This is a genomic window from Williamsia sp., assembly GCF_036566845.1.
Taxonomy (GTDB): domain Bacteria; phylum Actinomycetota; class Actinomycetes; order Mycobacteriales; family Mycobacteriaceae; genus Williamsia.
The window spans coordinates 1-47,725 of sequence record NZ_DATCVM010000243.1 but is presented as its reverse complement, the minus strand read 5'-3'; the positions used below and the strand labels follow the sequence as shown (position 1 = coordinate 47,725).

General features: G+C 66.0%; 46 protein-coding genes. 31 read left to right on the top strand and 15 right to left on the bottom strand.

All coding sequences use genetic code 11. The annotated features are described in order from the left end of the window. Positions 1 to 1,010: 3-phosphoshikimate 1-carboxyvinyltransferase (gene aroA, locus VIQ49_RS23725; protein WP_331889041.1), on the bottom strand; the 1,010-nt coding region annotated here is incomplete at its 3' end. Positions 1,011 to 1,145: 135 nt separating this feature from the next. Here aroA and VIQ49_RS23720 point away from each other — a divergent pair. The 5 genes from VIQ49_RS23720 (at position 1,146) to VIQ49_RS23700 (ending at position 5,120) form a co-directional block, all read left to right on the top strand. Beyond that, the gene (locus tag VIQ49_RS23720; RefSeq protein WP_331889040.1) at positions 1,146 to 1,895 is read left to right on the top strand and encodes a hypothetical protein; all 750 of its coding nucleotides are present in this window, start codon (positions 1,146 to 1,148) and stop codon (positions 1,893 to 1,895) included. Between the two features lie 106 nt (positions 1,896 to 2,001). Further along, entirely contained in the window at positions 2,002 to 2,742 is a 741-nt protein-coding gene (locus tag VIQ49_RS23715; protein ID WP_331889049.1) for an SOS response-associated peptidase, read from the top strand. Then, complete coding sequence (locus VIQ49_RS23710) at positions 2,739 to 3,134, top strand: DUF5313 family protein (protein ID WP_331889039.1); 396 nt, start codon at positions 2,739 to 2,741, stop codon at positions 3,132 to 3,134. The genes VIQ49_RS23715 and VIQ49_RS23710 overlap by 4 nt, the downstream gene beginning before the upstream one ends. Before the next feature lie 10 nt (positions 3,135 to 3,144). Beyond that, positions 3,145 to 4,470, top strand: a complete 1,326-nt coding sequence (locus VIQ49_RS23705) for a diacylglycerol/lipid kinase family protein (RefSeq protein ID WP_331889038.1) — start codon at positions 3,145 to 3,147, stop codon at positions 4,468 to 4,470. A gap of 251 nt (positions 4,471 to 4,721) precedes the next feature. Further along, positions 4,722 to 5,120 carry a helix-turn-helix domain-containing protein gene (locus VIQ49_RS23700; RefSeq protein ID WP_331889048.1) on the top strand — a complete coding sequence of 133 codons (399 nt, stop codon included), beginning with the start codon at positions 4,722 to 4,724 and terminating at the stop codon, positions 5,118 to 5,120. 12 nt (positions 5,121 to 5,132) lie between these two features. Here VIQ49_RS23700 and VIQ49_RS23695 read toward each other — a convergent pair whose 3' ends face one another. Further along, on the bottom strand, positions 5,133 to 5,615 hold the full coding sequence (locus VIQ49_RS23695; RefSeq protein WP_331889037.1) for an aminoacyl-tRNA deacylase: 483 nt from the start codon (positions 5,613 to 5,615) through the stop codon (positions 5,133 to 5,135). Positions 5,616 to 5,762: 147 nt separating this feature from the next. Here VIQ49_RS23695 and VIQ49_RS23690 point away from each other — a divergent pair, with 147 nt between their 5' ends. Beyond that, the gene (locus tag VIQ49_RS23690; protein WP_414731701.1) at positions 5,763 to 6,497 is read left to right on the top strand and encodes a sigma-70 family RNA polymerase sigma factor; all 735 of its coding nucleotides are present in this window, start codon (positions 5,763 to 5,765) and stop codon (positions 6,495 to 6,497) included. Then, on the top strand, positions 6,494 to 6,805 hold the full coding sequence (rsrA, locus tag VIQ49_RS23685; protein WP_331889035.1) for a mycothiol system anti-sigma-R factor: 312 nt from the start codon (positions 6,494 to 6,496) through the stop codon (positions 6,803 to 6,805). The genes VIQ49_RS23690 and rsrA overlap by 4 nt, the downstream gene beginning before the upstream one ends. Positions 6,806 to 6,856: 51 nt before the next feature. On the opposite strand, the gene VIQ49_RS29035 is transcribed toward rsrA, so the two are convergent. After that, positions 6,857 to 6,931, bottom strand: a complete 75-nt coding sequence (locus VIQ49_RS29035) for a 50S ribosomal protein bL37 (RefSeq protein ID WP_369758845.1) — start codon at positions 6,929 to 6,931, stop codon at positions 6,857 to 6,859. Between the two features lie 122 nt (positions 6,932 to 7,053). Here VIQ49_RS29035 and VIQ49_RS23680 point away from each other — a divergent pair, with 122 nt between their 5' ends. Both VIQ49_RS23680 and VIQ49_RS23675 read left to right on the top strand, forming a co-directional pair. After that, positions 7,054 to 7,272, top strand: coding sequence for a biotin/lipoyl-binding carrier protein (locus VIQ49_RS23680; protein ID WP_028463612.1), 219 nt, complete (start codon positions 7,054 to 7,056; stop codon positions 7,270 to 7,272). A gap of 37 nt (positions 7,273 to 7,309) precedes the next feature. Further along, positions 7,310 to 8,809 carry a sensor histidine kinase gene (locus VIQ49_RS23675; protein ID WP_331889034.1) on the top strand — a complete coding sequence of 500 codons (1,500 nt, stop codon included), beginning with the start codon at positions 7,310 to 7,312 and terminating at the stop codon, positions 8,807 to 8,809. Positions 8,810 to 8,938: 129 nt separating this feature from the next. Here VIQ49_RS23675 and VIQ49_RS23670 read toward each other — a convergent pair whose 3' ends face one another. Then, the gene (locus VIQ49_RS23670; protein WP_023955875.1) at positions 8,939 to 9,193 is read right to left on the bottom strand and encodes a WhiB family transcriptional regulator; all 255 of its coding nucleotides are present in this window, start codon (positions 9,191 to 9,193) and stop codon (positions 8,939 to 8,941) included. 270 nt (positions 9,194 to 9,463) lie between these two features. Continuing rightward, a complete protein-coding gene (locus tag VIQ49_RS23665) occupies positions 9,464 to 10,432 on the bottom strand; it encodes a diacylglycerol/lipid kinase family protein (protein ID WP_331889033.1) in 969 nt (322 codons plus the stop codon). 116 nt (positions 10,433 to 10,548) lie between these two features. Between VIQ49_RS23665 and VIQ49_RS23660 the strand changes: the two genes are divergently transcribed. Beyond that, on the top strand, positions 10,549 to 11,028 hold the full coding sequence (locus VIQ49_RS23660) for a hypothetical protein (RefSeq protein WP_331889032.1): 480 nt from the start codon (positions 10,549 to 10,551) through the stop codon (positions 11,026 to 11,028). A gap of 16 nt (positions 11,029 to 11,044) precedes the next feature. Here the strand turns inward: VIQ49_RS23660 and VIQ49_RS23655 are convergent, their stop codons facing one another. Next, positions 11,045 to 11,377: a helix-turn-helix domain-containing protein gene (locus VIQ49_RS23655; RefSeq protein WP_331889031.1), complete on the bottom strand. Its 333-nt coding sequence runs from the start codon at positions 11,375 to 11,377 to the stop codon at positions 11,045 to 11,047. A 59-nt stretch (positions 11,378 to 11,436) separates the two neighbouring features. Here VIQ49_RS23655 and VIQ49_RS23650 point away from each other — a divergent pair, with 59 nt between their 5' ends. Continuing rightward, a complete protein-coding gene (locus VIQ49_RS23650; RefSeq protein ID WP_331889030.1) occupies positions 11,437 to 12,360 on the top strand; it encodes an NAD(P)-binding domain-containing protein in 924 nt (307 codons plus the stop codon). A 150-nt stretch (positions 12,361 to 12,510) separates the two neighbouring features. On the opposite strand, the gene VIQ49_RS29030 is transcribed toward VIQ49_RS23650, so the two are convergent. Next, positions 12,511 to 12,759 carry an alpha/beta hydrolase gene (locus tag VIQ49_RS29030; RefSeq protein ID WP_414731702.1) on the bottom strand — a complete coding sequence of 83 codons (249 nt, stop codon included), beginning with the start codon at positions 12,757 to 12,759 and terminating at the stop codon, positions 12,511 to 12,513. Positions 12,760 to 12,819: 60 nt separating this feature from the next. Between VIQ49_RS29030 and VIQ49_RS23645 the strand changes: the two genes are divergently transcribed. Next, positions 12,820 to 13,473 (top strand): hypothetical protein, encoded by a 654-nt coding sequence (locus VIQ49_RS23645; protein WP_331889029.1) that lies wholly within the window; start codon positions 12,820 to 12,822, stop codon positions 13,471 to 13,473. A 143-nt stretch (positions 13,474 to 13,616) separates the two neighbouring features. Here the strand turns inward: VIQ49_RS23645 and VIQ49_RS23640 are convergent, their stop codons facing one another. Next, positions 13,617 to 14,267, bottom strand: coding sequence for an acid phosphatase (locus VIQ49_RS23640; RefSeq protein ID WP_331889028.1), 651 nt, complete (start codon positions 14,265 to 14,267; stop codon positions 13,617 to 13,619). An 88-nt stretch (positions 14,268 to 14,355) separates the two neighbouring features. Between VIQ49_RS23640 and VIQ49_RS23635 the strand changes: the two genes are divergently transcribed. Further along, positions 14,356 to 15,147: an AAA family ATPase gene (locus VIQ49_RS23635; protein WP_331889027.1), complete on the top strand. Its 792-nt coding sequence runs from the start codon at positions 14,356 to 14,358 to the stop codon at positions 15,145 to 15,147. A gap of 80 nt (positions 15,148 to 15,227) precedes the next feature. On the opposite strand, the gene VIQ49_RS23630 is transcribed toward VIQ49_RS23635, so the two are convergent. Both VIQ49_RS23630 and VIQ49_RS23625 read right to left on the bottom strand, forming a co-directional pair. Then, the gene (locus VIQ49_RS23630) at positions 15,228 to 16,457 is read right to left on the bottom strand and encodes a hypothetical protein (RefSeq protein ID WP_331889026.1); all 1,230 of its coding nucleotides are present in this window, start codon (positions 16,455 to 16,457) and stop codon (positions 15,228 to 15,230) included. A 6-nt stretch (positions 16,458 to 16,463) separates the two neighbouring features. Then, a complete protein-coding gene (locus VIQ49_RS23625; RefSeq protein WP_331889047.1) occupies positions 16,464 to 18,191 on the bottom strand; it encodes a DEAD/DEAH box helicase in 1,728 nt (575 codons plus the stop codon). A 223-nt stretch (positions 18,192 to 18,414) separates the two neighbouring features. Between VIQ49_RS23625 and VIQ49_RS23620 the strand changes: the two genes are divergently transcribed. Both VIQ49_RS23620 and VIQ49_RS23615 read left to right on the top strand, forming a co-directional pair. After that, a complete protein-coding gene (locus VIQ49_RS23620) occupies positions 18,415 to 19,110 on the top strand; it encodes a ferritin-like fold-containing protein (protein WP_331889025.1) in 696 nt (231 codons plus the stop codon). Between the two features lie 106 nt (positions 19,111 to 19,216). Beyond that, positions 19,217 to 19,450: a DUF3107 domain-containing protein gene (locus VIQ49_RS23615; RefSeq protein ID WP_331889024.1), complete on the top strand. Its 234-nt coding sequence runs from the start codon at positions 19,217 to 19,219 to the stop codon at positions 19,448 to 19,450. 21 nt (positions 19,451 to 19,471) lie between these two features. Here VIQ49_RS23615 and VIQ49_RS23610 read toward each other — a convergent pair whose 3' ends face one another. Beyond that, positions 19,472 to 20,146, bottom strand: coding sequence for a TetR/AcrR family transcriptional regulator (locus VIQ49_RS23610; protein WP_331889023.1), 675 nt, complete (start codon positions 20,144 to 20,146; stop codon positions 19,472 to 19,474). A gap of 435 nt (positions 20,147 to 20,581) precedes the next feature. Between VIQ49_RS23610 and VIQ49_RS23605 the strand changes: the two genes are divergently transcribed. From VIQ49_RS23605 to VIQ49_RS23560, 10 genes are all read left to right on the top strand, one after another. Further along, the gene (locus VIQ49_RS23605) at positions 20,582 to 21,562 is read left to right on the top strand and encodes a DUF3152 domain-containing protein (protein ID WP_331889046.1); all 981 of its coding nucleotides are present in this window, start codon (positions 20,582 to 20,584) and stop codon (positions 21,560 to 21,562) included. A 127-nt stretch (positions 21,563 to 21,689) separates the two neighbouring features. Continuing rightward, positions 21,690 to 22,856, top strand: coding sequence for an adenylyltransferase/sulfurtransferase MoeZ (gene moeZ / locus VIQ49_RS23600; RefSeq protein WP_331889045.1), 1,167 nt, complete (start codon positions 21,690 to 21,692; stop codon positions 22,854 to 22,856). Positions 22,857 to 22,953: 97 nt separating this feature from the next. Continuing rightward, entirely contained in the window at positions 22,954 to 23,808 is an 855-nt protein-coding gene (locus VIQ49_RS23595) for a TIGR02569 family protein (RefSeq protein WP_331889044.1), read from the top strand. Between the two features lie 199 nt (positions 23,809 to 24,007). Continuing rightward, complete coding sequence (locus VIQ49_RS23590; protein ID WP_331889022.1) at positions 24,008 to 25,426, top strand: nitrate/nitrite transporter; 1,419 nt, start codon at positions 24,008 to 24,010, stop codon at positions 25,424 to 25,426. After that, on the top strand, positions 25,423 to 27,573 hold the full coding sequence (locus VIQ49_RS23585) for a molybdopterin oxidoreductase family protein (protein WP_331889021.1): 2,151 nt from the start codon (positions 25,423 to 25,425) through the stop codon (positions 27,571 to 27,573). The genes VIQ49_RS23590 and VIQ49_RS23585 overlap by 4 nt, the downstream gene beginning before the upstream one ends. A 2-nt stretch (positions 27,574 to 27,575) precedes the next feature. Then, positions 27,576 to 29,027, top strand: coding sequence for an FAD-dependent oxidoreductase (locus VIQ49_RS23580; protein ID WP_331889020.1), 1,452 nt, complete (start codon positions 27,576 to 27,578; stop codon positions 29,025 to 29,027). 32 nt (positions 29,028 to 29,059) lie between these two features. Next, positions 29,060 to 31,588 carry a nitrite reductase large subunit NirB gene (nirB, locus tag VIQ49_RS23575; RefSeq protein WP_414731700.1) on the top strand — a complete coding sequence of 843 codons (2,529 nt, stop codon included), beginning with the start codon at positions 29,060 to 29,062 and terminating at the stop codon, positions 31,586 to 31,588. A 3-nt stretch (positions 31,589 to 31,591) separates the two neighbouring features. After that, the gene (nirD, locus tag VIQ49_RS23570; protein WP_331889018.1) at positions 31,592 to 31,957 is read left to right on the top strand and encodes a nitrite reductase small subunit NirD; all 366 of its coding nucleotides are present in this window, start codon (positions 31,592 to 31,594) and stop codon (positions 31,955 to 31,957) included. Between the two features lie 19 nt (positions 31,958 to 31,976). Next, positions 31,977 to 33,146, top strand: a complete 1,170-nt coding sequence (locus VIQ49_RS23565; protein WP_331889017.1) for a uroporphyrinogen-III synthase — start codon at positions 31,977 to 31,979, stop codon at positions 33,144 to 33,146. Then, positions 33,143 to 33,841: a sirohydrochlorin chelatase gene (locus VIQ49_RS23560; protein ID WP_331889016.1), complete on the top strand. Its 699-nt coding sequence runs from the start codon at positions 33,143 to 33,145 to the stop codon at positions 33,839 to 33,841. The genes VIQ49_RS23565 and VIQ49_RS23560 overlap by 4 nt, the downstream gene beginning before the upstream one ends. Positions 33,842 to 33,907: 66 nt before the next feature. Here the strand turns inward: VIQ49_RS23560 and VIQ49_RS23555 are convergent, their stop codons facing one another. Together VIQ49_RS23555 and VIQ49_RS23550 are read right to left on the bottom strand one after the other, a co-directional pair. Next, positions 33,908 to 34,198, bottom strand: coding sequence for an MGMT family protein (locus VIQ49_RS23555; RefSeq protein ID WP_331889015.1), 291 nt, complete (start codon positions 34,196 to 34,198; stop codon positions 33,908 to 33,910). A gap of 1 nt (position 34,199) precedes the next feature. Then, positions 34,200 to 34,979: an alpha/beta hydrolase gene (locus VIQ49_RS23550; RefSeq protein WP_331889043.1), complete on the bottom strand. Its 780-nt coding sequence runs from the start codon at positions 34,977 to 34,979 to the stop codon at positions 34,200 to 34,202. Positions 34,980 to 35,068: 89 nt separating this feature from the next. Between VIQ49_RS23550 and VIQ49_RS23545 the strand changes: the two genes are divergently transcribed. Both VIQ49_RS23545 and VIQ49_RS23540 read left to right on the top strand, forming a co-directional pair. Then, positions 35,069 to 38,434, top strand: a complete 3,366-nt coding sequence (locus VIQ49_RS23545; RefSeq protein WP_331889014.1) for an ATP-dependent DNA helicase — start codon at positions 35,069 to 35,071, stop codon at positions 38,432 to 38,434. Beyond that, positions 38,427 to 41,810, top strand: a complete 3,384-nt coding sequence (locus tag VIQ49_RS23540) for an ATP-dependent DNA helicase (RefSeq protein ID WP_331889013.1) — start codon at positions 38,427 to 38,429, stop codon at positions 41,808 to 41,810. Before VIQ49_RS23545 ends, VIQ49_RS23540 begins: the two co-directional genes overlap by 8 nt. An 11-nt stretch (positions 41,811 to 41,821) precedes the next feature. Here the strand turns inward: VIQ49_RS23540 and VIQ49_RS23535 are convergent, their stop codons facing one another. Then, complete coding sequence (locus tag VIQ49_RS23535) at positions 41,822 to 42,229, bottom strand: hypothetical protein (protein WP_331889012.1); 408 nt, start codon at positions 42,227 to 42,229, stop codon at positions 41,822 to 41,824. 134 nt (positions 42,230 to 42,363) lie between these two features. Here VIQ49_RS23535 and VIQ49_RS23530 point away from each other — a divergent pair, with 134 nt between their 5' ends. Together VIQ49_RS23530 and nudC are read left to right on the top strand one after the other, a co-directional pair. Continuing rightward, on the top strand, positions 42,364 to 43,434 hold the full coding sequence (locus VIQ49_RS23530; RefSeq protein ID WP_331889011.1) for a potassium channel family protein: 1,071 nt from the start codon (positions 42,364 to 42,366) through the stop codon (positions 43,432 to 43,434). A 56-nt stretch (positions 43,435 to 43,490) separates the two neighbouring features. Continuing rightward, positions 43,491 to 44,435: an NAD(+) diphosphatase gene (gene nudC, locus VIQ49_RS23525; protein ID WP_331889010.1), complete on the top strand. Its 945-nt coding sequence runs from the start codon at positions 43,491 to 43,493 to the stop codon at positions 44,433 to 44,435. A gap of 23 nt (positions 44,436 to 44,458) precedes the next feature. On the opposite strand, the gene VIQ49_RS23520 is transcribed toward nudC, so the two are convergent. Beyond that, positions 44,459 to 44,683 carry a mycoredoxin gene (locus VIQ49_RS23520; protein WP_331889042.1) on the bottom strand — a complete coding sequence of 75 codons (225 nt, stop codon included), beginning with the start codon at positions 44,681 to 44,683 and terminating at the stop codon, positions 44,459 to 44,461. Between the two features lie 106 nt (positions 44,684 to 44,789). On the opposite strand from VIQ49_RS23520, the gene VIQ49_RS23515 reads away from it, so the two are divergent. Continuing rightward, complete coding sequence (locus VIQ49_RS23515) at positions 44,790 to 46,874, top strand: ATP-dependent DNA helicase UvrD2 (protein ID WP_331889009.1); 2,085 nt, start codon at positions 44,790 to 44,792, stop codon at positions 46,872 to 46,874. Between the two features lie 486 nt (positions 46,875 to 47,360). Next, positions 47,361 to 47,669 carry a WhiB family transcriptional regulator gene (locus VIQ49_RS23510; protein WP_331889008.1) on the top strand — a complete coding sequence of 103 codons (309 nt, stop codon included), beginning with the start codon at positions 47,361 to 47,363 and terminating at the stop codon, positions 47,667 to 47,669. The last annotated feature ends 56 nt before the right edge of the window (positions 47,670 to 47,725 follow it).

Here is a 47,725-nt window from a genome sequence, read left to right as displayed (position 1 = left end):
GTTTCGTGGCCGCGCAGATGGGCCACACCGGAGAGTGTGGAGGTTCCCTCGGCTAGTGCACACAGAGCGGCGACCGTCGGCGTCAGTTCGCCGATGGCGCCCATGTCCCACGTGATGCCTTGCAGCACTGCGGGTCCGGTGACGGTCAGCAGTCCGTCGGTGAGATCGGTGTGGCATCCCATGGCCTCGAGGATGTCGACGATCGCCGCTCCGGGCTGAGTGGTGGTGGCCGGCCAGCGGGGCACGATGATGCTGCCACCGGTCACCGCGGCCGCGGCCAGGAATGCCGCCGCGTTGGACAGATCCGGCTCGATCTGCCAGTCCACCGCGCGGATCGGTCCGGGCGCGATGTGCCAGCGGTCGGGCACCGAGGTGTCCACGGCGACGCCGGCTTCTGCGAGCATGTCGATGGTCATCTCGATGTGGGGCATGGACGGCACCGGCCTACCCGAATGGGTGATGGTGACGCCCTCGGTGAATCCGGCGCCGGCCAGGAGCAGTCCGGAGACGAATTGCGACGATGCCGAAGCATCGATGGTGACGGCCCCGCCACGCACGGATCCGGCGCCTTCGACGGTGAACGGCAGCCCGTCGCCGTCGATCTTCACACCGAGGTCGCGCAGCGCGTCGAGAATGGTGTTCAGCGGCCGGGCCCGGGCCTGCTCGTCGCCATCGAAATGCACTGGGCCGTGGGCCGATGCGGCAATCGCCGGAACAAAACGCATGACGGTTCCGGCCAGTCCGCAGTCGATGGTGGCGCCGTGCAGCCGCGCCGGGGTGACCGTCACCGCGGTCGGGTCGCCGGGATCGGTGTGGATCGAGACCCCGAGGGCGGCGAGCGCGTCGAGCATGAGGTCGGTGTCGCGGCTGCGGAGGGTTCCGGACACGGTCGAGCGGCCGTCGGCCTGGGCCGCGAGGACCAGGGCACGGTTGGTGATCGACTTGCTCCCGGGCAGCGTCACAGTCGCGTGCAACGGGGCCGGTGCGAACGGTGCGTTCCATGCAGTCACCCGGACAGTCTTTCATGCTGAGGGTGACACCTGGTTTTCCCTGCTGAGACGGCGCGGGGTCCGCCACGCCCGGCGCGGTCGATCAATCGGGTGACATCAGCTGTATGTGGCCGATTCGGCCGCTATGTTCGATCCATGAACCTGAGACTTTCTCGCAGCGGAGCAGCAGTCGCACTCTGCGCGGCAGCACTTCTGACACTGTCGGCATGTTCGGATGACTCGGGCGACAGCGCCGATTCGACCACCAGCGCAGCGGAGTCGTCCTCTGCGGAAGCCACGGCGGCGGAGCTCGACGTCCGCGTCGAGGACCTCATGCTGCCGGAGTCGGACTTCCCGGGCACCGGTACCTACGTCGTCAAGGACAAGGCCGCGATCGACGCCGACCAGTCGAGCGACCCCGAGGTGACTCCCGCTAACTGTGCGGCGATTGCCAACCAGGAGGACGGTACCGACGCGTTCGACCGGGCCCAGGTCGAATACGAGATGGAGGACGGCTCCACCATCGAGACAGAAGTGGTCCTCGGTCAGGCCGAAGACTTCGACACCGTGGTTACTCAGGTCGAGTCCTGCCCGGCGATGACGATGCGGTCGACACTTGACGACGGAACACCGCTGGTCGCGGAGTTGGAGAACTCGATAGAAGACGTGGAGGGCTCGACGGTTCCGGCCAAGACCATCATCAGTACGGGCACAGCGACGGCGGGCGAGCAAACCATCCCGATCACGATCCGGTCCACCGGTGCTTTTGTCGAGGGCACGACTGTGAGCGTTCAGATCACCCTCGTCGGTGACAATGCCGCCAGCTGGAACAACTCTGACGAGGCGTTCCTGGTCGAACTGCTCAACAAGCAGATCGCGGTTGTGCAGGACGCCGCGGCTGCATAGCGACTCGCCCAGAACCGGTCACACACGACTTCGGCACACCCCCGGAAACGCCCGGGGGTGTGTTTGTTCGGTGTGGTGCCGCTCTGGTGGGTGGATAATGACCGCCATGTGCGGTCGATACGCCACCACGGCGAGTACCTCGGATCTGGTTGCGGCTTTTGATGCGGCGCTCGCGGAGGATGACGCGAGCAAGATCGCCAATCCGTCCTACAACGTTGCGCCCACCACCACGGTGCCGGTGATCCTGGAACGTGCATCCCGCACCGACCCCGACAGCCACGAGGACTCGGAGCCCGAGGTGGTTCGGCAGCTGCGGGCCCTGAGGTGGGGTCTGGTCCCTAGCTGGGCGAAAGATCCGGGCATCGGCAGCCGGATGATCAACGCCCGTTCGGAGACGCTCACCGAGAAGCCTTCATTCAAGGCCGCCGCCGCCCGCCGCCGGTGCATACTTCCCGCGGCCGGGTTCTTCGAATGGACGAAGGATCCCGACGGTGAGAAGCTGCCGTATTTCATGCACGATCCGGATTCGGCGATACTCGGTTTCGCCGGCCTCTACGAGCTGTGGCCCGATCCGGGTAAGGCGAAGGATGACCCTGATCGCTGGCTGTGGACCACGACGGTGATCACCCGTCCGGCCACCGATGCATTGGGCCACATCCATGACCGCACCCCGGTGATCGTCACGCCGGACCTGCGCGACGACTGGCTCGACTGCACCAGCGGAAAGCCCTCGGTGGCACGGGATCTACTCGATTCGCTGCCTGAGCCGCATCTGGTGCCGTATCGCGTGTCGACCGATGTCAACAGTGTCCGCAACAACCGCTCCGACCTCATCGAGCCGTTGTGACCGGCGATTCGGTCAAGACCCGGCCGAATCCCTGCCAGAGAGTCAAGTACCTCCTCGGCCGCCCATTGCCGGGATCGATGCGGGACTGGGTGATCCGCGATGTGACCGGACCCGGTTGCATGCGCCGCTACCTCATTCGCGGGGTGCTGCCGTTTCTCCCGATCTTCATCGCTTTCTCGTTTGTGCCCGGACCGGTGATCTATCGGCTCGGAATGATTGCCCTACTGCTCATCCCGCTGATCTACTTCGAGATCGCACTGATGAGCGTCTATAGACGCCACCTCTTGACCGCCAACGGTATCGACGGAAACCTCATCGGGGTCAAGCGTCGCGCCCGGCAAGAAGCGACCAAGAGCGACTACGAATCGAAATACCCACGAACACCCAACTGAACGGGGCGCAATGGCACACGAACACGCGAAGCACGAATCGGTGGCCGACACCGACGTTCGCCGCCGGTGGTTGGCGCGCGCCGCCTTCGCAGCGGTGTTCGCCGCAGTGGTCGTCCTGGTGGTGTTCGCCGGTCTGAAGACCTTCATCGTGCTGATCGCCACGGTGGGCGCCCTGGTGATCGGCGTTGCGGCTGCCTTCTGGTTCATCGCTGTCCGCGGGTTGTTCCGGTGGGTCGCCTTGGCCATCCTCGTGGTGGTCCCGATCGCGTTGCTCGTGTTCCTCATCACCGAGAATCTGCTGTGGGTGGTCCTGGTCGTCCTGGCACTCCTGCTGTTGGCCGGGGTCCTCGCGCGGGCCGCACTGGGGCGCGATCGCGCCGACTGGATGATGCCCGAACAAGAGGTCGCACCGCCGAAACGCCCGTTTGTGGTGATGAATCCGCGCTCGGGCGGCGGCAAGGTCGAGAAGTTCCAGCTGCAGAGTCGCGCCGAGGCTTTGGGCGTCGAGGTGGCGCTGCTCGACGGGCCGGGACCGGTGGACGTCGCGGCGCTGACCCGGGCCGCGGTCGAGCGCGGCGCCGACCTGCTCGGGGTCGCCGGCGGCGACGGCACCCAGGCCCTGGTGGCCGGAATCGCAGCAGAGCACGATCTGCCGTTCCTGGTGATCAGTGCCGGAACCCGCAACCATTTCGCACTCGACCTCGGTCTGGACCGCGACGATCCGTCGACCTGTCTCGACGCGCTGACCGACGGGGTGGAGATCAGGGTCGACCTCGGCTCGGTCAACGGCCGCACATTTGTCAACAACGCGTCGTTCGGTGCCTACGCGGAGGTGGTCCAGAGTCCGGCGTACCGCGACGACAAGACCGGCACGATGCTGACCATGCTCCCGGATCTGATCTCAGGCGCCCGTGGACCGCGGTTGCTGGCCCGTGCCGGTGACGTGACCATCGATCAGCCGCAGGCGGTCCTGGTGAGCAACGGTGCCTACGAGATGCACGATTTGGCCGGACTCGGCAGGCGCCCCCGGATCGACACGGGCACGCTCGGCGTCGTGGCGGTTTCCGTGAGCAGCACGCTGCAGGCAGTCGGATTGCTCCGCCGCACGCGCCAACACGGCCTGACACAGCACATCGGCGTCGAGGCGATCGTCGAAGCCGATCAGCCGGAGATCCCGGTGGGCGTGGACGGCGAGGCGCTGGTGCTCGCGACTCCGGTGCGGTGCACGATCACCCCGCAGGCGTTGCGGGTGCGGGTGCCGCGGCATCGCCCCGGCGTCCGGCCGCCCAAGCGTCCGGTGGATTGGGTGCGGTTGCGGCAGTTGGCCTGGCGCTGACGGAACCGGCCGTCGATGGTTGATCAGACACGCAACAGCCACCGGCCGGGGCCGGCCTTGTGCTCGAACGCCCGGTGGGCCTTGGCGGCCTCGTCGAGCGCGAAATCCCCGGCGATCTGCAGGGCAGCCGGCTCGCTGCCACGTCGGACAGCAGTCCGGCGAGTTCGGTGCCGTCGGCGTGTACCTCCACCCAGCCGCTGGTGATCTGCCGGGTCGATGCGGGCCTCCGGAAGGTGAGTCCCGATGCCGACATGACCGCCGCGGCTCGCCGCGGACAGACAGAACGGGAATACGACGCGTACGTCGCGAACTGCCCGAGCCGGATGTTGCTCGACCGAATGAGCGACAAGTGGGTGGCGTCGATCCTGGTGGCGCTCGGAGACACGACCATGCGCTACTCGGAGCTGTCGCGTGCCGTGGCCGGGGTCAGTCAGAAGATGTTGACCCAGACCTTGCGCACCCTGGAGCGCGATGGACTGGTCACGCGCGGGGTGACGGTGAGTGTTCCAGTGCGCGTTGACTATTCACTCACCCCGCTCGGCCTCTCGTTGCGGCAGCTGATGCGCGGGGTGAAGGACTGGGCCGAAACGCACATGGACGAGGTCTTCGAGGCCCGCGACCTCTACGACCACCGCATGGCCGAGCAGTAGCCGGGCGTCCTGTCAGGAGACGATGTCGGCGACCACCGCGCCGGTGACCGAGATGAGGTCGCCCGGGGCGAGTTCGATCTCGAGTCCGCGTTTGCCGCCGCTGCAGAACACCGAATCCCAGAGGTCGACGGTTTCGTCGATCACGGTGGGCAGCGGCTTCTTCTGACCGACGGGCGACACCCCGCCGAGGACGTACCCGGTGACGCGGACCACCGCCGCCGGATCGGCCATGGTGGCTTTCCCACTCAGTCCCAGCGCGCCGGCCGCAGCCTTGGGGGACAGGCGCTGCGGCACCGGGATGACCGCCACGGCCAGGGTGCCGCCGACATCGATCACCAATGTCTTGAAGATCTGTTCGGGTTCGGCTCCGATCGAGGTACGCAGGTGGTCAACGGCTTCCGGACCCCAGTCGCCATCCGAGCGGGTGTCGTACTTGTGTACCTGATGCCGTACCCCGGCACTTTCGAGAACGCTGATCGCGGCGGTCGCTGCCATGGCTGTCGATTCTCTCAGTCGGAGTCGGGATCGCGAACCTTCGCGTGCGCGCTTGGTGGCAAGTATCGGCTCAGCCTGGGCAAAAGTGATTCGGTCCGGAACAAGTCGCGACGGGGCGTTGTTGATTCCGCCTGAAGGAGGTGTGGTGTGTACAGCAACTCACGTGAGCGCGGGTCGGTAGGCTTGCTCGACAGACCTGGTTTTCCCGCAGGTCTCGAAGGGACTGTCGTGACCGAAGCCGAAACACCAGAAGTGAGCCCAGAGACGTCGGAAGAGCGCTTTGCGCGGTTCGAACGTGATGCGTTGCCGTTGCTCGATCAGTTGTACGGTGGCGCGCTGCGGATGACCCGGAACCCCGCCGATGCCGAGGATCTCGTACAGGAAACGTATGTGAAGGCGTTCTCGGCCTTCCACTCGTTCAAGGCGGGAACCAATCTCAAGGCCTGGCTCTACCGGATTCTGACCAACACCTATATCAACGGATACCGGAAGAAGCAGCGTCAGCCGGCCCAGTATCCGACCGATGAGATCACCGACTGGCAGTTGGCCGCCACGGCCGAGCACACGTCGCAGGGGCTGAGGTCTGCCGAGATCGAGGCGCTCGACGCGCTGCCGGACGACGAGATCAAAGCTGCCCTGCAGGCGCTCCCGGAGGACTTCCGGATGGCGGTGTACTACGCCGACGTCGAGGGATTGCCGTACAAGGAAATCGCCGAGATCATGGACACCCCGATCGGGACCGTGATGTCCCGATTGCATCGGGGCCGCAAACAGCTGCGAGAACTGCTCGCCGACGTCGCTCGCGAGCGTGGATTCAACAGAGGAACTTCCGGCCACACGGCCGATGGCCAGTCCGGCCACAAACAGGAGGTTGCCGGATGAGTACCGGAAACGTAGGCGGCGGGTCGAACGCCGAAGAAGAGTTCGACGAGACCCAGCAACTCGATTGCTCGGCTGTGATCGCCGATGTGTGGCTGTTGCTCGACGACGAATGCGATCCGCATGCCCGGGCGCGACTGAAGTCGCATCTGGACGGGTGCACGCCGTGCCTCGAGCACTACGGCATCGAACAGCAGTTGAAGTCTTTGGTGAACCGCAAATGCGGTGGAGATCAGGCGCCCAAGGGATTGCGGGAGCGGTTGACCCTGGAGATTCGGAAGACGGTCATCATCCGCGAGACGCGGGGATAGTCCTCACTCCGAATCCGCCAGGGATCCAAAACCCGGTAAGGGCCTCAACGCTCAGGCGTTGGGGCGCTTGCCGTGGTTGGCCGCATTCTTCTTGCGAGCCCGCTTCTTGCGTCCACGCTTTCCCATGGCAGTCTCCTTTCGACAGCGCTCCATTGTGACACGAAGCGCGCGATTGCCGAGAATCGCCCGGACTCGTGGTGCTGCGCTAGGTTTATACCCGGCGTAACCCGAGCACCTGGAGGATGGCGATGGCAGAAGAAGTCGTAGCGGAAATCGTTGCAAGCGTTCTCGAGGTAGTTGTCAGTGCCGGTCAGACGGTCGAGGTCGGTGACACGCTCGTGTTGCTGGAATCGATGAAGATGGAGATCCCCGTCCTGGCCGAAGAAGCGGGCACGATCACCGAGGTGAAGGTCAACGTCGGGGATGTGATCCAGGCCGGTGACCTCATCGCGGTCATCGACAACTGAGGCACGCGATCATTGACGGACCGACGGGCTCCGGCTGATGTCGACTCTCTCCGAGTTGCTGGCGGAACACACCGAACTGTCCGGGGCCGCAGGTGGCCACCTCCAGCGGGTGGTGGCGGAATGGCAACTGCTCGCCGACCTGTCTTTTGCCGACTTCCAGATGTGGGTGCAGTCGCAACGCGCTGCCGCTGAGCCGTATTCGGCCACCACCGGGCCTCAGATGGTCTGTGTTGCCCAATGCCGGCCGAATACGGCTCCCACGGTCTTTCCCGCCGACGGCGTGGGTACGTCGATCTCAGAGGCTGACAACCCGCAGGTCTTCGGTGCACTGCGGGATGGCCGCATCCTCCGTGAGGAGGATCCGACGTGGGTCGGGTCGGTGGCGATCAGGCGGGAAGCGGTCCCGGTCCGATTCGAGGGTGCCGTGGTCGCGGTTCTCGCGCGCGCGATCAATCTCACCCAGCCGCGGATGCCGTCGCCCCTCGAATTGTCCTATCAGGACTGTGCGTACGACCTGTGCCAGATGGTGGCCGAGGGGACGTTCCCGCAGAACGAGGGCAATCCGCGAGGCCTGTCGACGCCTCGTGCCGGCGACGGCTTCATCCGGGTCGACGAGAGCGGGGTGGTGCAATACGCCAGCCCCAACGCGTTGTCGGCCTACCACCGCATGGGCTGGACATCGGAACTCAGCGGCAACGACCTCGCCGAGGTGACGGTCAGCCTGCTCAGCGACCCGTTCGAATCGGAGGAAGCGGCCACGATGTTGCGGGCGGCGGTCGAGGGCCGGGCGGGAATGCGGATCGAGGCCGACGCCCGCCGGGCGACCGTGCTGATCCGCGCGGTGCCACTGCGGCCCCGGGGTGTTCTCGTCGGAGCGGTGATCCTCGTGCGTGACGTCACGGAGGTGAAACGTCGGGACCGCGCATTGATAAGCAAGGACGCGACGATCCGCGAGATCCATCACCGCGTCAAGAACAACTTGCAGAGTGTGTCGGCCCTGCTGCGGCTGCAGGCGCGGCGCACCACCAACGACGAAGCGCGTCAGGCGCTGGGAGAAGCCGTCCGGAGAGTCGCGGCCATTGCCCTTGTCCACGAACTGCTTTCGGGCAGCGTGGATGAGGAAGTCGATCTGGACGTGGTCATCGATCAGCTCGTGCCCGTCATGGCCGACGTGGCGTCGGGCGGCACCGCGGTCACGGTGCGACGGGTCGGCAAGATCGGTGTGCTGAAGTCCGATCTCGCGATGCCTGTGGTGATGGTGCTCACCGAGCTGATCCAGAATGCGGTCGAACACGGATTCGCGCCGGAACAGACCGGCCGGGTCCTGATCGATACCTCCAGGAGCACAAGGGAACTCGTGATCACCGTCCAGGACGACGGCGTCGGCATCGACCCGGATTTCGATCCGCGTCAATCGGATCGTCTCGGACTGCAGATCGTTCACACCCTGGTGCAGATCGAGCTGTCGGGCGACCTCGAGCTGCGGCCCGGCGCAGCCGGTGGGACCGACGCGATCCTGACCGTCCCCTTGCGCTGACCGGTTGTGCCGCAGCATCTTTGATGCCGCATTGTCCATTGCAGCAAAAAACCCGGTGGCTTGATGCCACCGGGTTGCCTGCCGTCGAGGTGGTCGCTGGGCTGTGACCGCCTCGGGTTCTCTCTGGGTCTATACCGAGCTGCGGGTGCGGCTGCGAGCATTACGCCGCTTGAGTGCGCGTCGCTCGTCTTCGCTCATCCCGCCCCAGACGCCTGCATCCTGGCCCGACTCCAGTGCCCACGTGAGGCAATCAGCTGTAACCGGGCAGCGGTTGCAGACGAGCTTCGCATCAGCAATCTGCGCGATGGCCGGGCCACTGTTTCCCACCGGGAAAAACAGCTCCGGATCCTCGTCGCGACAAATTGCGTTGTGACGCCAGTCCATCCCACTGCTCCTTCAGGCGCTTCCACGCGCCGCTCGTAACCGTCTGTTCATGTGTGCGTATGTTTTGTTTCCGCACTGTTGCTTGTGAATACTTTCACGAATCCAGATGATGTCAATGGTGTTCCCTTAACACGTGGGCAACATCACTGTGCAGGGGGTACCTACATAGGTCCTTACCCCGTTGTACTACCCTGCGGGCCCAGTTGTCTCGAGAATCACACACAGAACTATTTGTGACCTGCATCTCTCCCGGGTCGTAGGGTCACGTTTTCACGACTTGGGAGAAATAACCTCTAGTACAGCGGGACGGCAGCCGAACTCGAGCGCCGTCCGGGTGCCAAGGTATTCGCCATCCATCTGCATGTCGATGGGTTTCGAGCTGTGAATCTCGACATAGGCAACGTCGTCTTCGCGCAAAAGGTGTTTGGCGTGCGGTTTTGCCTTGGACGACAACAGTTGCCGGACCAGTGGCAAATTGCGGATCGGGGCCATCGATGTCGATGCGAAAACTCCGAGGCGGCCATCAAAAGTCGTATCCGGATTGGTTTCGATCGGCCTCGAGCCCAGATACGTCCACGGGCTGGCGTTGGAGACGAACGCAAAATGCGCGCCCTCGAGGGGTTCGCGCCCCGGGACGGTGACGGTCAGCGTGGGCTTGCTGCGGGCCGCGCCCATGAAAGTCCGGATCGCGGTCCACAGATAGCGGGTGGCCGTCGCGCGGTGCCCGGCGGTGCGCTGTTCGTCGATGGACTTGACCACCTGCGCGTCCACGCCGACTCCGGCGTTGAAGAGGAACCACCGATTGTTGGTGTGCCCCAAGCTGACTCGGCGACGTTGACCGGTTGTGAGAAGGTCGACCAGCTGCCCGGTCGCCTTCAGTGGATCCGCATCGATGCCCAGTGCGCGCGCGAACACATTGGCGCTCCCGCCGGGCACCACCGCAAGTGCGGGGGACGGCATGCCGCTCTCCGGCTCGGATGGCGGATCCAGCAGACCGTTGACCACCTCGTTGACACTGCCGTCGCCGCCGTGCACGACCACCACGTCGTAACGCTCCGCGCGGGCCTGGGCGGCGAGCTCTCCGGCATGGCCCCGGTGCGTCGTGTGCTCGACCCTGATGTCGACACGGGCTCCGTTGCCGGCCTCGTCCGGGCGACGGAGCGACGCGGAAAGGGTATGGAGCAGCGCATCCCGGCCGGCCTCGGTTGTCGAGGTGGCAAAGGGATTTACGATCAGCATCGCGCGCACGAGAACCGAGCCTAGCGCCAGCGGGGAGGAATCCGCCCTTCGAGCCGCTCAGAGGCCCGTGACGGACGTCGCACTGGTTCACCGGTCGCGACCATTAGGGTGGTCAGGTGTCTGAATCCACTCCACCGATCAATGTTCGCCGGGCCGGCGCGATAGTCGCACTCGAGGGCGCCCTCGGCGTCGCGGCCGCGATCTACATGGTGATCCGGGAGTTGATGGGTCACGAGGACGGTGCCTTCATCAGCGGCTACGGCACCGCGGCATGGTTTGCCATCCTCGGTGGCGGTGTTCTGGCCGCCGGCATCGCGCTGCTCACCGGACGTCGCTGGGGCCGGGCCATCGCGGTGATGACGCAGATATTGCTGGTTCCGGTGGCGTTTGCCCTGATCACCGACAGCGAGCTCCCGATCATCGGTACGCCGGTACTGGTCGTGCTGGCATTCGCGCTGTACTTCTTGTTCAGCCCGACGTCGATGAAGTGGTTCGCTGCGGCCTACGAGATCAAGCCGGGTGAAGAAGACGAAGCGGACGTCGAGCCCAAACCCGTCGCAAAGACCTTCGAGCGTCGCAAGAAGAAGCGTCGCTGAAGCGCTGTTCGCAGGTCTACTCGGCTCGAGAACCTGCGGCGATGAACCGGTCACCCCACTCCGCGACCGGAGCAAGAAGGTTGTTGAGCTCGTTGCCCCGGTCGCTGAGCGAGTAGTCCACGCGCAGCGGAAATCCCTCTCCGGCTGTTCGGACCAGTAGCCCCGCGCGTTCCAGGTCGCGTAGCTGAGCTGCCAGGACCTTCTCGGATATCCCGCCGATTGCGCGACGTAATTCGGCGAAGCGGCGGTCTCCCTCGCTCAATCGCCACATGATCGTCGGCTTCCACTTCGAACCGATGAGTTCGAAGACGACGTTCACTCCGCACTGCACGTTTGACTGGTCCGCCATGTCCGCTCCTCACCGCCAGGTCCGTACGCACAAAATTGTACGTACTGGACCGCCGTCGCGTGACCGAGCAGTATGGCGACATGAACATAATCAGTTCTCCCACAACGATTTCAGTGCTCGGACTCGGTGCCATGGGCGTGGCTGTCGTGCGCGCCGCGGCGGCGGCCGGTCACGGCGTCAACGCCTGGAACAGGACACCTCGAACGAACGACGATTTCGGTTTACCGGAACATGTCGTGCTTGCCGATTCGCCCGCCGCGGCGATCGCCGCGGCGGACATCGTGGTGATCTGCGTGCGCGATCACCACGCGAGTCGCAGCGTGATCGAGCAGATCGCACCCGAAATCGCCGGTCGTGTGGTGGTCAATCTGTCCACCGGAACCCCGTCGCAGGCCGCTGAATCCGCGGCGAGATCTGCGGGGAGCGGCATCCGATACGTCACCGGAGCGATCATGGTTCCGACTTCGATGGTCGGTGGAGAGCAATCGCTGGTGCTGTACGCCGGAGCCGACGAGGATCTGGCCACCCTCGGGCCCTTGTACAACTCCTTCGGTGGAACCAGCGATGTTGTTGGTGCCGATCACGCTGTCCCGCCGGCATTCGACCTGGCGATGCTCGACATCTATTTCGCGGGCATGTTCGCCCACCTGCATGCCACCGCGCTCGCCGGTGCGTACAACATCGATCCGGGTCGCTTCCTGCCCTACGCGCAGAGCGTCGTCGAAACGCTCGGAGCTTCACTACCCGGCCTTTCGTCGGCGGTGGAGCAACGCACATATGACGGTGGCGAAGCTCGCCTGGACATGTGCCTGGCGTTTCTGGAACACATCGTTGAGTCGAGCCGCGAGGCCGGAATCGACCCGGGCATCAGTGAGTTGGTGCGCGACGCCTCGTCCCGCGCGATGGCGCACCGGGCAGCTGCCACGGACTGGGAGGTCGTCGCCGAGGATTTCCTGGTCACGGCCCGATCTACCGCGCCGTGACCGTTGTCACCACCCTGGGGGTGCTTGTGCCGGAGGTCGATTGGTTTGCTGATCGGTTGCTTCCTCCGTCGCCGAAGTCTGTGTCGTCGCATCCGAGTCGCTGCGCGGGCGTTGTTCGTACCAGCTGATGCGTGGGATCTGTGTGGTGTATCAACACCACCAAGTCCACCGGGCACCGCGATTGTCCGCACGGGACTGATTGACCACGTCGAGGAAATCGGCGAGATCTCCGCGGGCTCGCTTGGCGTCCGTTCCATAGGTCGCCTCGTTGACGGCGGCGGGCGCGTCGTAGCCAATCCACGCGATTGTGGCGGTTGTTTGGTTACCGCGGCCGGCTCCGTAGAGGACTTCACCGGCCGTGGCCTGGAGATTTGTCGCCTGGTCGACGTAGGTCCCCAGATCGTTGTCGCCCTGCTTGTCCTAGGGGACCGCACCAGTACCTGGAACGAAAACACTGACGTGGCCGGCGGTGTCGACGTCGCCGATCGCAACGGCGGCCTTGGGGACATCGCCGGTGAAATCGACAAGAAGGACTCGGAGATCAGGGCGCGCGTGCAGGAAGGCAGTTCGGTAGGCGGCAGTCGACGATGCCGACAGCTGTTCCAGCGTGGCGTCGGTTGGGATGGCAAGTGGGCGGGACCGCGCCGACCTGCGCCGCAGAACCCCGCCGATGCGGAGGTGGCCGCCTCACCCGACCATCCAGTGAGGTCCTTGTCGTTGATGCGACCCAGCTGCTGGTTCACCTCATCCAATGTGAATACCTTCGTGGACAAGACAGTGACGAGCGCATCGAGCTCGGCGCCTGACTTGATTTCCCACAGTTCATACATCCCCGTATTCAGTTCTTCCCATCCATCGCTGCCCGGTGGCAGCGTGGTGTGCGGCGAGAACAGTGGTACCGGTGGGGGGCTACGGATGGGGCACAAAACATGGAAGAACTCAGGGTTGACGTCGACGATCGGCATGATGCCGCAGCAGGCGTCCTGCGATCTGCCCAGAGAGCAGAGGGCGAGTTTCGATCTCAGAATCAAGCAGCGAGTGCCGCCTCGGACGGATGGCCGGGAACGAGTTCGGTTGACGCTGCAGCCCGGAGACGATTTTCGCAGCGGCTGACCGGGGTTCGGTGGAACGAATCACATTGCTGTCGAGCAGCATTGATGCCGCCGCCAACATATTTCATTCAGCCGAGACTGCGGCTGAAGATCGGATCGGCGCCGCCTCGCGCTCGCGACCGGACGATCGCGTATAGCCGCGAGTCAGACGGTGCGGACGTGGGCCGGGCGCCCGGCGTCGACATAATCGGCGCTGCGGTATCCGGTGATGCCCAGCGATTGGATCTGACGGGTCTCACCGTCGAAACCGAGGACCGCCAGAGACGCCGGGAGCATCGCGAAATGCGCACCGAACTCGATGGGTGCACCGATCCAGCGTGCGAGCAGCGACCTGGACAGGTGGCCGTGGCCGATGAGGACCACGGACCTGGTGATCAGATCGTCCAGGAGTCCGTTGATCACGGCGTCCATCCGGTCGCTCATCTGCTGGGGTGATTCACCGCCGGGGCCGCCCCGTGACCACACCGTCCAGTCCGGATCGGTCTCGCGGATCTGCGGGGTGGTGATGCCCTCATAGCTGCCGTAATTCCATTCGGTGAACATCTCGTCGGTGCGGGAAACGCTCAGACCCGCCAGTTCCGCGGTATGGGTGGCGCGCACTCGCGGCGATGAGAGGACCAGGGGATCGGTCAGGAGCAGCTCATCGAGCGGTTCGCGCAGGCCCGCGGCCTGTTCCTCGCCGAGAGGCGTGAGCGGGATGTCGCTCGTCCCGGTGTGCTTGCCCACCTTCGACCACTCTGTTTCGCCGTGCCGGATGAGAATCAGTCGATGAATGGCCGAACTCGGGGTACTCACCCCAGACATTCTGCACTGCCTGCGCATAGGGTCAAGACAAACAACTGCGGCAGAGCGTTCGGAGTGCTCGACTTGGAGGGAGTCAGCAATGAGCAGAGTTCTTGCGGTGGCGAATCAAAAGGGGGGCGTCGCGAAGACCACAACGGTGGTCTCGCTGGGCGCCGCATTGGCCGACAAGGGGTTGTCGGTTCTGGTTGTCGACCTCGATCCGCAAGGGTGCCTTACCTTTTCGTTGGGTCACGACCCCGACAAGCTGACGATCTCAGTTCATGACGTGCTGCTGGGCGAGGGCACGCTGGCCGAGGCCCTCCTCGACACCGACGACAAGGTCACGCTGCTCCCGGCCACGATCGATCTGGCCGGCGCCGAAGCGTTGCTGCTCATGCGCCCGGGACGCGAGTACGCACTCAAGCGGGCCCTGGCGACCGTCGACGAAGACTACGACGTCATCATCATCGACTGCCCGCCCTCACTGGGCGTTCTGACGCTCAACGGACTGACCGCAGCCGACGAGGTGGTGGTGCCTCTGCAGTGCGAGACACTGGCGCATCGGGGTGTGGGCCAGCTGCTGCGAACGGTCACAGAGGTGCAGCAGATCACCAATCCCGATCTGAAGTTGCTCGGAGCGCTGCCCACCCTCTACGACGCCCGCACCACACACAGCCGAGACGTCCTGGCCGACGTCTCCGACCGCTACGACCTGCCGGTGCTGGCGCCGCCGATTCCGCGAACCGTCCGTTTCGCCGAGGCCTCGGCGTCGGGTGCGAGTGTGCTGGTAGGACGAAAGAGCAAGGGCGCCCAGGCATATCGAGATCTGGCGGACAATTTGTGGAATCACTGGAAGGACGATGCGCCGCTGCAGACCCTCGAAGCGGTCTGAGCCTGGACTCGCGCACCCGACCCCGATGATGTGCCGTTCTGGCGAACAAAACCCCAGGTGGGATCCGCCAAAACAGCACATCATCGGGGTTGGGGGGCGAGAACCGCGACCGTGGAGTCCCATCGCTGTACGAGCTGATCGCCGATGTCGGCGAGGGTGATGATTCCGCCGTTGTATCCCTTGCGCTCCACCGGAATCGAACGGATCGGTTGCCCGTTGTCGAGATTGTGCTCGCTGATCCCTGTGGCGCTCGGCAGCAGTAGCGAACCGGCCATGACCACGCCGGGACCCAGCGTCTCGGGTACCTGGAACCGGGCGGCGAGGGTGTCGGGATCGATCACGACGGTGGCCTTGCCGGTCCAGAATGTGATGACGTCGCCGCTGGAGATCGGTTTGCTCTCGATTCCGACCGCGTCGCCCAGAACTGTGGTGCGGTTCTTGATCGTGCCGTCCACCGCATAGGTCTCGAGCATCGGACTCGGTGACGACACGTACACGGTCACACCGGTTTGGTTGACCGCGACCACGCGTGGCGGGGAGCCCAGTTCGCCGGTGATGATGGTCGACCCGAAGTCCTCGAGCTTTTCGTCCTTGTCGAGGGTGGCTCCGAGGATGGTCAGTCGATAGCCGGGTTCGATACCGCAGCGTTCGATGACAGCGATGCGGGAAGAACCGATCCCGCTGGAGACGAACTCGCACCCCGAACGCGGTTGGGTCCCGGGGTTCACCGGTGCGTCGACCCGGCCGTACTCGATGGTGCGGACCAGGTCGGTGCGCCACGTTTCGAGGCGTGTATCTCCCTGTGCCACAACGTAATCGCGGTCGAGGCTGACGTCGAGGTTGTTGTCGGCGTCGCTGCTCCGCGACGATGCGCGCTCACCTGTTGCGGCGTCGAGTGCGGTCACCTCACTGCATCCGCGGGCGTTGCGATAGATAGCGATGGCGTAGTTGCGGCCACCGGCTCCCCATCCGGTGACGGTGCACAACGGGATGTCGCGCGTGTACGACCACAGTGCGGCGCCGGTGGCCGGATCGTGTCCGACCACGGCTCCGTCCTCGCCGGTCACCACCACGCCTCCGATCGCAACCGGTGTCGCGGTGGCCGAGCTGGCTGCTCGCCACGCCTCGGTGAACGAAGGCGGAACCGCGGTGGCTTCCGCGGGCGGGGTCGCAGCCACGACGGCAGGATCCGACTCGGTGTTCTTCACCGAACTGGTCGCCCAGATCGCGACGGCAGACGCCGCGACGATCACAACCAGCACAACAACCACTGCGATGTCGAGCGGTGTCCGCCGCTCCGGCCTGAGCACCGTCAGCTACTCCGAAACGGTACCCACGGTGGTGTCGCCGGCGTCGGTGCCACTACCCGCGCCCGACCGGCGGCGACGCCGACGACGGGGCTGATCGCTGTTCTCGGGACCTTCGCCGGACGCGGCTGCCGGAGCCGCTGACCTGGTCGTGGCGGTTGCTTCGGCCGTGGCAGCCGACGCGTCCGCGGTGGTTGCCACGCCCTCGTCCTGGCCACCGGCGCGTGTGCGACGACGCTGGCGGGACGGGCGCTTGGCGCCCTCTCGTCCACGTCCGGCCACAACACGCTTCTCGTCGCCGGAAGAACGTCCACCCGAACGTGGTTCGCGCTCCTCGCGGGCGGGTTTACCGGACCCGACACGTCCGGTCGCAGACTCGGGGATGCCCAGTTGCTCGCGCAAATGCGGTGAGCTGGAATAGGTTTCGGCGGGATCGTCCATGCCGAGGTCGAGGGCTTTGCTGATCATCTCCCAGCGATGGAGTTCATCCCAGTCGACCAGCGTGATCGCGATACCGGTGCGTCCGGCGCGGCCGGTCCGTCCGATGCGGTGCACGTAAGTCTTCTCGTCGTCGGGGCACTGGTAGTTGATCACGTGCGTGACGTCGTCGATGTCGATACCGCGGGCGGCGACATCGGTGGCGACGAGGACGTTGACGCGTCCCTCACGGAAGGCGGTCAGCGACTTCTCGCGAGCCACCTGCCCGAGGTCGCCGTGGACGGCGCCGACGGCGAATCCGCGCTCGGCGAGATCGTCCGCCACCTTCTGTGCGGTCCGCTTGGTCCGCGTGAAAATCATTGTGGCGCCGCGACCTTCGGCCTGCAGAATGCGAGCGACCAGTTCTGCTTTGTCGAGCGCGTGAGCGCGGTAGACGTGCTGAGTGGTGCGTTCGTGCACAGCGGAGTCGTTGGCATGCTCGGCCCGGATGTGGGTCGGCTTGGTCAGGAACGTGCGCGCCAGCGTGACGATCGGTCCGGGCATGGTCGCCGAGAACAGCATAGTCTGGCGGGCATCGGGAAGCGAACCCATGATGCGTTCGATGTCGGGCAGGAAGCCCAGGTCGAGCATCTCGTCGGCCTCGTCGAGGACCAGCACCTGCACCTTGCCCAGGATCAGATGGCCCTGGCGGGCGAGGTCGAGGAGGCGGCCGGGAGTACCGACGACCACATCGATGCCGATCTTCAGTTCGCTGATCTGGTGTTCGAACGGGCGTCCGCCGAAGATCGACAGGATCCGCAGCGGCCGGTTCTGGCCGTCGGCGGTGTCGACGTGCAGGCCTTTGGCGGCGATCTCGAGGTCGTCGGTGACCTGGATGCACAGCTCGCGGGTGGGGACGATGATCAGCGCGCGGGGGGTGCCGTCGAGCTTGCGGATACCGGGCTCGCCCGGATCGGCGGTCGCCTGGGAGACGCGCTGCAGCAGCGGCACGCCGAAGCCGAGGGTCTTGCCCATGCCGGTTCGGGCCTGGCCGATCAGATCGTCGCCGGCCATCGCCAGCGGCAGGGTCAGTTCTTGGATCGCGAATGTGTTGACTTTTCCGTCGGCCGCAAGGGCGTCGACGATCTCCTTACGAACGCCGAGTTCGGCGAACGTGGGGGAGACGTGGTCTTCGGCAACGATGACTTCTTCGACGACGTCGAGTACCGGGTCCTGGGTTTTGTTTTCGATGTTCAGTTGATTGCCTTTCGCAATGTGCTCCCGCGCGCACTGCAAGGGTTCAACCACACAGGTCAGCATTTCGGCCTCGAGCAACCGAGGACTCTGGCAACCGGTATCTGGCTAAAGCGGACCCGATCGATATCGGGCTGCCGTCGGTGCGCGCACAAATTCGGTGCGAGTCAGCGTCTGGCATGACTCACCCCTGGCAGTGTACGTGTCCTCAGACGGTCTCGAAGAATCGGTGCATTCGCCGAAACGCTCCGGTGCGTCCTCGAAGGGCGTGCGCACTACACTCGAACGCATGTCTTCTGGTTCACAAACCGAGCCGCCGGTGGCCGCGGTCTCGCCCTCGGTTTCGGCCGATCATCCCGGAATCACCGAACTCTTCGGCGTGCTCGCGTGCGGAGAATTGGCAGCGTTCTATCGCCTCACATCCGAGGCGCTGATGGCTCCGGGTATCCGGGGCCGGGTAGCCATGGCGAGCATGGCCGCGGCCGAGATGTCGCACTTCGAGATCCTCCAGGAGGAACTGCAGCGACGGGAGGTCGACGTCTACGGGTTGGTCTCCGCGTACGAGGCCGTGCTCGATCGCTACCACGCCTCCACGGTTCCGAGCACGTGGGAGGAATCGCTGGTCAAGGTGTACGTCGGTGACGGATTGGCGGCGGATTTCTACCTCGAGATGGCAGGCACGCTGCCTGCGGAGGCCGAAGCCGTGGTCCGGGCGGTGATGTCGGAGACCGGTCATTCGGACTTCGCCGTGACAGCGATCCGCGACGCGGTGACCGCCGACCCGAACCTGAAGTCGCCGTTGACGTTGTGGGGACGGCGTCTGCTCGGTGAGGCGATCACCCAGACCCAGTACGTACTCGCCGGCCAGGACGACCTGACGGAGCTGCTCTTCTCGGTGGAGACCGACCTGAACGGAATTGCCGGATTCTTCGATTCGATTCAGGAGCGCCACGGCCGCCGGATGGCGGACATGGGCCTGGCGTAGAAATACCCCCGTTCGGCGCGGGTCGGCCTGACTGATGGCCCGCCCGCCCCTGGGGATAGATTCACACCCGTAGGAAGTACACCGCCGAAGATCTATGGAGGATTCTGTGGCCGTTGATGTGAAGATCGGGATCACCGACAGCGCGCGCGAGCTGGTTGTGCACATCGACCAGGACAGCGACGAGGCTCATGCCGCGGTCGAGGCCGCACTGTCGGGAAGCGATCAGCTCCTGCGTTTGCAGGACGACAAGGGCGCGCGGTATCTGATCCCGGTGACCAAGATCGCCTACGTCGAGGTGGGCACCTCCGAAGCCCGCAAGGTGGGATTCGGCGCAAGCTAGTGCCGCGGGGGCCTGATCCGCTCAGGCCTCGTTGTCGGAGTCGCTCGCGTGCTGCATCGGCACGCGGGCGAGTCCACCCCAGAGCATCGTGACGGTGATGTCGATGGCCTCTTCCTTGGTCATCGGACGCTTGGCGTCGAGCCAGTGGCGGGCGTTGACCTGGCTGAGGCCGACGAGGCCGGCCGCGAGCATCCGGGACCGATTCTGGTCCAGGCCGGAATCGTGCATCACCAGTCCGTATACGGCGTCGACACATGCTTCGGTCGCGCCTTCGACCCGGCGGATCGCCGCCGGATCCAGTGCGTCTGACTGGAAGATCAGTCGATATCCCTGGTTGTCCTCGTCGATGAAATCGAAGAACGCCTCCACTGCGGACCGCACGCGGTGCCGGTTGTCGGTGGATGTCAGCAGCGCCCCGGTGACCCGATTGACCATCGATTCCGCGTGCAGATCGAGTACCGCGAGATAGAGGTCGAGTTTGCTCGGGAAGTGTTGGTAGAGAACAGGTTTGCTGACGCCCGCGTGAACCGCGATCTCGTCCATCCCCGCCGAGTGGTAGCCGCGTTCGACAAAGATCTCACTTGCCGCATCCATCAACTGCAGGCGTCGCGCACTACGTGGCATCCGAACACTGCGGCGTCCAGCATTGGCGGAGTTCGCCTTCACCCCGGTGCCTGCTGCTGCCGTCTCGTCCATGGATCGAGGGTATATCCCGGCACTCGAGTTAGACATGCAGGACCGTGGCGTCTCGTTCATGGATCGAGGGTGTATCGCGGCACTTGAGTTGGGCATGCAGGACCGTGGTGTCTCGTTCGTGGATCGAAGGAACTGTCTCGGCGAGCCGCCACCGGTGGTGGCTTACAGGTGAATCGGCGATGCCTGTGAGAAGGTGAAGCGGTGACTGATGCGGGAGGCTCGGGGAGCAGGGGAACGCGACGTTCGCCCCACGACACCCCGGCCCAATCGAGTCGGGGCGACGAGGGCAGCACACGTCGCTCAACTGGTCGCCGGACCGCGGTTGTCGACGGAAGAGACCACTCCGACCAGGCGCGACGTGCCGCCGAGAGAGCCCGCCGGCTGGCCCGCGCCGAGGCCGAGGCGGATGCCCGGCTAGCCAATCAGCGCACCGACATCCACCCGCCGGTGTCGTCGGGGCGTCCCGCGCCGGATCAGCCCCTGCGGGCCCGGTGGGACCCGACCGGTGATCCCGGGCGGCAACGCGCCGAACGCGACACGGATCGAAAGAAGCAGACTGCGCTCGGGCGATTCGTCGCCACTTATGGCTGGCGCGCATACGCGATTCCGGTCCTGGTGGTGCTCACCATCGTGATGATCGTGCTCACCGTACGGTCGGAGCAGGACAGTCCGCCGGTGGTGGCCGCAGCCGATTCCGATCCGGATGCGGCCCGCAGCACCGACGTCAACAACGCGACCACCGCGATCGGCGCACCGCCTGCCGAGGTCCAGGCCGAACAACTCCCGTCCGGCGCCCTGCCCGCCGGCGGCCCGTTCGCGGAAAGCGGCGACCGTACCTACCGCATCGTCCCCGGCGCGACCCCGCGCATCGGGGCCGGTGGCCAGGAGTTCACGTACACCGTCGAGGTGGAGAGCGGACTGAACTCCGGCGATTACGGCGGTGACCCCACGTACGCCAAACTGGTCGACGCCACGCTCGCGAATCCGAAGAGCTGGATCGGCGACGGGACGTTCAGCTTCCGCCGGATCGACAGCGGCACCCCCGACTTCCGCGTCACCCTCACCTCGCCGGAGACCACGCGGCAACTCTGTGGATACGAGATCAAGCTCGAATCGAGTTGCTACTACCCGCCCGAGGGCCGGGTGACGCTCAACGAGGCCCGCTGGGTCCGCGGTGCCACCTCCTTCGAGGGCGACGACCTCGGCTATCGGCAGTATCTGATCAACCACGAGATCGGCCACGCGATCGGCTTCGTCAACCACGAACCGTGCAAGGTCAACGGAGCCCTCGCGCCGGTGATGATGCAGCAGACGTTCGGTACGGCGAACAGCGAGATCATGGCTCTGGACCCGGACATGAAGGCCGATCGCAGCTACGTCTGCAATCCCAACCCCTGGCCGTTCCCTGAGCGTTGATCTGCGGCCGTCGGACGATTGCACGCAGACGGAATCTTCCGTGTGGTGCATTCGTTGAAAGGAGGGACGGTGCCGCGAGGCCCGGTGCAGGGATGCACGACGATCGTGAGGAGTGCTCGTGTCACAGTTGCCACCGCTGGTTGAGCCCATAGGAGAGCTCACCCGCGAAGAGGTCGCCCGCTACAGCAGGCACCTGATCATCCCCGACATCGGCGTCGACGGGCAGAAACGCCTGAAAAACGCCAAAGTGCTCGTCATCGGTGCCGGCGGGCTCGGCTCTCCGACACTGCTCTACCTGGCTGCCGCCGGTGTGGGCACCATCGGGATCGTCGAATTCGACGAGGTCGATGAGTCCAACCTGCAGCGCCAGGTCATTCACGGGCAGTCCGACGTGGGCCGGCCCAAGGCCGATTCGGCGAAAGACTCGATTCTAGAGATCAATCCCCATATCGAGGTGCACACCCACAAGTTTCGCCTCGACAACAGCAACGCCGTCGAGCTGTTCGGGCGGTACGACCTGATCATGGACGGCACCGACAATTTCGCCACCCGATATCTGGTCAACGACGCCGCCGTGCTCGCGGGTAAGCCGTACGTGTGGGGTTCGATCTACCGGTTCGAGGGCCAGGCCTCGGTGTTCTGGGAGGACGCGCCGGACGGTCTCGGTCTGAACTATCGGGACCTGTATCCGGAGGCCCCACCGCCGGGCATGGTGCCGTCGTGCGCCGAGGGTGGCGTGCTGGGCATCCTGTGCGCTTCGATCGGCTCGATCATGGGCACCGAGGCGATCAAGTTGATCACCGGTATCGGCGAGACGTTGCTGGGTCGGCTGATGGTGTACGACGCCCTCGACATGCGCTACCGGACCATCAATCTGCGTAAAGACCCCGAGGCGCCGAAGATCACCGAACTGATCGACTACGACGCGTTCTGCGGGGTGGTCTCGGACGCGGGTGTGTCGGCCGCTGCCGATTCGACCCTGACCGCAGCGGAACTCAAGCAGCGTCTGGACTCCGGCGAGAAGCTCGCGCTGATCGACGTCCGGGAACCGGTGGAGTGGGAGATCGTCAAGATCGAAGGTGCCACGTTGATTCCGAAGGGCGACATCGAGTCGGGCGAGGGGCTGGCCAAGCTGCCGCAGGACCGTCCCGCGGTGCTGTACTGCAAGACCGGCATCCGGTCGGCAGAGGCGCTCGCTGCCGTCAAGAACGCAGGTTTCGCCGACGCCACCCATCTGCAGGGTGGAATCACGGCCTGGGCCAAGCAGGTGGATACCGAACTGCCCGTCTACTGACCCTGCCGGTCCATCATGAACCTGGTGCGGCGACACCCATCTCGGCTGCGGTGATTCTCTCGGTCACGCCGGTAACGTTGGCGCCGTGACCTCTGACTTGACCTCCGTCGAGCCGCCCGAACATGTCCTGAAGACCTTCGGGTTGGCCGAACAGCCGGTGGTGGCTCTCGGTGACGGCTGGGAAGGCGGATGGCGAATCGGAGAGACGGTTCTCTCACTCGTCCCCGATCACGCACGGGCGGCATGGTCGGCGAAGGTCCGGGAAACGCTGTACGTCGAGGGCGTGCGGGTAGCGCGCCCGGTCCGATCGTCGGACGGACGCTATGTGGTCTCCGGCTGGCGGGCCGACACCTACATCGCCGGTACCCCCGAGCCCCGCTTCGACGAGGTCGTCTCGCTGGCCGACCGGCTTCATGAGGCCACCGCAGAACTCGAGCGCCCGCGCTTTCTGACGCAACCGCCGGCGCCGCCGTTCAGCGACGTCGACGTGTTCACGGCGGCCGATCGCGCTGCCTGGGAAGACGTCCCGATGCGCTCGGCGCGGTCGGCCGGATTGGGCGACCCGACCTCACCGGACGGTGTCACGAGCCTCGAGATGCTGCGGACGCTGTCCACCCTCCGCAAGAACGTGCAGTCGCCGTCGCAACTCGTCCACGGTGACCTGTTCGGCACGGTGCTGTTCGCCGGGGCCGCAGCGCCCGGGATCACCGACATCACCCCGTACTGGCGACCGGCGGCCTGGGCGTCCGCTGTCGTCGTCGTGGATGCCCTGGCGTGGGGTGGGGCCGACGACGGACTCGTCGATCGCTGGGAAGATCTGCCGGAATGGCCGCAGATGATGTTGCGTGCCGTCATGTTCAGGCTGGCTGTTCACGCGTTGCATCCGCGCTCGACGTCCGGTGCGCTCCCGGGGCTGAAACGGGTCGCCGATATGGTCCGTTTCCTCGTTTAGCCCTCCTGAGCTGCAGTTTTTCGCTGTATCGGCTGCCTGACGCGCATTGCTGAACCCACTTCTCACACCCTTTCAGGGTGAGAAGTGAGAACACTGTGACTGTTCGGTCACTGGTTGCAAACCTCCCGCAACACCGGTTTCCTACCGTTCTCCTCAAGTCATCCGGCAACTGACCCGGACATACGAGGAGGGGCACGAAGTGACTGCGAAGGCCATAAACCGAAAGCACTACATCACCGACTGGGATCCTGAAGACGTCGAGGCGTGGGACAACGGCAACGCCGACATCGCCAAGCGGAACCTGATCTGGTCGGTGATCTGTGAGCACGTCGGCTTCTCGATCTGGGCGATGTTCTCGGTTCTCGCGCTGATGATGGGTCCGGAATACGGGATCAGCGCCGATCAGAAGTTCGCGATCGCCGCCGTCGCGACGTTCATCGGTTCCTGCCTGCGGATCCCTTACACCCAGGCCACAGCGAAGTTCGGTGGACGGAACTGGGCGATCTTCTCGGCAGTTGTGCTGTTGATCCCCACCGGCCTGCTCCTGATGCTGATGATGAATCCGGGTGACTTCGGCTTCGGATGGTTCCTGTTCGTGGCCGCGCTGACCGGCTTCGGTGGCGGCAACTTCGCGTCGTCGATGACCAACATCAACGCCTTCTACCCGCAGCGACTGAAGGGCTGGGCGCTGGGACTCAACGCCGGCGGCGGAAACATCGGCGTTCCGGTTGTCCAACTGATGGGTCTGCTGGTGATCTGGCTGTTTGCCGACAACCCCGAGGTCCTGTGTGCCATCTACCTGGTTCTGCTGGCCTTGGCAGGTGCGGGTGCAGCCCTCTACATGGACAACCTCGACCACCAGACCGCCAGCGGCCGCGCGATGGTGGAGGCGCTGAAGTTCCGTGACACCTGGATCATCTCGCTGCTGTACGTCGGAACCTTCGGTTCCTTCATCGGTTTCGGGTTCGCCTTCGGTCAGGTCCTGAACATCAGCTTTGCCTCGTCCGGGAACTCGAACCCGGCTTTGGCTGCGGCACAGATCGTGTGGATCGGGCCGTTGCTGGGATCGCTGAGCCGGCCATACGGCGGAAAGCTCGCCGACCGGATCGGCGGCGGCAAGGTGACCCTGTTCAGCTTCCTCGCGATGATCGCGTCGGCCTCCATCCTGGTGGTGGCGGGTCTGATCTCGGATGCCAATGACAAAGAGATCACCGGTGGCACCCTGACCGCCTTTGTCATCGGCTTCGTGTTGCTGTTCCTCATCTCGGGCATCGCGAACGGCTCGGTGTACAAGATCATCCCGAGCATCTGGGAGCACAAGGCCCAGATCAATCCGGCTCTGAACAGTCTGGGCAAGACCAACTGGTCGCGGTCGATGTCGGGTGCACTGATCGGTATCGCGGGCGCCTTCGGTGGGCTCGGTGGCGTCGGGATCAACCTGGTTCTGCGCGACAGCTACAAGTCGAATCAGTCAGCCACCCAGGCCTTCATCATCTTCCTCGCCTTCTACGTCTTCGCAGCGATCCTGACCTGGTGGTTCTACGTCCGACAGTCCGTGGAGGTCACCGAATCGGCGCCGGCACCGGCCCCGACCACCGCCCCGGCTGTGCAGCCGTGACCACGCAGACGATCCCCCTCGGCCTCACGGCCGAGGGTTCGGTCGGAACCCGGACACATTGCCCCTACTGCGGTTTGCAGTGCGCGATGACCATCACGGGGTCCGGCGCCGGCGATGCCGAGATCGCCCCGCGGCAGTTCCCCACCAACAAGGGTGGGTTGTGCCAAAAGGGCTGGACGGCAGCGGAAGTGCTCCGCAACCCGAATCGGCTCACCGAACCGCTCGTGCGGGTCGACGGAGAGCTGACGCCGACGACGTGGGACAACGCACTGAACATCGTGGCGCAGGGTTTCGCCCGGGCCCGCCGTGAGCACGGCGCCGATGCCGTGGGCATCTTCGGCGGCGGCGGTCTGACCAACGAGAAGGCCTACCAGCTGGGCAAGTTCGCCCGGGTGGCATTGCAGACCTCGAACATCGACTACAACGGCCGGTTCTGCATGAGCTCGGCGGCCGCGGCCGGCATCAAGTCGTTCGGTATCGACCGGGGACTGCCGTTCCCGTTGGCCGACATCGGTTCGGCGGAGTGCATCGTCATGCTCGGCGGCAACGTGGCCGAGACGATGCCGCCGATGGTCAGCCACCTGATGACAGCGGCCCGCGCCGGCGGGCTCGTCGTGGCAGATCCGCGCCGGACGGCAACGGTGGAAAGGGCGGTGGCCGACGGCGGTGTGCACCTGCAGCTCGCGCCCGGCACCGATCTGCCACTGGTCCTCGGCATGGTTCATATCGCGGTGACGGAGGGGTACGCGGATCTCGATTACATCGCCGACCGCACCAGCGGGTTCGACGAGTTCTGGCGGGTCGCCGGGCAGTGGTGGCCGGAACGCGCCGAGCGGGTCAGCGGCGTCCCCGTCAGTGCGATGCGCCGGACGGTGGCGCTGCTGGCTGCGTCCCGTGACCGCGGGACCGGAGCGTATGTGCTCACAGCCCGTGGCGCGGAACAGCATTCGACCGGTACCGACACCGTCAGCGCCGTGATCGGTTTGTCCCTGGTGCTGGGGCTGTGCGGTCAGCGGGGCAGTGGCTACGGCTGTATCACCGGGCAGGGCAACGGTCAGGGTGGGCGCGAGCACGGACAGAAGGCCGACCAGTTGCCGGGCTACCGGAAGATCGCCGACCCGGCGGCCCGCACACACGTTGCCGCGGTGTGGGGGATCGACCCCGCCGATCTCCCGGGTCCCGGCCGCAGCGCCTACGAACTGCTCGATTCCCTGGGACAGCCCGGCGGACCCAAGATGCTGATGGTGCACGGCGCGAACCTGGCTGTGTCGGCGCCGCGCGCCGGCCACGTGGTGGACCGGCTGAAGTCCTTGGACATGCTGGTGGTCAACGACTTCCTGCTGTCGGAGACCGCGGCGATGGCCGATGTGGTCTTGCCGGTGCTGCAGTGGGCAGAGGAAGAAGGGACGATGACGTCCCTCGAAGGCCGGCTGCTGCGACGGCGCCAGGCGGTCCCGGTCCCCGATGGCCCGCGTAGCGAACTGGAAGTGCTGTCGGAGTTGGCCATTCGCCTCGGTCAGCCGGCCGACCGCTTCAAGACCGACCCCCGCGAGGTCTTCGACGAGCTGCGACGCGCGTCTGCCGGTGGTCCGGCGGACTACACGGGCATCACCTACGACCGGCTCGACAACGACGAGGCCATCCACTGGCCCTGTCCCGAGCCCGGTCATCCCGGAACCCCGCGGATGTTCCTGGATCGCTTTGCCACCGAGGACGGCCGGGCCAAGTTCATCGCGGTCGACCACCACGGTCAGACCGAGCCGGTGAGCGCCGACTATCCGCTGGTCTGCACGACCGGACGGGTTCTGACCCACTACCAGTCGGGCGCCCAGACCCGTCACGTGAAGGCGCTGGCCGACGCCGCCGGCCCCATGTACGTGGAGGTCAACAGCGACACGGCGGAGCGACTGGGGATCGCCGACGGCGACCACGTGACGCTGACATCGCGCCGCGGCCGCGTGATCGCCGCGGCCCGGTGCATCGACTCGCTGCGCCCGGACACCGTGTTTCTGCCCTTCCACTACGCCGGTGACGGGCGCGCCAACCTGCTGACCAATCCGGCACTCGATCCGACGAGCCGGATGCCCGAATTCAAGATCTGCGCTGTGCGGATGGAGCCGGCCACACAGACGGGATCGACGGGGTGAACATGACCAAGCGTGTGGTGATCATCGGCAACGGTATGGCCGGTGCCAGGCTGCAGGAAGAACTGCACCGACGCGATCCCGGTGGCGAGCGCGTCACCAGTGTGGTGATCGGTGAGGAGCCGACCGCGGCGTACAACCGGATCCTGATGTCGAATGTGGTGGCCGGCCGGATCAGCCCGGCGGACACCATGATTCGTGCCGAGGGCTGGTACCGCGAACACAACCTGCAGACGCATGTCGGTGTGCGGGTCGAGCGCATCGACCGCGCCGACCAGAGCGTGCACTGCAGCGACGGCACCGTTCACCATTACGACAAGCTCGTGTTCGCCACCGGTAGCAGGGCGTTCGTCCCGCCGATCGCCGGTGCGCTCGACGACGACGGTTTGCCGGTGCCCGGCGTTGTCGCCTTCCGCAACCTCACCGACTGTGAAGCGATCGTCTCGGCCCTGGGGAAGGGTGTTCGGGTTGTTGTCGTCGGTGGTGGTCTGCTCGGACTCGAGGCGGCTCGCGGTGCACTCCTGCAGGGTGCAGCGGTGACGGTGGTCCACCCGCGGTCCCATCCGATGGAGAAGCAGCTCGACAGTGCGGGTGGGGCGGTCCTGACCCGGATCCTGCGTGAGATCGGGATGGACGTGGTGCTCGGCGGCCGGGTGAGCGCGATCCGCGACGATCCGCAGACCGGCCGTGAGGTGGTCCTCACCGACGGCGCGACCCTGGGCGCCGATCTGGTCATCGTGGCCGCCGGGATCGCGCCCAACACCGAGGTCGCCGCGGAGGCCGGACTGGCCGTCGATCATGGCATCGTCGTCGACGACGAACTCCGCACGAGCGACCGGGCCGTGTACGCGATCGGCGAATGCGCCCAGCACCGCGACATCGTCTACGGTCTGGTGCAGCCGGGGTGGGAGATGGCCGAGACGGTGGCCGAGAACCTGATCGGTGACAGCCAGGCCGGATACGAGGGCACACAGCAGATCCTGCGACTCAAGGCCCACGACATCGACCTGGCCTCGATGGGGGAGATCGACACGGACCCGGGCGATCTCGAGGCGGAGGTGTTGACGCTGTCCGATCCCCATCGGGGCCGGTACGCCAAGGTGGTCGTCCGCAAGGACCGGGTGGCCGGGGCGGTGCTCCTCGGCAATCCGGAGGTGGTGGGCACCATCTCACAGTTGTTCGACTCCGGGGCGCCGGTGCCGACCGACCGCATGCGCCTACTGCTCGGGCACCTCACCGGCGGTGCCACCGAATCGGCGAGCCCCGCACAGATGCCCGGCGACGCGATCATCTGCCGGTGCAACACGGTGTCGAAGAAGAACCTGACCGACGCGTGGCGAAAGGGCGCCCGCAGTGCGGGTGCGATGGCCGATGCCACCCGGGCGACAACCGGTTGTGGCAGTTGCCAATCCGTGGTCGACGGATTGTGTGAATGGCTCAAGACGGCCGACGCATGACACAGACGAGAGACTTGAGAAGGAGGGCTGAGATGTCCGTCAAAACCGTTGTGGTGGTTGGTCATGGGATGGTCGGCCATCGTTTTGTGCAGGAACTGCGCCAGCGCGATGTCACCGACCAGTGGCAGGTCGTGGTGGTCTGCGAGGAGCCGACGGCGGCCTACGATCGCGTGGGGTTGTCGTCGTACGTGAACAAGTGGGACCCCGAGGCGTTGGCCCTCGACGGGAACACCTACCCCGGCGACCCGCTGGTGTCCCTGCTCCTGGGCCGCTCGGTGAAGCGGATCAATCGGGTCGCGCGGACCGCGGTCCTCGACGACGACTCCAGCATCGTCTTCGACGCGCTGGTCCTTGCGACGGGTTCGTATCCGTTTGTGCCGCCCGTTCCGGGTAAGGACTCGGACAACTGCTTCGTCTACCGGACGCTGACCGACCTGGATCGGATCCGCGGTGCCGCGGAGGCGGCCCCGGCCGGTGCCACGGCAGTGGTGGTCGGCGGCGGGCTGCTCGGTCTGGAGGCGGCCAACGCCCTCAAACTTCTCGGCCTGAAGCCGCACGTGGTCGAGTTCGCACCTCGCTTGATGCCGTTGCAGGTGGATGCCGGGGGTGGCGCACTGCTCGCCAATCTGGTCGAAGAACTCGGTGTCACCGTGCACACCGGCGTGGGTACCTCGGCCATCGAACAGGTCGAGGACGGTTCCCTGCGCATCACGCTCTCGGATGACAGCACCATCGATGAGGCTGCGCTGCTGGTCTTCTCCGCCGGTGTGCGGCCGCGCGATCAGATCGCCCGAGACGCCGACCTCGCGATCGGTGAGCGCGGCGGTGTACTGGTCGACAATGGTTGCCGCACCGATGATCCGGACATATACGCGATCGGCGAGGTGGCCGCGGTGGACGGCCGTTGCTACGGGCTGGTCGCGCCGGGCTACAGCACCGCGGAGGTCGTGGCCGATCGACTGCTCGGCGGACGCGCGGAGTTCGAGGGCGCCGATATGTCGACCAAGCTCAAATTGCTCGGGGTCGATGTCGCCAGCTTCGGTGATGCGATGGGTGCCACCGAGGGTTGCCTCGAGGTGGTCTTCAACGATCCGGTGGCCGGAACGTACTCGAAAGTTGTTGTGAGCGATGACGCCAAGACGCTGCTCGGCGGTGTGCTCGTCGGCGATGCGAGCCAATACGCCTTGCTCAAGCCGATGGTCGGCGGACCGGTCCCGGGTGATCCGGCGGCACTGATCGCCCCGGCCGCAGGCGAAGGTATCGGTCTGTCGGCGCTGCCGGACAGCGCGGAGATCTGTTCCTGCAACGGCGTCGACAAGGGTTCGATCTGCGGAGCCATCGCCCACGGGGCGCAGGATGTCGAAGCCGTCAAGACCTGCACCAAGGCCGGTACCACATGTGGTGGCTGTATTCCGTCGATCACCCGTCTGCTGGCTGATTCCGGCGTCGCTATCTCGAAGTCGCTGTGTGCGCACTTCACGCACTCCCGTGCCGAACTCTTCGAGATCGTGCGGGCGACCGGGATCCGGACGTTCAGCGAACTCGTCGCCAAGCACGGCCACGGCCTGGGTTGTGAGATCTGCAAGCCCACCGTCGCGTCGATCCTGGCGTCGACTTCAAGTGATCACATCCTCTCGGGTGAGCAAGCGGCACTGCAGGATACGAACGACCGGTTCCTTGCGAACATGCAGAAGAACGGCACCTACTCGGTGGTCCCGCGGATGCCCGGCGGCGAGGTGACACCGGACCAGCTGATCGTGATCGGTCAGGTGGCGAAGGATTTCGACCTGTACACAAAGGTCACCGGCGGCCAGCGGATCGACCTGTTCGGTGCCCGCGTCGAGCAATTGCCGTTGATCTGGCAGCGCCTCGTCGATGCCGGCATGGAATCGGGTCATGCCTACGGGAAGAGCCTGCGCACCGTGAAGAGTTGTGTCGGCACCAGTTGGTGCCGGTATGGCGTCCAGGATTCGGTGGGTATGGCGGTCGACCTCGAGAACCGGTACCGGGGCCTGCGGTCACCGCACAAACTGAAGTTCGGTGTGTCCGGCTGCGCGAGGGAGTGCGCGGAGGCCCGCGGCAAGGATGTCGGCATCATCGCCACCGAGCACGGCTGGAACCTCTATGTCGGCGGCAACGGCGGTCAGAGTCCGGCGCATGCCCAGCTGCTGGCATCGGGCATCGACGACGAGACCTTGATCAAGTACATCGATCGATTCCTGATGTTCTACATCCGGACGGCCGATCGGCTGCAACGCACGGCGCCATGGCTGTCGGCGCTCGAAGGTGGCCTGGAACACCTCAAAGATGTTGTGTGTGAAGACAGTCTCGGCATTGCCGCCGAGCTGGAGGCGGCGATGGAAACGCATGTCGCCGGGTACAAGGACGAGTGGGCGGGTGTGCTCGAGGACGAGGACAAGCTGGCTCGCTTCGTGTCCTTTGTGAATGCTCCCGAACAGCCCGATCCCACCATTGATTTCTCGGAGAGTGGCGGACGTAAGGTGCCGGTACTCTTGGGGATACCGCAGCCCGGCGCAGCCCGCCGGGGAACGGAGGAATAGACGATGAGTCTCGTCGATGACACGCGAGTTGACACGAATGCCACCACCTGGACCGCAGCCTGCGATTTCGACCGGCTCGTGCCGGGTTTGGGAGTTGCGGTCCTGCTGCCCGGGGATGAACAGGTGGCGCTGTTCCGAATGGTCGACGGGGAGATGTACGCCGTGGGCAACATCGACCCGTTCGGCAATGCGGCAGTCATGTCGCGCGGGCTGGTCGGCGACCGCGACGGTGAACCGACCGTCGCCTCGCCCCTCCTCAAGCAGGTGTTCTCGCTGGTCGACGGGCGCTGCCTCAGCGACGAGAATGTATGGTTGCCCGTCTACGAAGTACGGCAACGAGCCGGCCTGGTACAGGTTCGGCCGCGATAGCGTGACAAATGGAGGTCTTGTGAGTTCGGGTGGGCGCAGCACTGAGGGTGAGACAGGACCGCTGACCGGATTCACCATCGGGATCACGGCGGCGCGCCGGGCCGATGAGTTCGCGGCACTGCTGGAGCGTCGCGGGGCGGTGATCGAGCGGGCACCCGCGATCCAGATCATCCCGCTCGCCGATGATGCGGAACTGCGGGCGGCAACCGAGAAGGTGGTTGCCGATCCTCCGGAGATCGTGGTTGCCACAACGGGTATCGGATTCCGCGGCTGGATGGAGGCCGCGGAGGACTGGGGGCTGGCCGAGGCGCTGGTCGACGCGCTGGGGCGGTCGCGGGTACTGGCCCGCGGTCCCAAGGCCAAGGGGGCGATCCGGGCCGGTGGCCTGCGTGAGGAATGGTCGCCACCGAACGAGTCGTCGAGTGAGGTTCTCGAGCACCTCCTGGCCGAAGGGGTCGACGGTGTCCGGGTGGGGGTTCAACTGCACGGCGCGACCACCGAGTGGGAGCCGCTGCCCGACTTCTGTGAGGTGCTTCGGGAAGCGGGAGCCGATGTGCTGCCGATCCCGGTGTACCGGTGGTTGCCACCGAACGACACGACGGAGCTTGACCAGATGATCACTCAGATCGTCAATTTCGACATCGACGCCGTGTCGTTCACCAGTGCACCTGCGGTGGCCTCGATGCTCGGCCGGGCGCAGGACACCGGGCGCCTCGAACCGCTGCTCGAAGCGCTGCGGACCGACGTCGCAGCCATGTGTGTCGGCCCGGTGACCGCGGGACCACTTGTTGCACTGAAGGTTCCGACGTCGCGCCCGGGCCGGTTCCGGCTGGGCGCACTGGCGCGTCACATCGCCGAAGAGATGCCACGCCGGGTCCCGACGATGCGGGTTGCCGGGCACGACATGAGCATTCGCAGTCGCGCGGTGATGGTCGACGGCAAGCTGCGGCCGTTGTCACCCGCCGGGCTGACATTGCTCAAGGCCCTGGCGCAGAGCCCCGGCCGGGTGGTGTCGCGGCAGACGCTGCTGGGCCGGCTGCCCGGCGGGGGTGGGGACACACATGCGGTGGAGACCGCGATGGCCAGGCTGCGTGCCGGGCTGGGGGATTCCCGCATGATCCAGACCGTGGTGAAACGCGGATACCGGCTTTCGATAGATCTCGAATACGAGGAGGGCGAGAACACATGACATTCAATCATCTTGGTGCGCAGCCCATCCTGGTTGCTCATGGGACACGGTCGCAGCACGGCGTGGAGATGATCGCGGAACTGGCCGGCAAGGTGTCGGCGCAGATCGGCCCGACGCGGGTTGCGTTCGTCGATGTCCTCGGGCCGTCGCCGTCCGAGGTCTTGTCCGGCGTCGACGGACCCGCGGTGGTGGTCCCGGCGTTTCTGGCGGAGGGTTATCACGTCCGCCAGGATCTGCCCGAACACATCGTCGCCAGCGGTCATCAGGCGACCTCGGTGTCGCGGGCGCTCGGCCCGGATCCGGAGCTGGCCCGGGTGCTGGCCCAGCGCCTGACCGAATGTGGCTGGAGGCGTGGAGATTCGGTGGTTCTCGCCGCCGCGGGATCGTCGGATTCCTATGCGCTCGGTCAGGTGCGCCGGGAGGCCAACCTGCTCGGCTCGATGCTCGGTGAGCGGGTTCCGGTGGGATATGTCGCCACCGCGCAGCCACGGATCGCCGATGTTGTCGCCGAGACCCGGGCCCGCACCGGACGCCGGGTGTTCGTGGCGTCATACCTGTTGGCGCACGGCCTCTTTCACGACCGACTGTTCGAAGCCGGCGCCGACGGTGTCAGTGCGCCGCTCGGTGCCGACCCCCGCGTCGTCAACCTCGTGGTGCGCCGGATGCGCTCAGTCCGCGTTCCCGCCCTCCGCTAACCAATCTTGGTGGGTTGTGGTGAGCCCGACCTGCGGAAATGCTCACCACAACCCACCAGAATCGAGTCAGAGGCGGGCTGCTTTCATGTCCACCCGGCCATCGAACACCGGCACACCCTCGGCTTGTAGGCGCTCGAGCTGGCTTGTCCGGAGATGGGGCGCCGGCCGTCCGCTGACCGCGATGACGCGATGCCACGGCAGGTCGGCGGAGTCGGTGCGCATGATCCATCCGACGATGCGAGCGCTGGAGAGTCCGGCGGCCGCGGCGACATCGCCGTAGGTGGTGACCTTGCCGGCCGGTACCGCGGCCACGATGTCGCGGACGCGTTCGACCTGTTCCTCCGTCACGGTCGCCATCTCAGTTGCGGGCCAATGCATTCGCCACCAGTTCGGCTGTCAGCTCTGGCCGGGCGAACGGGACCATGTGTCCGCAGTCCTCTTCGATCACCGTCAGCAGGTCGCCCTGTTGTTCGGCGAGGGCGGCCCGGAACTCGGCGGTGAAATACGGGGGTTGCACCCGCATCGCCTGCACCACGTAGACGGGGATGCCATTGGGCGGGAGCGCAAATGGCCGGGCCAATTCACTCCAGGTGGCGACCACCATTCCGGGATGGATGCGCCAGTTCACTCGATCTCCGACGTTGATCAGGTGCTCGGCGATCTCGCGATCGAGAATGCCGGGGTCGAGTTCGGCCCACGATTCACTCAGCTTGCCCCCGCGGGCCGCGGCTTCGTCGGGGTAGTCGTGGTGCGCCATGGTGTCGGTGGCGACGTCCGCCATCATCTGCGGATCGAGGCCGATGGCCGGATCAAGCAACACAAACGACCGGATCCGCTCGCCGATCAGCTTCGACAGGTGCATGGCGAGGGCGCCGCCGTAGGAGTGCGCGACAACCACCATCGGTCCGTCGATGTGTTCGTCCACCACCTCACATAGCGCCAGCACCTGTGCCTCGATCGACCAGGGTGGTGTCCACCGGGAGAATCCGTGTCCGAGCAGGTCGGGCGCCACGATCCGGGCGTTCGGCAGTGCCTCGGCGAGATCGGTCCAGCGCTTGCCGTGCCCGGTCAGGCCGTGGAGGGCCAGGACAGGAGGACCGTCGACGGGGCCGAACAGTTCCACGTTGAGTGCAGACATACCGGTGATCTTGCCCGACGCGCCGCTTTGTCGCCCGCGGTGCAGTGCGGTGGCGGTGGGTGCGCGGGTCCGGGGTCTGTCGGACATACATGACACCATCTGATGCAGCCCGAAGAGAGGATGTGTGCGTGCCCGCTTTGACCACGCGTTTGGTGTCTGCGCCGATCGAAGCAGCGCTGCCACGTACCTGGCCGGCGCACGTACAGGCGCTGATCGACGGTCATCCCGCGCCCGCCGGAGGGTTCCGCCCGTACCGGGTTCACGGCGGTCCGGGAACAGGGAAGACCGCTCTCATCGTCGACATCGCGGTTGCGCGGCTGTCGGACCCCGACACCGATCCCGAATCGATCCTCGTCCTCGCCTCGAGCCGCCGGGCAGCGACCGAACTGCGTGAGCAGATCACCGCCCGCCTGCTGTCGACGGGGGCGGGTCCGGCCCGCACCCCGAAGGCCACCCGCGAGCCGATCGTCCGGACTCTGCACTCCTACGCCTTCGCGGTCCTGCGCCTGCAGGCCGTCGCGCACGACAACCCGCCGCCGCGCCTGATCACCGGCGCCGAACAAGACGCCGTGCTCCGCGAACTCCTCGCCGGCGACATCGAAGACGGCGCCGAGTACTGGCCGGAACGGTTGCGGCCGGCGTTGGGTACCAACGGTTTTGCCCAGGCACTGCGCGACATGATGATGCGAGCCGCAGAACGCGGTGTCGGTCCCGAGGACCTGATCGCGCTCGGTCGCACCCATCGTCGGCCGGAATGGCAGGCGGCCGGCCGGGCGTACCGCCAGTACGAGCAGAGTGGACTCCTGCGTGGCGCGGTCGGGCTGGAGGCGCCGCAGGCCACCGCCCCCGCGGTCGATGCGGCCGAACTCGTCGGGTCCGCACTGACCGCATTCGCCACCGATCCCGAATTGCTGCGCAGCGAGCGCGCCCGGGTGCGCTACCTGCTGGTCGACGACGCCCAGCATCTCGATCCGCAGGCGGCCACACTGATCCGGCTGGTCGGGGCCGGTACCCACCAGGCCGTGGTCGCCGGTGACGGCGACCAGTCGATCTACGGGTTCCGCGGTGCCAGCGCCCGCTTCCTCGACGAGCTCGATGATCCGGCGCGGGACATCCTGCTGGACAACAACTTCCGGTCGACCGCCCCGATCAGTGATCTCGGCGGTTCCATCGCGGCGCGACTGCCCGGACGTCGCCGGCACAGGCTGTCCAAAGAGCTGGAGCGGGCCGATCATCCCGACGCCCCGGCTCCGGTGGTCCGCATCTACGGTTCGGCGGCCAAGGAGGCCACGGCGATCGCCGACATGATGCGTCGCGCCCACCTCTACGACGACGTCCCGTGGTCGCGGATGGCCGTGATCGTCAGGTCGGTTCCCCGGGCGATGGCCCCGCTGCGGCGGGCGTTGCGCTCGGCCGGCGTCCCGGTGATGACCCCGGCCAGTGAGATCCCGCTGGCCCAGGCGCGCTCGGTGTCGGCGATGCTGCTGGCACTGCGTGCGGTGGAGAAACCCCTCGATCCCGAGTCGGCGCTGGAGTTGTTGTCCGGGCCGATCGGCGGTGCTGATCCGGCGGCGTTGCGGCGGTTGCGCCGGGGCGTGCGACGGATCGAGGCCGAGTCGGGCCGCGACCGCGATTCGGCCACCGTGATCGCGGAACTGGTCAGCACCCGCCCGCCCGACATCGGTGAGCCCGAGATCGACGTCGACCATCACCTCGACGGGCTGACCGATGCCGAGAAGCAACCCCTGGTGCGGGTGCTGGCGGTCATCAGGGCGGCGCGGACCGCGTCGACGAGCCGGCGCAGTATCGAGGAGATCCTCTGGGAGGCATGGCAGGCCACCGGACTGGGCCCGCGATGGTCCAATCAGGTGATGCGCCGCGACCACGGTCCAGGAGGTGCCCAGGCGGATCGGGATCTCGACGCCATGGTGGCGCTGTTCGATGCCGCCGCCAACTTCGCAGACAGCCTGCCCGCGGCCACACTGAGCGGGTTCATCGACTACCTCAGCGCCCTGCAGATCCCCACCGAATCGCGGATGGCCCAGACGTCGTCCGATTCCGTGACGGTGCTCTCGGCGCACGCCGCGGCGGGCCGTGAGTGGGATGTGGTCGCGGTGGCCGGCGTGCAGGACGGCCTCTGGCCCAGTCTGCGCAGCCGCGGCAGCATTCTCGGCACCGGCCAGCTCGTCGACCTCCTCGACGGCGTCGCAGCCGACGCGATCGACACCATCTCGCGGACCGCGGTCGCGCTGGCCGAGGAACGTCGGCTGTTGCTGGTCGCCTGCAGCCGGGCCCGTCTGCGGCTGATGGTCAGTGCGGTCGACGACGGCAGCGGTGACGCCGCACCGTCCCGGTTCGTCGGCGAGTTGGCAGCGGTGGTCGCAGGTGCCGCAGCTGCGGATGAACCGGAGCTGGAGTTGCCGGTCGAACCCGGGCTCCGGCGCGTGCTGTCGCTGTCGTCGCTGGTCGCCGAACTCCGGTCCCAGGTCTGCACCAGCCCCGACGGAGACGATCCGCGTACCCGGGCCGCAGCCGACATGCTGGCCGAACTGGCCGACGCCGGCGTGCCCGGTGCCCATCCCGACGAGTGGTACGGACTCGCCGGTCCGAGCACCACCGAGCCGCTCTGGTCCGAGGCATCGGGACCGCTGACCCTGTCACCGTCGAGCGTCGAATCGCTGGGTGCCTGTTCACTGCGATGGATGCTGGAACGCTACGGCGGCCGCGACGGCGACTCCCGTCCGGCCGTGGCCGGAACGCTCGTTCACACCCTCGTGCAGGCGGTTGCGGGCAAGATCCCGCCGGAAGACGTGACGGCGTCCCTTCGCCGGGTCTGGGATCAGGTCGACGTCGGGGCGCCCTGGTTCTCGCGCCGCGAACTCGAACGCACCGAGGAGATGCTGACCAACTTCCGGCAGTGGTTGCGGATGTCCCGCGAAGGCATGACCGAGGTCGGCGTGGAGATCGACGTCAACGCGCGGGTAGAACCGGCGCAGATGGTGGACGCAGACGGTGCGGTGGTCGACATCCCCGAGGTTCGGCTCCGGGGGCGCATCGACCGCCTCGAAGCCGACGGTCGGGGTCGGCCGGTGGTCGTCGACGTCAAGACCGGCAAGACCACCATCTCGGTGGCTGCCGGACAAGAACATCCACAGTTGGCCACCTACCAGCTGGCGCTGGCCCTGGGTGGGGTACCGGAGCTGGGCACCGTCGAGCCCGGCGGTGGCGCGTTGGTGTACGTCAACAGCGCCAACGGTAAAACCGGTGCGGCCCAACGTAATCAGGATCCACTCACGCCGGAGAAGGTCGACCAGTGGTTGGCGGTGGTGCGGTCCGCGGCATATCGCAGCATCGGGCCGGACTTCGAGGCGACGATCAACGACGGCTGCGGGCATTGTGCGCTGGCGTCGAGCTGTCCATCCCAACTCGACGGACGGACGGTCACCGATGGCTGAATCTGCGCTTCGCACAAAGATCTCCGCACGGGTACTGGCCGGTGCGCTGGGCCAGCCGCCGCCGACAGATGAGCAGGTCGAGGTCATCGAGGCGCCGTCCGAACCGGTGTTGGTGGTGGCCGGTGCCGGCGCAGGCAAGACGGAGACGATGGCCTCCCGGGTGGTCTGGCTCGTCGCGAACCGCCTGGTCGAACCCGACGCGGTCCTCGGTCTGACGTTCACCCGCAAGGCCGCACAGGAACTGGCCGCCCGGATCCGGCGCCGGCTGTCGATGCTGGCGGGTTCGTCTGCCATGTCACGCTGGGACCCCGAAGGGGACCTGCGGGCGCAGCTGCGATCGGCCGATCCGCAGGTCAGCACCTACCACGCGTACGCAGGCCGCTTGATCGCCGACTACGGGTTGCTGCTGCCGGTGGAGCCGTCCGCGAGTCTGCTCAGCGAAACCGAATTGTGGCAGCTCGCCTTTTCGGTGGTGGGCAGTTGGTCCGACGATCTCGACACCCCCAAAACACCTGGCGGAGTGACGGAATCCGTGCTCAAGCTGTACGGAGAACTGGCCGAACACCTGGTGGACCTCGAGCAGCTGACCACCGCGGGCGACGACCTCTACCGGCTGATCGACACGTTGCCTCCGGTCGGTCGGCAGAAGCCGACGCCGCCGCAGAAACTGCGCGACATCCAGGCCGCGATCGATGAACGCCGTCAACTGGTGCCCCTGGTGGCCGCACTCGGGCAGGCGATGCGCGACGCCAACGTGCTCGACTTCGGCAGTCAGATGTCGCTGGCCGCCAAGCTCGTCACCACACATCCCGAAGTGGCCCAGGCGGAACGAGCTGCCATCGGTGCGGTTCTGCTCGACGAGTACCAGGACACCGGGCATTCGCAACGTGTGCTGCTCTCACAACTCTTCGGGACGCCGCCCGGCGTGAGCGTTGGAGCCGGGATCGCGGTGACCGCGGTCGGCGACCCGATCCAGTCGATCTACGGCTGGCGTGGTGCCTCCGCGGCGAACCTGCCCCGATTCACCACCGACTTCCGTTGCAGCGACGGCAGTCCCGCGCAGCGACTGGAACTGCTCACGAGTTGGCGCAACGCGCGGTACGCCCTCGACATGGCCAACGCGGCGTCCGACGAACTGCGTCGCCGGGGTGTTCCGGTGAGCATTCTGCGCCCTCGCGACGATGCGCCGCGCGGCACCATCGACATGGCGCTCACCGACACGGTGGCGGATGAACGCACGTGGATCGTCGACCGGATCGAACGTGAGTACAACGAGGCCGAGGACAAACCGCCGACCGTGGCGATCCTGGTGCGCCGCAACCAGGATTCGGCACCGCTGGCAGCACAGCTCGCCGACCGGGGCATCGCCGCAGAGGTTGTCGGTATCGGTGGACTGCTCGGCGTGCCCGAGGTGCAGGACGTGGTCGCCATGCTCCGGCTGATGTCCGACCCCATGGCCGGCACGGCCGCAGTCCGCCTGCTCACCGGCCCGCGCTGGCGAATCGGGGCGAGGGACCTCGCGGCACTGTGGGCACGCGCGCGGGATCTGGCGGCCGGTGCCAACATCGTGTCGGGCACCATGACCAGCCTCGAAGAACTCGACAGCGCACTCGATTCGGCCGTCCCCTCGGAGACGGTGGATCAGGCCGGGCTGGGTGATGCGCTCGCCGATCCCGGTCCGGCGGCCCGTTATTCGCCGGACGGTTACCGCCGGATCAAGCTACTCGGCCATCAGCTGTCGGTGTTGCGGGCCCGCATGGGAGGCCCCCTGCCAGAACTGGTGGCCGAGGTCGAACGGGTGACCGGGGTCGACGTGGAAGCGCAGATCCGGGCACGGGGCCTGCGCGGCAACATCACCGGACGCGAACACCTCGACGCCTTTGCCGAATACGTCGCGAATTATGCCGAAAGGTCCGCCGCCACACTCACCGGCCTGCTGGCATTCCTGGCGTCGGCGGCCGAGATCGAGAAGGGCCTGGAGCCGGGCAAGGTCGAGATCGCCGAGGACCGCGTGCAGATCCTGACGGTGCACGCCGCGAAGGGGCTCGAGTGGGACGTCGTGGTGATCGCGCACCTGTGTACCAACATCTTTCCGGGCGGCAAGGCCGAGGGCACGTGGCTCAAGAGCGCCCGGGAGCTGCCCGCGGAGCTGCGCGGTGACCTCGCCGACTCTGCGGACGGCGAGGGCTTTCCACCCCTGGTGCTCGACGGCCTCGAAAACCGCAAAGAGCTGGAAGAGTCGATCGAGGCGCACCAGGAGGCGCTGCGCGCCCGCAAGCTCGAAGAGGACCGGCGGCTCCTCTATGTGGCTCTGACCAGAACCAAGCGGGCACTGGTCATCAGCGGACACCACTGGGCTTCGGTCGGTGACAAACCCAAGGGCCCCTCGGTGTTCCTGACCGAACTGCATGAGATCGCACAGACGTTGATCGAGACGTCGAGCGACGGTGCGCCGGGGCTGACCATCGCGCACTGGGCAGCGGAGCCCGAGGAGGGGGCGGAGAATCCGATGGCGATGCTGGCCACGGGGGCGGCCTGGCCGGCCGATCCGCTGGGTCCACGCCGGCCCGGAACCGAGCGCGGCGCCGATCTCGTCCGGGCCGCACTGCGTGCGCGTGGCGAACCCTCGCTGTTCGACATCACAGAAGGTGACGCCTCCGAATCGGGCCACGACGTCGAAGGTGACGAGGATCCGCAGATCCGGGAATGGGCCGATGATCTGGCGGTCCTGCTGACCGAACGATCCGAAGGTCTGGGCTCCGACATCGAAGTGACCATGCCGCAGCATCTTTCGGTGAGCCAACTGGTCGAGCTCGACAAGGACTCCGATGCGTTCGCCCGTCGGCTGCGGCGCCCGCTGCCGTTCAAGCCGAATCCGCTGGCGCGCCGCGGCACGGCATTCCATGCCTGGGTGGAACGCCGATTCGGTGCCACCCGGCTTCTCGACATCGATGAGCTGCCGGGTGCGGCCGACGCCGAAGGTGGGTCGGATGCCGACCTCGAGGTGTTGCGAGAGGCGTTCCTGCGATCGGATTGGTCGGCGCGGAACCCGGTCGAGGTCGAGGTGCCGTTCGAGACCGTCATCGCCGACACCATCATCCGTGGCCGCATCGATGCGGTGTTCGCCGAACCGGATGGTGGGTACACGGTGGTCGACTGGAAGACCGGCGCCAAACCCACTCCGGCGCAAGAGCATTCGGTGTTCGTGCAGCTGGCCGCCTATCGGGTGGCGTGGGCGGAACTCACCGGTACCGACCTCGACAAGGTGCGGGCGGCATTCCACTACGTTCGGTCGAACTCCACGCTCCGGCCGCGTGACCTGCCGGACCGCGCCCGGCTCGCGGCACTGATCCGCCGCGAGAAGGGCGCGTCCTGATCAGGCCGGCTCTACGGTGCCGACTTCCAGACCCGCCAACCGGCCCAGATCATCGGGAGCTGCAGCGGCAACCGACCCCAAGCGACGGCGCGCTGTGGCAACGGTTTGTTCTTGTACAGCCGGACCATGTTGATGTTGCCCGGATACACGCCGACGAACAGTGCCACAGCCGCGAGCCCGCCGTAGCGACGCGTCTTGGGTGCGAGCAGCGCAGCGCCGACAGCCAATTCCGCGACCCCGGATCCGTAGGTGTAGGCGCGGGCACTGCCCGGCAGTTCTTTGGGAATCAACTGGTCGAACGGCTGTGGAGCGGCAAAATGCAGCGTTCCCATCCCCAGCAGCGCCGCACCCATCCGGGTGGCCAGCTTCTGCTCGCTTGGAAACGCCAACCGCCGCAACCTCTGATTGGTATCTGTCATCCCTCCACCATGCCCGAGGTTGTCCCTCGTGTCTGTCGGTTGTGACCCGCCGGCGGCAGATAGGACTACAGTCCCAGTTTGTGCGGATGCAAAATCTGCGACCGGTCGGTCGCGGCGAGACAGAGGTCGGGTAGATGGCCGCGGGGCGCCTACGGAGGCGTTTCAAAGAAGACGCGCTGACCGATATGCCCGACCACGCGCTGGTCGGTGTGGTCCACATCCCAGAGTTGCAGGCGAGCCCGATCCGAGCGATCAGTCGACGGGTCGCGATTGCGTTGGGTGTGTTGTTCGCGGCCGTCATGATCGTGTACGCCGACCGGGATGGCTACCAGGACAATGCTGGTGGGCCGCTGTCTTTCCTGGACTGCCTGTACTACGCCACCGTGTCGCTGTCGACCACGGGCTATGGTGACATCACTCCGGTCACTCCGACCGCCAGACTGATCAACGTCTTGGTCATCACACCGATTCGGGTGATGTTCCTGATCGTGTTGGTCGGTACCACACTCGAAGTTCTGACCGAACGGTCACGGCAGGCGCTCAAGATCCAGCGATGGAGGAACAAGGTGCGGAAACACACCGTGGTCATCGGCTACGGAACCAAGGGCAAGACCGCTGTGAAGGCGATGATCGCGGACGGCCAGAAGCCCGCCGAGATCGTGGTCGTCGACGGCGATCAGACCGTGCTCGACAACGCCGCGGCGAAGGGACTCGTCACCGTCCGCGGAGATGCGACCCGTTCGGATGTCCTGCGGCTCGCAGGTACCCAGCACGCGTCGGCGATCATCGTGGCGACCAACCGCGACGACACGGCCGTGCTGGCCACCCTGACCGCACGCGAGCTGGCCCCGAAAGCGAAGATCGTCGCCTCGATCCGGGAAGCGGAGAACACCCACCTGATGAAGCAGTCGGGTGCCGATTCGGTGGTGGTGAGTTCGGAGACCGCGGGCCGGCTGCTGGGCCTGGCGACGATCACTCCGACCGTCGTGGAGGTGATCGAAGATCTGCTCACTCCTGACCAGGGGTTTGCCATCACCGAGCGCGACGTGGAACCCGATGAGGTAGGTGGATCCCCGCGGCATCTGCCGGAGATCGTGCTCGGTGTTGTACGGGACGGAAAACTGCATCGCGTCGACGACAGCAAGGTCGATGCGATCGAGCAGGGGGACAGGCTGCTGTACGTCCGGCAAGGAAGTCCGGACTGACAGCCATGTCCGTCAGTCCGAGAGAACGACCGTCTGAGTACGAGGAGGGAAGCCCAGTGCGGCGCTTCGAGTTCGAGCAACCCCCGATGCTGTCGCGGGCGGTATACAACCGTGCCGATGAAATCCGCGACGACCACCAGCGGTTGAAGGACGGGTGGTCGCGGGCGCTGCTCCTGCAGATCGACCCGTCGGGCCGGTATCCGGTGGGTGAAGACGGCCTCGGCTGGATCATGGCCGTCGACATCGACGACGCGCCGCCACCGGAAGCGGTGTTCCTCGGTGTACACCCCGAAGAGGGTCACGACATGTGGGCGATGCGCTTCGACGTCATCGACGGACCGAAAGACGATCCCCGTCGCGGCGCCCAGCTACTCGGACCGAACGAGGCCGGGATCCTCTCAACCGCACTCGGCGTGTTGAATTGGCATGACACGGCCAGGTTTTCGCCGGTCGACGGTGCCCATACCGAAGCGATCAAGGGCGGGTGGGCCCGCCGCAACGTCATCAGTGGGCGCGAGGAGTTCCCGCGGACCGATCCGGCGATCATCACCGTTGTCCACGACGGCGGCGACCGCATCCTGCTCGGCCGGCAGAAGCAATGGCCCGACCGGTGGTTCTCCACGCTCGCCGGATTTGTCGAACCCGGGGAATCGCTCGAGCAATGTGTGTTGCGCGAGGTTCACGAGGAAGTCGGTGTGGACGCCTGGAACCCGCAGTACATCGGGTCTCAGCCCTGGCCGTTCCCACGGTCGTTGATGGTGGGCTTCGAGGTCACCGCGGACCCCGACCAACCACTCGACTTCATCGACGGTGAAATCGCGGCGGCCGAGTGGTTCGGTCGGGCCGAGGTGATCGAAGCGATTGAGGCACAGCAGGACTGGATGGGCCCCGACGGCAATCCGATCGTCGACAACGCGCGGTTGCGGTTGCCGGGTTCGATCTCCATCGCCAGTGCACTGATCCGCGCCTGGGCCTACACCCCGGCAACCGGGGTGTGCTGACCACAAGCACCGGGGGATTGGGATCAGACGCCCAGCTTCTTGCGGACGTCGGCGACGGTCGGGTTGGTGGCGGTGCTGCCGTCGCCGAACTTGACGGTGGGGACCACGTGGTTGCCACCGTTGACGCTGCCGACAAAATCCGCGGCCGAAGGGTCTTGCTCGATGTCGATCTCCACCCACTCGATACCGGCGGTCTTCAGGCCCATCTTGAGGCGTTTGCAGTACCCACACCAGGTTGTGGTGTACATCGTCAGAGCAGCGTTGTCCGTAGTCACGCCTACATAACACCATGAGCGCGGGCGGTGTTCCCGTCCGGCCGAAGCACTGTCGGTGGTGGTTGGGATACTGATGGGCATGGATGCCTCACTTGACCCGCAGCAGCAGGCCGCAGTGCTCGCACCCCGTGGACCTGTGTGTGTCCTGGCCGGCGCGGGCACAGGCAAGACGCGCACCATCACTCGCCGGATCGCGCACCTGGTCGGCGACGGTCACGTGCGGGCCGGTCAGGTGCTGGCCGTCACGTTCACCTCCAGGGCCGCCGGCGAGATGCGTACCCGACTCCGGTCGCTGGGGATCTCGGGTCAAGGAAATGCTGTGCAGGCGTTGACGTTCCACGCTGCGGCGATGCGCCAGCTGAGGTACTTCTGGCCGCAGGCCATCGGCGAGAACCAGTGGGAACTGCTCGACAACAAGTTTCCCGTGGTCTCCCGCGCGGCCCGGGCTGCCGGTGCGCCGACCACCACCGAGTCATTGCGCGACCTCATCTCCGAGATCGAATGGGCCAAGGGCTCGTTGATCGGGCCGTCCGAGTACCCGGCCGCGGTCTACAAGAGCAGGCGCGAATCCCCACTGCCGGCCGAGCAGGTCGCGCTGGTCTACGAGCGCTATGAGCAGGCCAAGGTGTCGCCGGCGGGCGATCAGCTCCTCGACTTCGACGACCTGCTGCTGATGACCCGGGCCATCCTCGACGATCATCCGGTGATCGCCGAGGAGTTCCGCGACCGCTACCGCTGCTTCGTGGTCGACGAATACCAGGACGTCACGCCGGCGCAGCAGGCACTGCTCAACGCGTGGGTGGGTCCACGCGACGATCTCACCGTGGTCGGCGACGCCAACCAGACCATCTACTCGTTCACCGGGGCCACACCCGGCTACCTCTTGGACTTTTCCCGCCGGTTCCCCGATGCGACCGTGGTCCGGCTCGAGCGCGACTACCGATCCACACCACAGGTGGTGCAGCTGGCCAACAGCGTCATCGGCGCCGCGCGGGGCCGCATCGCCGGAACCCGGCTGCAACTGATCGGCCAGCGAGACCCCGGTCCCGAACCGGATTTCTCCGAGCACCCCGATGAGGCCGCCGAGGCGAAGTCCGTCGCACGCGCGATCAAGCGGTTGATGAAGTCCGGCGTACCCGGCTCGGAGATCGCGATCCTGTATCGGGTCAATGCCCAGTCCGAAGTGCACGAGCAGGCGCTGACCGCGGCCGGGATCCCGTATCAGGTGCGGGGCGGCGAGGCATTCTTCTCGCGGTCGGAGGTGAGGCAGGCGATGCGGGCGGTCAACCAGGCCGCGCAGCGCGACGACCTCCCGCCCGAAGCGGAGACGTTGACACTTCTCCGGGCGATCCTGGTCCCGCTGGGCCTCACCGAAGAGGCGCCGGCCGGTGCGCAGGCCCGTGAGCGGTGGGAGTCGCTGCGGGCACTGGTGACGATGACCGAGGACATGCTGACCGACGTGCCCGAGCTGACGCTGGCCGATCTGACCCGTGAGCTCGCCGCACGTGCCGAAGCCCGGCATCCACCGACCGTGCAGGGTGTGACGTTGTCGTCGCTGCACGCGGCGAAGGGCCTGGAGTGGGACGCGGTGTTCCTGGTGGGCCTGGTCGACGGGTCGATGCCGATCAACCAGGCCATCAAGGCCGGCGATGCAGCGATCGAGGAAGAACGACGGCTCCTCTACGTGGGTGTCACCCGCGCCCGTGAGCATCTGCAGCTGTCGTGGGCGCTGTCCCGCAACGAGGGCGGCCGGGCGTCTCGGCGGCGTTCGCGTTTTGTGGTGAGCCTGGTTCCCGAGGATTCGCCCGCGTCGAAGATCGCCGAACCCAAACGCACCCGCTCCGGACCCAAGTGCCGGGTCTGTGGAAAACCGTTGCTGGGTAAGACCGCATCGTTGCTGGGCCGCTGCGAGCGTTGCCCCTCGGACCTCGACGAGGGTTTGTTGCTGGCGCTGAAAGAGTGGCGCAGTGGCCGTGCCAAGGAACAGAAGGTCCCCGCGTATGTGGTGTTCTCCGACAACACACTGATCGCGATCGCCGAACAGCAACCGGGCGATGTCACTGCGCTGGTGGCGATTCCGGGGATCGGCCAGAAGAAACTCGACCAGTACGGAGAAGATGTCCTGACACTGGTTCGCAGCGGGAAAACCGCAGGTCAAAAATAAGTTGTGCGAATATTGAGCAGCACCTACTGTGGACAACAACATTGTGTGTCACTGATGGCTCACAGCGCAGACGGGAAAGGAGAGGTTCGATGATTGATTTGTACGGCGCCCAGAGCGCAGTCGACCATGCCCACACGGCATGTGCTTCGTGGCATCGCGAATCGCTCCTCGCGACCCGTCCGAATGCTGTCCACACTGCGCACGCCGCTGCCATGAAGCCGGAGTTCCTGGCTATGACAGCAGCGATTCCGGCGCCCCAGCCGCCGACGGGTGTACGTCTCCGTCGTCGTGCCCGCTACGCGTTCCCCGTGTTCTCTCAACGAAGAGACATCTGACACAGCTCAGATTCCATTTGAGGCCACGGCGAATCGCGAACAGCGAACCCCCGTGGCCTCTTTTGTGATCTGAGAACAGTTCTTGTTCCTCCACGTCAGCGGCCCGGGTCCCAAATCAATCCGAGCAGCACATTCGACAGTGGAGGAAACTATGACCGATGTACTCGAGTCATACCGGGACAACGGTTTCGGGGACAGCGCACTCGCACTGGATGCGTCCAATACGGAACTCCCGTGCCAACTGGTGGACGCCGACCTGTGGTTCTCTGAGAACCCAGGACAACTCGAGCAGGCAAAGGCGCTGTGCGGCGACTGCCCCCTGAAGCGGGAATGCCTGGCCGAAGCGCTCGACCGCGCGGAGCCATGGGGCGTCTGGGGTGGCGAGATCTTCGATCAGGGCGTCGTCATCGCACGCAAGCGTCCTCGTGGCCGGCCGCGTAAGGACCAGGCCGCAGCATGACCCCGTCGACCGTGACAACCAGAAGCGGGCGGACACAGAAGATCTGTGTCCGCCCG

What these genes read in the sequence shown, in the direction of transcription:
- VIQ49_RS23720 (WP_331889040.1), top strand. Translation starts at nt 1,146, where the DNA reads ATGAACCTGAGACTTTCTCGCAGCGGAGCAGCAGTCGCACTCTGCGCG.
- VIQ49_RS23715 (WP_331889049.1), top strand. Translation starts at nt 2,002, where the DNA reads ATGTGCGGTCGATACGCCACCACGGCGAGTACCTCGGATCTGGTTGCG.
- VIQ49_RS23705 (WP_331889038.1), top strand. Translation starts at nt 3,145, where the DNA reads ATGGCACACGAACACGCGAAGCACGAATCGGTGGCCGACACCGACGTT.
- VIQ49_RS23700 (WP_331889048.1), top strand. Translation starts at nt 4,722, where the DNA reads ATGACCGCCGCGGCTCGCCGCGGACAGACAGAACGGGAATACGACGCG.
- VIQ49_RS23695 (WP_331889037.1), bottom strand. Translation starts at nt 5,615, where the DNA reads ATGGCAGCGACCGCCGCGATCAGCGTTCTCGAAAGTGCCGGGGTACGG.
- rsrA (WP_331889035.1), top strand. Translation starts at nt 6,494, where the DNA reads ATGAGTACCGGAAACGTAGGCGGCGGGTCGAACGCCGAAGAAGAGTTC.
- VIQ49_RS23680 (WP_028463612.1), top strand. Translation starts at nt 7,054, where the DNA reads ATGGCAGAAGAAGTCGTAGCGGAAATCGTTGCAAGCGTTCTCGAGGTA.
- VIQ49_RS23675 (WP_331889034.1), top strand. Translation starts at nt 7,310, where the DNA reads ATGTCGACTCTCTCCGAGTTGCTGGCGGAACACACCGAACTGTCCGGG.
- VIQ49_RS23670 (WP_023955875.1), bottom strand. Translation starts at nt 9,193, where the DNA reads ATGGACTGGCGTCACAACGCAATTTGTCGCGACGAGGATCCGGAGCTG.
- VIQ49_RS23665 (WP_331889033.1), bottom strand. Translation starts at nt 10,432, where the DNA reads ATGCTGATCGTAAATCCCTTTGCCACCTCGACAACCGAGGCCGGCCGG.
- VIQ49_RS23655 (WP_331889031.1), bottom strand. Translation starts at nt 11,377, where the DNA reads ATGGCGGACCAGTCAAACGTGCAGTGCGGAGTGAACGTCGTCTTCGAA.
- VIQ49_RS23635 (WP_331889027.1), top strand. Translation starts at nt 14,356, where the DNA reads ATGAGCAGAGTTCTTGCGGTGGCGAATCAAAAGGGGGGCGTCGCGAAG.
- VIQ49_RS23625 (WP_331889047.1), bottom strand. Translation starts at nt 18,191, where the DNA reads ATGCTGACCTGTGTGGTTGAACCCTTGCAGTGCGCGCGGGAGCACATT.
- VIQ49_RS23620 (WP_331889025.1), top strand. Translation starts at nt 18,415, where the DNA reads ATGTCTTCTGGTTCACAAACCGAGCCGCCGGTGGCCGCGGTCTCGCCC.
- VIQ49_RS23610 (WP_331889023.1), bottom strand. Translation starts at nt 20,146, where the DNA reads ATGGACGAGACGGCAGCAGCAGGCACCGGGGTGAAGGCGAACTCCGCC.
- VIQ49_RS23580 (WP_331889020.1), top strand. Translation starts at nt 27,576, where the DNA reads ATGACCAAGCGTGTGGTGATCATCGGCAACGGTATGGCCGGTGCCAGG.
- nirB (WP_414731700.1), top strand. Translation starts at nt 29,060, where the DNA reads ATGTCCGTCAAAACCGTTGTGGTGGTTGGTCATGGGATGGTCGGCCAT.
- nirD (WP_331889018.1), top strand. Translation starts at nt 31,592, where the DNA reads ATGAGTCTCGTCGATGACACGCGAGTTGACACGAATGCCACCACCTGG.
- VIQ49_RS23560 (WP_331889016.1), top strand. Translation starts at nt 33,143, where the DNA reads ATGACATTCAATCATCTTGGTGCGCAGCCCATCCTGGTTGCTCATGGG.
- VIQ49_RS23555 (WP_331889015.1), bottom strand. Translation starts at nt 34,198, where the DNA reads ATGGCGACCGTGACGGAGGAACAGGTCGAACGCGTCCGCGACATCGTG.
- VIQ49_RS23550 (WP_331889043.1), bottom strand. Translation starts at nt 34,979, where the DNA reads ATGTCTGCACTCAACGTGGAACTGTTCGGCCCCGTCGACGGTCCTCCT.
- VIQ49_RS23545 (WP_331889014.1), top strand. Translation starts at nt 35,069, where the DNA reads ATGACACCATCTGATGCAGCCCGAAGAGAGGATGTGTGCGTGCCCGCT.
- VIQ49_RS23540 (WP_331889013.1), top strand. Translation starts at nt 38,427, where the DNA reads ATGGCTGAATCTGCGCTTCGCACAAAGATCTCCGCACGGGTACTGGCC.
- VIQ49_RS23535 (WP_331889012.1), bottom strand. Translation starts at nt 42,229, where the DNA reads ATGACAGATACCAATCAGAGGTTGCGGCGGTTGGCGTTTCCAAGCGAG.
- VIQ49_RS23530 (WP_331889011.1), top strand. Translation starts at nt 42,364, where the DNA reads ATGGCCGCGGGGCGCCTACGGAGGCGTTTCAAAGAAGACGCGCTGACC.
- VIQ49_RS23520 (WP_331889042.1), bottom strand. Translation starts at nt 44,683, where the DNA reads ATGTACACCACAACCTGGTGTGGGTACTGCAAACGCCTCAAGATGGGC.
- VIQ49_RS23515 (WP_331889009.1), top strand. Translation starts at nt 44,790, where the DNA reads ATGGATGCCTCACTTGACCCGCAGCAGCAGGCCGCAGTGCTCGCACCC.
- VIQ49_RS23510 (WP_331889008.1), top strand. Translation starts at nt 47,361, where the DNA reads ATGACCGATGTACTCGAGTCATACCGGGACAACGGTTTCGGGGACAGC.